The 56,536-nt window shown below is 57.2% G+C and carries 51 protein-coding genes, 1 tRNA gene and 6 pseudogenes (2 of these 58 running past the window's edge); 31 read left to right on the forward strand and 27 right to left on the reverse strand.

The window, feature by feature from the left end; translation table 11 throughout:
* Both L0Z65_RS14575 and L0Z65_RS14580 read left to right on the forward strand, forming a co-directional pair.
* Window positions 1-570: pseudogene (locus L0Z65_RS14575) on the forward strand (TRAP transporter large permease) (it extends 937 nt beyond the left edge of the window).
* A 97-nt stretch (window positions 571-667) separates the two neighbouring features.
* Entirely contained in the window at window positions 668-1,108 is a 441-nt protein-coding gene (locus L0Z65_RS14580) for a thioesterase family protein (RefSeq protein WP_096790078.1), read from the forward strand.
* Window positions 1,109-1,138: 30 nt separating this feature from the next.
* On the opposite strand, the gene L0Z65_RS14585 is transcribed toward L0Z65_RS14580, so the two are convergent.
* Window positions 1,139-2,365: a winged helix-turn-helix domain-containing protein gene (locus L0Z65_RS14585; RefSeq protein WP_405108702.1), complete on the reverse strand. Its 1,227-nt coding sequence runs from the start codon at window positions 2,363-2,365 to the stop codon at window positions 1,139-1,141.
* Window positions 2,365-3,392 (reverse strand): annotated as a pseudogene (locus L0Z65_RS14590) (LacI family DNA-binding transcriptional regulator). The gene L0Z65_RS14585 and the pseudogene L0Z65_RS14590 overlap by 1 nt, the downstream one beginning before the upstream one ends.
* A 145-nt stretch (window positions 3,393-3,537) precedes the next feature.
* Here L0Z65_RS14590 and L0Z65_RS14595 point away from each other — a divergent pair.
* From L0Z65_RS14595 to L0Z65_RS14625, 7 genes are all read left to right on the forward strand, one after another.
* Window positions 3,538-3,614 (forward strand) — tRNA-Arg (locus L0Z65_RS14595).
* 155 nt (window positions 3,615-3,769) lie between these two features.
* Window positions 3,770-4,627 carry a hypothetical protein gene (locus L0Z65_RS14600; protein ID WP_405108705.1) on the forward strand — a complete coding sequence of 286 codons (858 nt, stop codon included), beginning with the start codon at window positions 3,770-3,772 and terminating at the stop codon, window positions 4,625-4,627.
* A gap of 140 nt (window positions 4,628-4,767) precedes the next feature.
* Complete coding sequence (locus L0Z65_RS14605) at window positions 4,768-5,094, forward strand: plasmid mobilization protein (protein WP_405108708.1); 327 nt, start codon at window positions 4,768-4,770, stop codon at window positions 5,092-5,094.
* Window positions 5,091-5,801: a relaxase/mobilization nuclease domain-containing protein gene (locus L0Z65_RS14610; protein WP_405108711.1), complete on the forward strand. Its 711-nt coding sequence runs from the start codon at window positions 5,091-5,093 to the stop codon at window positions 5,799-5,801. The genes L0Z65_RS14605 and L0Z65_RS14610 overlap by 4 nt, the downstream gene beginning before the upstream one ends.
* Before the next feature lie 38 nt (window positions 5,802-5,839).
* Window positions 5,840-6,301 (forward strand): hypothetical protein, encoded by a 462-nt coding sequence (locus L0Z65_RS14615; RefSeq protein WP_405108714.1) that lies wholly within the window; start codon window positions 5,840-5,842, stop codon window positions 6,299-6,301.
* Window positions 6,302-6,616, forward strand: a complete 315-nt coding sequence (locus L0Z65_RS14620) for a hypothetical protein (protein WP_405108717.1) — start codon at window positions 6,302-6,304, stop codon at window positions 6,614-6,616.
* Window positions 6,617-6,686: 70 nt separating this feature from the next.
* Window positions 6,687-6,977, forward strand: a complete 291-nt coding sequence (locus L0Z65_RS14625; RefSeq protein WP_405108720.1) for a hypothetical protein — start codon at window positions 6,687-6,689, stop codon at window positions 6,975-6,977.
* Between the two features lie 101 nt (window positions 6,978-7,078).
* Here the strand turns inward: L0Z65_RS14625 and L0Z65_RS14630 are convergent, their stop codons facing one another.
* From L0Z65_RS14630 to L0Z65_RS14660, 7 genes are all read right to left on the reverse strand, one after another.
* Window positions 7,079-8,980: a hypothetical protein gene (locus L0Z65_RS14630; protein WP_405108723.1), complete on the reverse strand. Its 1,902-nt coding sequence runs from the start codon at window positions 8,978-8,980 to the stop codon at window positions 7,079-7,081.
* The gene (locus L0Z65_RS14635) at window positions 8,977-13,143 is read right to left on the reverse strand and encodes a hypothetical protein (protein WP_405108726.1); all 4,167 of its coding nucleotides are present in this window, start codon (window positions 13,141-13,143) and stop codon (window positions 8,977-8,979) included. Before L0Z65_RS14635 ends, L0Z65_RS14630 begins: the two co-directional genes overlap by 4 nt.
* A gap of 120 nt (window positions 13,144-13,263) precedes the next feature.
* A complete protein-coding gene (locus tag L0Z65_RS14640; protein ID WP_405108729.1) occupies window positions 13,264-14,556 on the reverse strand; it encodes a hypothetical protein in 1,293 nt (430 codons plus the stop codon).
* Window positions 14,557-14,766: 210 nt separating this feature from the next.
* Window positions 14,767-15,549 (reverse strand): DUF3800 domain-containing protein, encoded by a 783-nt coding sequence (locus L0Z65_RS14645; RefSeq protein WP_405108732.1) that lies wholly within the window; start codon window positions 15,547-15,549, stop codon window positions 14,767-14,769.
* Window positions 15,549-16,448, reverse strand: coding sequence for an HNH endonuclease (locus L0Z65_RS14650; protein WP_405108735.1), 900 nt, complete (start codon window positions 16,446-16,448; stop codon window positions 15,549-15,551). The genes L0Z65_RS14645 and L0Z65_RS14650 overlap by 1 nt, the downstream gene beginning before the upstream one ends.
* A gap of 4 nt (window positions 16,449-16,452) precedes the next feature.
* Window positions 16,453-16,749: a hypothetical protein gene (locus tag L0Z65_RS14655; RefSeq protein WP_405108738.1), complete on the reverse strand. Its 297-nt coding sequence runs from the start codon at window positions 16,747-16,749 to the stop codon at window positions 16,453-16,455.
* A gap of 4 nt (window positions 16,750-16,753) precedes the next feature.
* Window positions 16,754-17,290, reverse strand: a complete 537-nt coding sequence (locus tag L0Z65_RS14660; protein WP_405108741.1) for a helix-turn-helix domain-containing protein — start codon at window positions 17,288-17,290, stop codon at window positions 16,754-16,756.
* Window positions 17,291-17,331: 41 nt separating this feature from the next.
* On the opposite strand from L0Z65_RS14660, the gene L0Z65_RS14665 reads away from it, so the two are divergent.
* A complete protein-coding gene (locus tag L0Z65_RS14665; RefSeq protein ID WP_405108744.1) occupies window positions 17,332-17,874 on the forward strand; it encodes a hypothetical protein in 543 nt (180 codons plus the stop codon).
* A gap of 38 nt (window positions 17,875-17,912) precedes the next feature.
* Window positions 17,913-18,638 (forward strand): tyrosine-type recombinase/integrase, encoded by a 726-nt coding sequence (locus L0Z65_RS14670; RefSeq protein ID WP_405108747.1) that lies wholly within the window; start codon window positions 17,913-17,915, stop codon window positions 18,636-18,638.
* A gap of 137 nt (window positions 18,639-18,775) precedes the next feature.
* Here L0Z65_RS14670 and L0Z65_RS14675 read toward each other — a convergent pair whose 3' ends face one another.
* The 4 genes and pseudogenes from L0Z65_RS14675 to L0Z65_RS14690 form a co-directional block, all read right to left on the reverse strand.
* Window positions 18,776-19,552, reverse strand: coding sequence for a heme ABC transporter ATP-binding protein (locus L0Z65_RS14675; RefSeq protein ID WP_405108750.1), 777 nt, complete (start codon window positions 19,550-19,552; stop codon window positions 18,776-18,778).
* A 12-nt stretch (window positions 19,553-19,564) separates the two neighbouring features.
* Complete coding sequence (locus tag L0Z65_RS14680; protein WP_102897993.1) at window positions 19,565-20,650, reverse strand: iron ABC transporter permease; 1,086 nt, start codon at window positions 20,648-20,650, stop codon at window positions 19,565-19,567.
* A 1-nt stretch (window position 20,651) separates the two neighbouring features.
* Window positions 20,652-21,480, reverse strand: a pseudogene (locus L0Z65_RS14685) (hemin ABC transporter substrate-binding protein).
* A gap of 41 nt (window positions 21,481-21,521) precedes the next feature.
* A complete protein-coding gene (locus L0Z65_RS14690; protein ID WP_405108753.1) occupies window positions 21,522-22,574 on the reverse strand; it encodes a hemin-degrading factor in 1,053 nt (350 codons plus the stop codon).
* Between the two features lie 260 nt (window positions 22,575-22,834).
* On the opposite strand from L0Z65_RS14690, the gene L0Z65_RS14695 reads away from it, so the two are divergent.
* The 9 genes from L0Z65_RS14695 to L0Z65_RS14735 all read left to right on the forward strand — a co-directional run bounded on the left by L0Z65_RS14695 (window position 22,835) and on the right by L0Z65_RS14735 (window position 28,333).
* On the forward strand, window positions 22,835-24,418 hold the full coding sequence (locus L0Z65_RS14695; RefSeq protein WP_405108756.1) for a TonB-dependent receptor domain-containing protein: 1,584 nt from the start codon (window positions 22,835-22,837) through the stop codon (window positions 24,416-24,418).
* Window positions 24,402-24,857: a hypothetical protein gene (locus L0Z65_RS14700; RefSeq protein WP_405108759.1), complete on the forward strand. Its 456-nt coding sequence runs from the start codon at window positions 24,402-24,404 to the stop codon at window positions 24,855-24,857. Before L0Z65_RS14695 ends, L0Z65_RS14700 begins: the two co-directional genes overlap by 17 nt.
* A gap of 27 nt (window positions 24,858-24,884) precedes the next feature.
* Window positions 24,885-25,316: a hypothetical protein gene (locus L0Z65_RS14705; RefSeq protein ID WP_096872876.1), complete on the forward strand. Its 432-nt coding sequence runs from the start codon at window positions 24,885-24,887 to the stop codon at window positions 25,314-25,316.
* A complete protein-coding gene (locus tag L0Z65_RS14710; RefSeq protein ID WP_405108762.1) occupies window positions 25,313-25,969 on the forward strand; it encodes a MotA/TolQ/ExbB proton channel family protein in 657 nt (218 codons plus the stop codon). Before L0Z65_RS14705 ends, L0Z65_RS14710 begins: the two co-directional genes overlap by 4 nt.
* Before the next feature lie 31 nt (window positions 25,970-26,000).
* Entirely contained in the window at window positions 26,001-26,342 is a 342-nt protein-coding gene (locus L0Z65_RS14715) for a biopolymer transporter ExbD (protein WP_096869637.1), read from the forward strand.
* Window positions 26,342-26,731, forward strand: coding sequence for a biopolymer transporter ExbD (locus L0Z65_RS14720; RefSeq protein ID WP_096872874.1), 390 nt, complete (start codon window positions 26,342-26,344; stop codon window positions 26,729-26,731). Before L0Z65_RS14715 ends, L0Z65_RS14720 begins: the two co-directional genes overlap by 1 nt.
* Complete coding sequence (locus L0Z65_RS14725; protein ID WP_405108765.1) at window positions 26,728-27,057, forward strand: hypothetical protein; 330 nt, start codon at window positions 26,728-26,730, stop codon at window positions 27,055-27,057. Before L0Z65_RS14720 ends, L0Z65_RS14725 begins: the two co-directional genes overlap by 4 nt.
* A 76-nt stretch (window positions 27,058-27,133) precedes the next feature.
* Window positions 27,134-27,574 carry an energy transducer TonB gene (locus L0Z65_RS14730; RefSeq protein ID WP_405108768.1) on the forward strand — a complete coding sequence of 147 codons (441 nt, stop codon included), beginning with the start codon at window positions 27,134-27,136 and terminating at the stop codon, window positions 27,572-27,574.
* Window positions 27,575-27,697: 123 nt separating this feature from the next.
* Complete coding sequence (locus L0Z65_RS14735) at window positions 27,698-28,333, forward strand: SGNH/GDSL hydrolase family protein (RefSeq protein WP_405108771.1); 636 nt, start codon at window positions 27,698-27,700, stop codon at window positions 28,331-28,333.
* A gap of 25 nt (window positions 28,334-28,358) precedes the next feature.
* Here L0Z65_RS14735 and L0Z65_RS14740 read toward each other — a convergent pair whose 3' ends face one another.
* From L0Z65_RS14740 to L0Z65_RS14790, 11 genes and pseudogenes are all read right to left on the reverse strand, one after another.
* Window positions 28,359-28,901 (reverse strand): toxin-activating lysine-acyltransferase, encoded by a 543-nt coding sequence (locus tag L0Z65_RS14740; protein ID WP_405108774.1) that lies wholly within the window; start codon window positions 28,899-28,901, stop codon window positions 28,359-28,361.
* A 40-nt stretch (window positions 28,902-28,941) separates the two neighbouring features.
* Window positions 28,942-29,484 carry a hypothetical protein gene (locus L0Z65_RS14745; RefSeq protein WP_405108777.1) on the reverse strand — a complete coding sequence of 181 codons (543 nt, stop codon included), beginning with the start codon at window positions 29,482-29,484 and terminating at the stop codon, window positions 28,942-28,944.
* Window positions 29,435-33,748, reverse strand: coding sequence for a hypothetical protein (locus L0Z65_RS14750; RefSeq protein ID WP_405108780.1), 4,314 nt, complete (start codon window positions 33,746-33,748; stop codon window positions 29,435-29,437). Before L0Z65_RS14750 ends, L0Z65_RS14745 begins: the two co-directional genes overlap by 50 nt.
* A 452-nt stretch (window positions 33,749-34,200) precedes the next feature.
* The gene (gene ureG, locus L0Z65_RS14755) at window positions 34,201-34,821 is read right to left on the reverse strand and encodes an urease accessory protein UreG (protein WP_405108783.1); all 621 of its coding nucleotides are present in this window, start codon (window positions 34,819-34,821) and stop codon (window positions 34,201-34,203) included.
* Window positions 34,818-35,480 (reverse strand): urease accessory protein UreF, encoded by a 663-nt coding sequence (locus L0Z65_RS14760; protein ID WP_405108786.1) that lies wholly within the window; start codon window positions 35,478-35,480, stop codon window positions 34,818-34,820. The genes ureG and L0Z65_RS14760 overlap by 4 nt, the downstream gene beginning before the upstream one ends.
* On the reverse strand, window positions 35,470-35,952 hold the full coding sequence (locus tag L0Z65_RS14765) for an urease accessory protein UreE (protein ID WP_405108789.1): 483 nt from the start codon (window positions 35,950-35,952) through the stop codon (window positions 35,470-35,472). Before L0Z65_RS14765 ends, L0Z65_RS14760 begins: the two co-directional genes overlap by 11 nt.
* A 12-nt stretch (window positions 35,953-35,964) precedes the next feature.
* Window positions 35,965-37,703 (reverse strand): annotated as a pseudogene (ureC, locus tag L0Z65_RS14770) (urease subunit alpha).
* Window positions 37,703-38,008 (reverse strand): urease subunit beta, encoded by a 306-nt coding sequence (locus L0Z65_RS14775; RefSeq protein ID WP_118070172.1) that lies wholly within the window; start codon window positions 38,006-38,008, stop codon window positions 37,703-37,705. The pseudogene ureC and the gene L0Z65_RS14775 overlap by 1 nt, the downstream one beginning before the upstream one ends.
* Window positions 38,005-38,172, reverse strand: coding sequence for a peptidase M23 (locus tag L0Z65_RS14780; RefSeq protein ID WP_405108793.1), 168 nt, complete (start codon window positions 38,170-38,172; stop codon window positions 38,005-38,007). The genes L0Z65_RS14775 and L0Z65_RS14780 overlap by 4 nt, the downstream gene beginning before the upstream one ends.
* A gap of 24 nt (window positions 38,173-38,196) precedes the next feature.
* Window positions 38,197-38,499 carry an urease subunit gamma gene (locus L0Z65_RS14785; protein ID WP_405108796.1) on the reverse strand — a complete coding sequence of 101 codons (303 nt, stop codon included), beginning with the start codon at window positions 38,497-38,499 and terminating at the stop codon, window positions 38,197-38,199.
* 1 nt (window position 38,500) lies between these two features.
* A complete protein-coding gene (locus tag L0Z65_RS14790; protein WP_405108799.1) occupies window positions 38,501-39,139 on the reverse strand; it encodes an urease accessory protein UreD in 639 nt (212 codons plus the stop codon).
* Window positions 39,140-39,773: 634 nt separating this feature from the next.
* On the opposite strand from L0Z65_RS14790, the gene urtA reads away from it, so the two are divergent.
* The 8 genes from urtA to L0Z65_RS14830 all read left to right on the forward strand — a co-directional run bounded on the left by urtA (window position 39,774) and on the right by L0Z65_RS14830 (window position 51,513).
* Window positions 39,774-41,069, forward strand: a complete 1,296-nt coding sequence (gene urtA, locus L0Z65_RS14795; RefSeq protein WP_405112573.1) for an urea ABC transporter substrate-binding protein — start codon at window positions 39,774-39,776, stop codon at window positions 41,067-41,069.
* Window positions 41,070-41,140: 71 nt separating this feature from the next.
* On the forward strand, window positions 41,141-43,141 hold the full coding sequence (urtB, locus tag L0Z65_RS14800; protein WP_405108802.1) for an urea ABC transporter permease subunit UrtB: 2,001 nt from the start codon (window positions 41,141-41,143) through the stop codon (window positions 43,139-43,141).
* Window positions 43,142-43,144: 3 nt separating this feature from the next.
* A complete protein-coding gene (locus tag L0Z65_RS14805) occupies window positions 43,145-44,347 on the forward strand; it encodes an ABC transporter permease subunit (RefSeq protein ID WP_405108805.1) in 1,203 nt (400 codons plus the stop codon).
* A complete protein-coding gene (urtD, locus tag L0Z65_RS14810) occupies window positions 44,344-45,084 on the forward strand; it encodes an urea ABC transporter ATP-binding protein UrtD (RefSeq protein WP_405108808.1) in 741 nt (246 codons plus the stop codon). The genes L0Z65_RS14805 and urtD overlap by 4 nt, the downstream gene beginning before the upstream one ends.
* Before the next feature lie 3 nt (window positions 45,085-45,087).
* Window positions 45,088-45,783, forward strand: coding sequence for an urea ABC transporter ATP-binding subunit UrtE (gene urtE, locus L0Z65_RS14815; protein ID WP_405108811.1), 696 nt, complete (start codon window positions 45,088-45,090; stop codon window positions 45,781-45,783).
* A gap of 520 nt (window positions 45,784-46,303) precedes the next feature.
* Window positions 46,304-48,118, forward strand: a complete 1,815-nt coding sequence (locus tag L0Z65_RS14820) for a BCCT family transporter (RefSeq protein WP_405108814.1) — start codon at window positions 46,304-46,306, stop codon at window positions 48,116-48,118.
* A gap of 174 nt (window positions 48,119-48,292) precedes the next feature.
* Window positions 48,293-50,482: a thiamine pyrophosphate-dependent enzyme gene (locus tag L0Z65_RS14825; RefSeq protein ID WP_405108817.1), complete on the forward strand. Its 2,190-nt coding sequence runs from the start codon at window positions 48,293-48,295 to the stop codon at window positions 50,480-50,482.
* Window positions 50,479-51,513 (forward strand): ACP S-malonyltransferase, encoded by a 1,035-nt coding sequence (locus tag L0Z65_RS14830; protein ID WP_405108820.1) that lies wholly within the window; start codon window positions 50,479-50,481, stop codon window positions 51,511-51,513. The genes L0Z65_RS14825 and L0Z65_RS14830 overlap by 4 nt, the downstream gene beginning before the upstream one ends.
* Here L0Z65_RS14830 and L0Z65_RS14835 read toward each other — a convergent pair.
* The 3 genes and pseudogenes from L0Z65_RS14835 to L0Z65_RS14845 all read right to left on the reverse strand — a co-directional run bounded on the left by L0Z65_RS14835 (window position 51,503) and on the right by L0Z65_RS14845 (window position 54,237).
* Window positions 51,503-53,119 (reverse strand): DUF427 domain-containing protein, encoded by a 1,617-nt coding sequence (locus L0Z65_RS14835; protein ID WP_405108822.1) that lies wholly within the window; start codon window positions 53,117-53,119, stop codon window positions 51,503-51,505. The two genes, L0Z65_RS14830 and L0Z65_RS14835, sit on opposite strands and share 11 nt — an antisense overlap.
* 138 nt (window positions 53,120-53,257) lie before the next feature.
* A pseudogene (locus L0Z65_RS14840) lies at window positions 53,258-53,960 on the reverse strand (transcriptional regulator).
* Window positions 53,932-54,237, reverse strand: coding sequence for a hypothetical protein (locus L0Z65_RS14845; RefSeq protein WP_096869622.1), 306 nt, complete (start codon window positions 54,235-54,237; stop codon window positions 53,932-53,934). Before L0Z65_RS14845 ends, L0Z65_RS14840 begins: the two are co-directional and overlap by 29 nt.
* Before the next feature lie 167 nt (window positions 54,238-54,404).
* On the opposite strand from L0Z65_RS14845, the gene L0Z65_RS14850 reads away from it, so the two are divergent.
* The 3 genes and pseudogenes from L0Z65_RS14850 to L0Z65_RS14860 all read left to right on the forward strand — a co-directional run.
* Window positions 54,405-54,878 (forward strand): hypothetical protein, encoded by a 474-nt coding sequence (locus L0Z65_RS14850; protein ID WP_096872856.1) that lies wholly within the window; start codon window positions 54,405-54,407, stop codon window positions 54,876-54,878.
* 62 nt (window positions 54,879-54,940) lie between these two features.
* Window positions 54,941-55,603: a ribonuclease HII gene (locus tag L0Z65_RS14855; protein WP_405108825.1), complete on the forward strand. Its 663-nt coding sequence runs from the start codon at window positions 54,941-54,943 to the stop codon at window positions 55,601-55,603.
* Window positions 55,604-55,713: 110 nt separating this feature from the next.
* Window positions 55,714-56,536: pseudogene (locus L0Z65_RS14860) on the forward strand (site-specific DNA-methyltransferase); it runs 282 nt beyond the window's last position.

Here is a 56,536-nt window from a genome sequence, read left to right on the forward strand (position 1 = left end):
GTGGTCTCACAAGGGTTGAGCCCCTGGATGGTGCTGATGCTGATCTTGGCGTTCTATCTGGTGTTTGGCTGCCTGATGGACAGCCTGTCGATGATCCTGCTGACCATCCCGATCTTTTACCCTGTCATTTCGGCGATGGATTTTGGTCTGGTGAACCTGCCCGCCATGCAGGCCGAGGCCGCGATGGAGGTGTTGAAGGCGGGTGTGCCACAGGGGATGGGGGCGGAAATGCTTGCCTCAATCCAGGAGGCGATTGCCACCGGCGCTGAGCTGACCCGCGAGCAGATGAAAGAGCTGGGCATTCGCGTGACCAAGGGGATGGCGAACCGGATGGAGACCGAATACGTCGCAATCTGGTTTGGTATTCTGGTTCTGATCGTGGTCGAGGTTGGCCTGATCACGCCGCCGGTTGGTATGAACCTGTTTGTGATCAACGCGATGGATCGCACCACCCGTATGGTCGATACCTATAAGGCGGTGATGTTCTTTGTCGCCTCCGACCTGATCCGGGTTGTGATCTTGGTGGCCTTTCCGATCATCACGTTGCTGCCGTTGATGTTGATGCGCTGACGGCGCGGTTCACTCTCGCGGCCATCCGTTTGACCCTCGGGTCTGATGGGTGGCCGTTGCCATTTCCAATCCCGTTTTTCCAGATCCGAGGCCCAGAATGACTGACAGCCAGACGCCCGATTTTATCCATGAGATCCGTGTGGGCTGGGGAGACTGTGACCCGGCGCGCATCGCCTACACCGGGCATTTGCCGGGGTTTGCGTTGCAGGCGATTGATGCCTGGTGGGAACATCAGCTGGATGGCGATGGCTGGTATCAGATGGAGCTGGACCGTGGCACCGGCACGCCCTTTGTGCATATGAGCATCGATTTCCGCTCTCCCGTCACACCGCGCCATCGGCTGGCCTGTTCGGTCTGGCCCGTGGCTTTGGGTCAGAAATCCGTGACCTTTCGGGTTGAGGCACGGCAGGATGGCACCCTTTGTTTTGAGGGCAAATTCGTCTGTGTCTTTATCGCGCCAGAGGATTTCAGCGCCAAACCTGCGCCTGAAGATTACCGCGCAGTGATTGAGCCGCTGCTGCGGCCCGACCTCGCCTAGGGCGGGGAATATCCCGTGTTAGAGCCGATGTCAGAGCGGTTCGCGCTGCCAGCCATCCGCAAATGACACCCGCTCCATGTCGGTGAAACGGCGGGTCCGTTCCAGCTCGGCCTCCAGCCGGTTCTGCCGTGCCGGAGACCATTTGACGCCCCGCTCTGGCCAAAGCGCGGTGACATACAGGGTGCCTGCGAGGTCACCCGCCTGACGGTGCGCCTTCATGTCGATGCGACCCACCAGACGGTCGCCTTCCATCAGCGGGAAGACATAATAGCCGTAGCGGCGTTTGGCGGCGGGGGTGAAAACCTCAATCCGGTAGTGAAACCCAAACAGCCCTTCCGCGCGCTTGCGATCCCGCAGGGCCGGATCAAACGGGCTGAGGACACGCATGCGGCCGGGGGGTGGCGGCAGCGCGGCGGCCTGTTCGACAGCACCGGGGCGGGCAAAGACACGGCGGCTGCGCCCGTCCGTTAGCGTGACATCGACCGGCTCAATCTGCCCATCCGCCAGCGCCTGTTTGCACCATGTGGCGCATTCCGCTGGGGAGGCCGTGGCCCAGAAGGCGGCCAGCTCTCCTGAGGTGGCAAAGCCGAGACGATCCAGCGCCGCGTTGCACAGCCAGTCCAGCGTTTCTTCGGGCGCGGGGGAGCCTTGCGCGGGGAGATATTGGCTGTCGATGACCCGTTCGCTCAGATCATAGCGTTTCTGAAATCCGCTGCGCCCGACCACCGCCAGCGCGCCGGACCGCCAGAGGTATTCCAACGCGGTTTTTGATGGGTGCCAGTCCCACCAGCCGCCGGTGCCCTTTTTCTCGTCCTTGCCCACGTCCGAGGAGCTGACCGCACCATAGTCGCGGATATGATCCAGCACATGCTGGAACTTCGCCTCGTACCCGTCGCGGCGCCAGTTGCGGTATCTTTTGCGCAGCACCTCGGCATCGCGCTGAAACCGCAGGTGCCAGTGCGGGTAGAACTCCATCGGAAGGACAGCGGCGTCATGGGTCCAATGTTCGAACAGGTTGCGATCCTGCTCATAAAGCCGTTTCAGCGCCGCAGGCCGATAGCTGGGCCTGCGTGAGAACAGGATCATGTCATGGGCGCGGGCGACGGTGTTGATGCTGTCCAGCTGCACAAAACCAAGCCGGGTGATCAGCTCCAGCAGTGCATCACCCTTGGCCGACCCGCTGGGTTGCTCCAGCAGGGCATGCCGATCCATGAACAGGCGCCGCGCGGCCCGGTTGTCCAGCCGCGCGACCGCCATCAGCGCCGCTTGAGCGTGTCACCAAAGGTGATCGTGGGCGTCAGGGTTACGTGCTTTTCGATCTCGGCATCCGGATTGTCGAGTTGGGCGGCAATGATCTCAGCCGCCTTGCGCCCGATTTCCAGACGGCAGGCATCCATCGTGGCCAACTGCCGTGGCAGCCCCTGCAACAGTTCGACCCCGTTGAAGCTTAGCAAGTCCGATCTGACCGGGAATGTCGATTTTCTGATCCATCAGGTAGAGCATACCACCTGCGCCGATCATGTCGTTGGAATAGTAGAGGAAATCCAGCTCCGGAGAGCGGTCCAGCATCTCCTGCGTCATCTCGCGGCCCTTGGCCAGCGCAGAGCCACCGGAGTAGAAAGCGCGATCCATGATCTCCACGCCTTCCTTGGCGAGGGCCTCGGTAAAGCCCTCGAACCGTTTGCGCGCGCGGTGGTCCAGCGGCATCTTGGTTCCCATGAAGCCGATATTGCGGTAGCCCGCTTTCAGGATCGCCTTCGCCATCTCTCGGCCTGCGCGCCGATGTGAAATACCAACCATCGCATCCACCGGCTTGCCATCGGTGTCCATCACCTCAACCACCGGAATGCCCGACGCATTGAGCATGGCACGCGCGGCTTCAGTATGTTCAAGGCCTGCGATAATGACGCCAGAGGGCCGCCAGGAGAGCATCTCATAGAGGACTTTCTCCTCTTTCTCCGGCTGATAGTCCGTGACACCCACAACCGGCTGCAGATCGGTATTTTCCAGAACCGAATTGATGCCTGTCAGCACCTCGGGAAAAACCATGTTGGAGAGCGACGGGATGATGACCGCCACCAGATTGACCCGGTTGGAGGCCAGCGCGCCGAGCAATCTTGTTGGGGACATAGCCCAGTTCCTTGGCCGCGCTCAGCACCTTTTGGCGGGTTTTTTCCGACACATCGCCCCGGTTGCGCAATACGCGACTGACGGTCATTTCTGACACCCCGGTGGCTTCGGATACGTCACGAAGAGTGAGCGGGCGCTTGTTGTCCGTTGTCACGTCGATGGCCTCACATTGTTGTTCCCGTTAGGTTAGCGCAGACAGCGCAGGCTGCACAATGGGGACGGCTGCCGCGAAATCCAATTCCTCAGGATTGTCTTGCCATGACGGGTTTGCTATCGCGTAAACAGGCTGGCCCTGATCAGGCCCCGTGGCTCAACTGGATAGAGCAGCCCCCTCCTAAGGGGCAGGTTGCAGGTTCGAATCCTGCCGGGGTCACCAAAAACACCTGAAAAATATGGCTTATTTACAGGGCTTTGTGCAGGGGTTTGCAGAAAGTCCCGTGAGCTTTCGCATCGAATTCTGCTGAAACGGCGGAAATCTCGTACAAAACCTGTACAAAGTTCGCACGTTTGTGCGTATTTCGGGGGCCAATCATGAGCCGCCATAGCTTTGCCCCCGAAATCGCGGGACGTGTTGGCCTGAACGCGGCGGTGATTTTCCAGAACATCACCTTCTGGATCGAGAAGAACCAAGCCAATCGCCGCAACCTTCGAGACGGTCGCTATTGGACCTACAATTCGATCTCGGCCTTTAGTGAGTTGTTCCCCTATCTGAGCGAGAAGCAGATCCGAACGGCGCTCGAAAAGCTGGTCAGCGCAGAGCTGATCATCAAGGGCAATTTCAGCGATGATCGTTATGATCGGACCTGTTGGTATGCCCTGGGCAACTCCATTTGCCCAAATGGGCATATCGATCCGACCGAAAGGGAAAATGATGCATTTGCCCCTGAGGGCAAGCCATCTGCCCCAGAGGGCAAATCCTATAAGAACAGATATAAACCATATCAAAAACCAAATCCTTCGCACGCGAAGGCGGCGGTGGAGGACGAAGTCTCTGAAAAGATTTTGTCTGCCTATCCCAAGGATCGCATTCGCGGCAAAGCGGTTTGCCTTTCACAAATCCGCCAAGCGTTGGCCGATGGAGTGGATGCCAAGGACTTCGAGGAAGCAGTGCGGGCTTACGCGAGCGAGAGCGAGGGTTTCACCCGCTCGAAGGTGTGCTTCTCCGACAATTGGTTCACGTCTGGCCGTTGGCTGAAATACCTCCACGGCGTTGAGGAGGCACGAGAAGCTGGCAAGGCCAAAGAGGTGGAATTACTGAAAGGTTTGGCCGACTGGGTCACGGACCGCCATCCGCTATGCCGCCACATCACGCCCGGCCAAGTAGCCGCTTTGCTGGCCGCAAACCTAGTAAGCCCAGCTGAAGTCAAAGCGGCGGGGCTCAGAGCATGAGTGCGACCGATCCCCACGAAGAGCAAAGAGCAAGGTTACCCACCGATTACATCGGCGGGACTTGTGAGGGGCGGCAAGCCTCCCCTTCAAACCCCAACCAGACGCGTGCAAGCGGCGTCAAAAGGAGCCTTTCCGAGAGCGTGATCTTTCGATGCACCCCGTCGGAAAAGGCCGCGCTTGTGGCCAAGGCACGCGCCGCTGGCCTGCCCAATGCCACGTTGATGCGCGAGGCTTTGGGGCTGGTCGAGGCACGGCGGCGCAAGCCCGTCCCGCGAGTTGACCCGAAGCTGACCTTTGCGATTGCCCGCGTCGGCGGCAACCTCAATCAGCTCTCCCGCTGGATCAACGGCGCGGTCAAATCCGGCCGCGCGAGCCAGATCGATGCGCTCAAGGTCGCGACACAACTGGTGGTCATCGAGCGGCGGATGGCGCAGATCGTGGCGACACACACAGGCGGTGGCGAATGATCATCTCGTTCTTCTCCACCGGCACTGGCGGCGGTGCAGCTCCCGTGGATTACCTGACAGCTCGCGAAGTTCTGGCCTATGATGAGAACCGCAACCTCATCCGCGACGCGACCGGCCAGCCGCAAACCAAAATCCGCGACCCGCTTCCCAAGGTGCTGCACGGCAATCCCGATCAGACCCGCGACCTGATCGATGCGAGCCCCAACAAGTGGAGCTACACGGCAGGCGTCATCAGCTTTGCGGACAGCGATGATCCCAGTCCCGACGCCCAGCAAGAGGCCATTGAGCTATTTGAGGCTCTGGCCTTTGCTGGGCTGGACAGGGATCAATATGACTGCCTTTGGGTGCGCCATACACACGTGGGCAACGTCGAGCTGCACTTCTGCGCCCCACGCCTTGAGCTCAGCACCGGGAAGGCACTGAACATCGCGCCGCCAGGGCATGAGAACGCCTTTGCCAGCCTGCGCGATCTTTTGAACAAGACGCACGGTTGGGCAGACCCTTTGGAGCCAGAACGCGCCCGCGAAGTGAGGGCGACGATTGAAGCGCCGACGCGGGCGCAAGGTCGCGAAGCGCTTCACGACTGGATCCTGGATCAGATCAGCGTCGGCACAATCACCGACCGCGCCAGTATGGTCGACGCACTTACCGACGCTGGTTTTGAGATCCCCCGTGCGCAAGAATTACATCACCGCCAAAGACCCTGACACCGGCGAGCGCTGGCGATTGAAAGGAGAGATTTTCCATGACGACTGGCAAGCCGAACCGCCTCGCCGAGAAATTGAACGCGGACCTGGAAACGATCCGGAGCGATCACGCCGCCTTGATGGCATCTCAGCTAGAGAGCTTCAGGAGCGATTTCAGCAGCATTGCGACCAGCGCGCTGCATACAATCGAGACCGATATCAGGTTCTTTCTCAGCGACAGCAAGAGCGAGTTGGAGAGGCGGAGCGAGACGATCCGGCGCTGGCTGACGATCTCGCCCTGGGTGATTGTGGGGATGGTCTCAACCTGGATCGCGACGGTGCTGATAGCGAGTTGGTTTTGGACGGGTTTAATCACCCGCTCGGAGATCACGAAGCTTGGCCTGACACGGATCGAACAGTCCGGGCAGACATGGGTGACGCTGGACCCGAACCGGACCGAACTGAAGACCTGCACGATGGGGCAAACGCCCATCATCTGCATCGAGATCATGGAGCCTTAGATGACCAATCCACCGACAACACCCCTGACAGCATTGGAGCGCGAATTGCTCACATCCGTCGAGCGGTTGGTGACGGCCTGCGAGAGCTCGGCCAAGGAATTGCACGCCTTGGAGAAACGCTCGACCAGCAGGATCGAAAGCAAGGTGAATGGCTTGGCGCATTGCGTGGCGCTATTGATGAAATCACATCTTATGTCCGTCACCACATTGGCCGACTTGCTGCGCGAGGAGCAGAATTACGAGACGCTTCAGGCGGGGTTAGAGACCAGCTGGAAACTAGCGAAAGACGCCGAGAAGCGGCTGAACGAGAACTAGATGCACGGGCTAGCCACCGCAGCGCGGGGCATTCGCATTGACGAATTTCCCAGCCGTAGAAAGGCACCGCATGCAATTCTACCATCCCCAATTCACCCTCGGTTTCCGGCAAGCCTTAGAATACGGCATCGACTATCGAGGCTATGAAAAAGTCGATCGTTTGCCAGAAGGCGTCCCACTAATGGCCATCGCTGGCGTCTGGGGCAATTACAGCGACATTCGCTGCCTGTTCATCGACCAAACAGGCAAAACCTACCGCCGCCATATCACCGGCCGTGCAGGTCAGTACGTCATTCGCGAGTTGGAATTAAATGCGCAAGCAATGGAAGTGGGTCAGGTGGTTCTAGTGAAAAGTGACTAGCTAGCGGCATCACCGTTGGTACGCTCATCTTAGCTGCGCGAACGCAAGATTACGCGTCTTTTGGTGACGCCGACATTGATCAGATGATCCAACAGTGGCGGTCAGACTTGCTGAGCCTTGAGCAGTGCGACAGCTTTTCCAAGCCTCGCCCAAAAATCAGGTCGTAAATCCAGCAAATCTTCAATACACGCACCGAGGTGGAAGCTTTGTTCTTTGGTCAAACGGCAATGCGATAGAAATTCGATCATCTCAATTAGCTTGGAATCTCGTCGCGAGATTTCATAAACGGCAGACAGCGTCGTTAGCAATGAGAAAAGAGCCCCACTTTCCAAATCCTCTGGCTTTCGATGCAGTACTCTCTGAGTCAAATGCCAAACTTCCTCGGCAAGCTGTTCATTTTTGCAGACTGCAGCTACGCGTGCTAGGCCATCGATAAAGGCACCAATTGAAAAACTCTCATCATTGTTGGCGGCGAGGTCGATACGCCTGAGTGCTGCCACAGATAGGGAGACCAATTCTGCTGGAAGTTTAAAAACTGCACCTCCGTTCACGAGGGCGTTGAAGCCTCCCAAACCTGGAGGGTCTTTCCGAAGCTCCAATTCGATAAGGTTCTTCCAATCCTCGGGCAAACTCCCCGCTTGATCTGTCCCGCCCTCGAGAGGACCAGGAAGGAAGGAGAAGGGAAACTTCAACTTATCCGAAAGCCTCTTATCGGATCCCTCCAAGACGAATTGTTCTAGAGGGGTACCTTTCAGAGAGGATTTTTTGGTTGTGATGGCATTGTTTATCCGGCAGATGAATTCTGCTTTCAGCTGGTGCGGCGTAGCAAACTCTGGCATCCATCTAGCTTCAGAATGAGCATCGAGATGGCCGACTACAAATGCGCGGCGTGCAGCTCGCTGCGCCAGTTCGAAAGCAACCGTGTTTGTATCAACCCGCTCAGATATCAGGATTTCCTCCAGAAACGATGCGTGAGAAAATTCGACTAAGCGCCTGGTAAAAACGGGTGATCCGTTGAAGTTTGACGACAGGCTTATCCGGCCGCTCACAAAGAAGAACAGGTTGCTCAGCAATGCAAAACGACCTTCTTCCGGCTCGTCCACAACGAAGTCAATTATGCCCGCAACTCGTTTCTGTAGTGAAGCGTCGAGATCATCTCGGGCCAACATGGCTTCAACGAACCCAAGCTTCGAAAACATTGACCCTGATCGTTCCACATGCTCGGCCAGCTTCGCGCAATCATCATTGGAAAGACTCGCATTTCCGATGGCTGTGGCAACAGAACTATGAATGCAAAGCCTCAAGGCTTCTGGGCAGAACTTCACCCCATAAGCCTTTGTACCTGCGACAATCCGCGTCTTAACTTCCTGCTCTATGAATTGAGTGAGCGCAGGGGCATCAGTCGTGGTGGGGTATGCCGTTCGCCAGAACAAGGGGTCGCTCGATACCAGCGTTTCAAGGTTGCTACTTCCGCTATTGATCTCTCGGCGGATCTGCGAATCAACGGCTACAAACGACCGTTCAATATCTTGTTCAAGCAAAACGAGTTCCTGACAGCTCAACTTGCTCGTTTTGATTTTTGCAGACCAGTGCACGACAAGACTAAGCGGAAGCCGAACCTCGGAAGCGAGGCTTTCAAAGCTTCTTAATCGTTTAGCTGGATCGGCTTGTAGTGACCAATATCCACCAATAGTGATCTCGGATTTCCCATTTCTTAAAAGGAACGTTGCTTGCTCCTGGTCGAATCCATCCGCAACCCAAACATCGTCAGTTTCCGCCTCTTTGAGCTCAACGTGTTTTGTCCCTCCGAACACAGATTGGGCACAATTATACAGGTCCTTGACCTCGAATTTGTTGCCATTGGGAAGAAAAGTCACCGTTGTTGAGACTGGCAGCCCAAATTGTCTCATGAAACTGTGTTCTGCGATGATTGCTTCGCGAATCGACGCAGGAAAAAGCTCCAATGTAACGACGGCTGCAAAGGTTAACTCTCGATCAGTCATGCATCAACCGTTCTCTTTTGCGCCGCGAGCATGTTTTCCATTAAGTCTTTCGAGTAGCTGACGATCTTTTTAAAAACTTCTGGATGCCGGTTTTTCAGGGGCTGAACGATGTCCTCATCCAGCCAGGTTAGATAGGCTTCTCGTTCTTCTTTGGATGCATCTTCAGGCGTCGCCAAAAGGCCCACTATGTTTGCGATTAACAGACCTTCGACGCCGCTGTCTTGAACAGTCGGACCATTGTCACCCGTCCAAAGCCTTAGATCAACCAGATCAAACAGCCAGCTAGAGATAGCCCTGCTGCATTGGAGGTCCTTAGCACCTTTCCATTGCTCTCCAATGATATCGTTGACGATACGGTTTGACTGCAGGAGCCAATGCACGTCGTCTGGAACTGTGAGACACTCAGAAAATCTAGCGAATAGGTAATACGCTTGAACTTGGAGTAGGTTTCGGCCGACACGTAACTGCCCTTCCTTCATAGACGCCTCGCCGACGTAAGCCCGCAGTTCTTCCAATTCTATTGGAACGAAGAGATGCCCACGCTGCCTCAAGTCATTTAAAGCACGAAAGTAATCATCGTCGGAAATTTTTTTGCTAGTCTGAAGGGTCTTGAGGATGTCTAAGGTCGAGTAAACCGTGCTCCGACCGTCGTGTCTGTCCGCCGTTGCATGTCTATTCAGGAATCTGTCGTCAACCACGATGGCATCAGGTGAACTCATGGAACCAAAAACTGACATTGTAGGGTGGGACCACAACCGTCGATCATCGTCGGGACTATCTTCGCCCCTGTCGTTCGCGAGGACGGCAGCTCGACCCGACGATACTTCGCGAGACAGCGTCTGACGAAGTTCAACCAGAGAAGCCTCAACCTTTGATAAATGCTGCTCGTGTTTTCGAAGCGCCATTGATTCAGCTTGGGTTGTTTCGTCAATCATCGCGTTCACACCACAACCACAGAAGAGATCGAGCAGGTTGAGATGCTGCAGATGCGAGATCGTCAAGTCGTCTAGATAGCAGTTACAACCGCTATTAAGAACACCTTCTTCGGGCCAGGACGCTTCTTGAAGCGCTAAATACTCAAGAGCGGTATCGCGTATAGTGCTTGAAATCCGACCTTCCTGGTGAAGAAACTCGACGACAGAAGACGTTGACACGAATAGATGATCCCAACCTGATAAGTTGGCGGTTTCATCGCCCAAGCTGCCTACCTTAGAAATTGGAAACCCTCGAACGACGAACGCCAGACCACCTTTTGAGCGATCATTGTCAGCATTTCCCACCAAAGCTGCTAGTTCGTCACCAATCTCTTGTTCGAGTTTAGTCACGCGAAAAGGGTGTACGGAGCAAACCTTGACCTTGCCATCTAGGATAAGTTGGCACAGGGCCTCGGCGCGTTCGATCCTACTAGGTTGGTGATATCTAACTTCTGAAATCTCCTCCAATAGCCAGCCCATAGTTGAATGAGGAAGCTTCACTTGTCCAAAATGCTCAAAAACCGCATCAAGCATATTTAGGCTCTGCAACGTCATGAGCGATGTCGCGTCAAGGCCGACGTCAGTCCCGTCAATAGAGAAGGGTTGTCTCTTTCCGCTAAAACTGGGAATAGCCATGACATTAGCCCGCCTATCCTCACATTTATTTGCTTCCGATCGACTGATAGTGAAGTCGACTAGGTGTCGATTGAGCGCTTCTGCAGCCATAAATATTGGGCATTGAGAGGCGCGAAGCATGTCTACAGTGCGAGTGGCGTGCTCATTCCAGCCCAGCTGCTTGTCTACGATTTCGCGTAAGTCAGCTCGATACATCGGACCATCGTCGCCGGACAACGAAATCGCCTTGTGAAGCCATGTCGAGACTTCACCACTTTCCTCCCAACCGCCTTTGGATGCCAAAAAGTAGGCACCTGCAAACGCAAAACCATCCGTCTCGGATTTTGCAACAGCGGCTCTGACAAGCTCCTTCTCCCGACTGTGTCCTGTGATTTGTGCCAGTTGAGCGGCTTGCAGTAGCTCTTGGGCAGACAGCTGGACGCGATTGTCCCAACTGTCTTCGATCTGTTGTGGAAGCTTTTCCCAGTCTCCCTTCGCAACATATGCGTTGGTCAACATTCTAGACAGCTCAGGGTCATGCTCCTTCGACAACATCCCTTCGGCAATTTCGATGCTTCTGACCACCTCGCCTATCTCGTAAAGGGACCAAGAGAAGACCTTCTTAAGTTCCCGATCTTCCAAGAGATGAGGATGTGCGTCTAATACTCCAACTGCATCCGAAAACCGCTTTGTTTCAGTCAAAACCCGTATGTATCGTTTCGCATCGACAAAGCTCTCTGTCCTTTCGAATAGTTCGGCACCATATCTGTGGCACGTTTCCCAAGCTTGGCTATCAAATAACTCGTCTACCAGATGGGCGAGTGTCTGCAGGTTATTATCTGCTTCGAACTGAGCCCTGAGCAACGCTGACGGGTCGGCACCTTCCGCAACTCTTATCATTCGATCGAGGTCGTCGACCTTTTCATCGCTAAGCAATTCGCGCTTGTTAGTAAGTAGGTGTCTTGCCTCGACACCCATTTCAGTTCGAGCCAAAAGCTCGATTTCGATACCCAGCAAGTTCTCTTCGGAAATAGCTCTTTCAATTGTTACACGTCGCTTTCTGAACTCTGAAAGTGCCGATTTCGGGGAGCTAGCCGTCAATGCGATTGCAAGAGCGGTGCACCCGGTGTCGATATTGCCGCCACCACTTCGAGCAATCTCCTGATCGAGCTCTTTCATTAATTGATCACGATCAATTTCTACGCCGAATTGGAGGGCCAAATTTGCACGGCGCATCCTAAGTGCTCTGTCCTTTAATTGCTCCCTCAGCTCTTTCTTTGCGTCTTCTCGGCTGTTTGTCGCGGACAACTTGAGCCAAAGCTCAAAGTCCTCTTGGATCAACGCAGAGCCGTCCAGGCCAATGGCATGTAGTTCTTTTGCAGCAATCTGAAACAACTTGATGGCTTGATCACGATAGCCGTCAGCACGAACAGCAGACGAAAGACGGAATTCTCTGGCAAAGAATGGCGGTGTGTGATCGAGGGATGCCCTCATCTCTTCCGGCAGTGCGAGCTGTAAGCTTGCTCGCGCAGAAACGGAGGCGAGGGCCGGGGGCAGAGATTCATTTGCCGAGCCTAGTGCCTCCAGGCAGGACTCTAGAAGGCTCCAGTTTCCTGTTTCTGAAGCAGCAAGTATTAGCCGTGTTCTCCCCCCATTGTCGTAGTCCTTCCAGCCATATCCAGCTTCAGCGCTCCAATGTAGCGCGTCGCTCGGCCCAGCATGGTTGAGTTGGATAATGAATGCCGCTGATCGGGTTTCTGAGGTGTCGATACGATTAAGGGAAGCAAGCGCATCGTTCACCTTACCTTCTGCAGAGGTCAAGAACGCGTCAGCGATTGCGATTTCTTCACATGTTCCGAGAGTTTTGGCGGCAGCTAGAACTGATTGAGCAACGTCACGGTTGGAAACCGACAACAGTCGAGCACACCAGGCGAGGCCAGCCATTCTCGTTGAGGGAGATGCATCCAAGAGATCTCCGTGTGTAAGCCGTTCAGCAAGCTGCAAAGCATTCTGCTCAGTATCGAACCCTCCGAAATAACGCGCGCTGACGATCTTGTTTAAGTTGTTTTGCAACTCTCTATCAAAAACTTCAGCTGCAACTGGTTTCCTAAAAATTTTTGGATAGTGCTTCTGAAGCAACTCAGGGTAGTTCGAAAGCCGCCTACGGATCTCATCCCATGAGTAGACTTCGACACGAAAACCAATACCGCTGGATTTGGATTTGTTCAGTGCCGCGACATGGTCTTGGACAATTACATCGTTCGGAGCAGTCGTAAGTAAGATAAATTCGTTTAGCTCAGGTCGAAATTTCTTTGCCTTCGCTATTTCACTATCAATTTCTTTTACGGTCAACTTCGATGGGGGCCAATTCTTCTTACCTTTGCATTGAGCACCACACTGCTTGCCTTTATCGTCCACGCCTTTGATATCTACGCCGTTTTGCCGTTGCCCTTGGCGACCGTATAGCTGGGTGTGGCGATCACCCCATATCTCACCCCAGAGATCGGCGCATATAACCTCAAACTCATCCCAATTGGACGGTGGGGGAAGATCGGTAGTTACTGGCGTCGGCATTTTGGCACCTTATCTAGATGAGTCGGGAGACGTAAGTACGCTATATAGCCCTTTGGGTGGTTCAAAGCTATTTCTCGGATGGGGTGCGAGCTTTGACCATTGGACTGCATTGGCAAGGACTCAGATTCCTCGGCACCCAGTGAGGAGATTTCGAGTATAGGCCCGTAAGGCATGTGCCGCATCATGCATCATTTCTGGCTGATACTCATCAATTCGGCCCTCATTGAGTTGAACAAAATTTGCCTCGGAATCAAGAAATGGTGGACACACCGCTCGGAGCTTTTCGAGCATAGATTGCAGCGTGAGACGATAAAGAGGAAATTCAGAATGTGCTTCGATAATGTGCCCACTCATTGCCGACTCACGAAAAAAGTGTGCTGTGTTCTCATTTCCGCCTGAGAACCAGACTGGGTTCCTCATCTCCTCTGCCGCAGCTTCAACGATAGCAGTAGGAGTGCCAAGGTTCGACGATGCCACACAGCGCTCGATATACTCCATCTCGTCGCCATCGTATCTACCGCCATTGAAGACCATGGCCACAAAAGCGAACCCTCTATCTTGTCGCTTTTTGAACGCTTTGTTCCTCTTTCCAAAGCGTGAAAACGCGTCAGGGATCTTGATTTTCGTAAAATCAGAATGCCTTAGGTTTAACGCTATAAAGGCAAGTGCTGCTGCCAACCTCGTACTTAGGAAAAGTTCCTTCGTTCCTGCCTGAATCGATAGAATGTGGGCAGCTGTGTTATATTCGATAAGATCATGATCGTAGGCCAGTTCATTGAACTCCCTATTGGCAAGAGTCATCTCAACCATCCGAGGGCCTTCTTCCTGATGGGTGTTTATCGCGGTGAGGGCTGCGTCAATCTCCGATGCTATAGCCCTAACCTCGAGCAGAGCACCTACTGATACTGGCTGTCTCGCAAATGTCCGCCGCGAAGGATTTTCGCCGAACTTGGCCATAAAGATTGGCCTATCTTCGCGTGTTCCCCCATTTGGGTCTATTTCCGCACCCGTGACATAGTCTATCGACCATGGTCGGGCCGCCGTATGCGCAACCGATGGCGCGCTAGTGAAGCGGTAGTACAATGGGGACAGAACAGACCTATCAATATCGAACAATTTCAATATTTTCGGAAATTCTGTTTCTGTACCGCGCTCCAATGCTCGATAGGCGCGACAAATATCGACAATATATTCCCTACCCCACGTTGTCCCGAAGAAGTCAAACCAGTGAGTCATCTCATGGCAAAGTACCTGAATGTCCTTTCGAACAGGCATTAAGTCCTTTGCCTTCAAGGCATCGCGGACGTCACCAGTACGAAAGCACCCGACCTCAACTAATGTCGAATGCGGAGCAAATGACCCCATAGCGATTTGGTTTGGGAAGAAGCTAGTTTGCTGCTTCTTTTGTTCCATCTGAGTTCTAGATAGGCTACGCTCGGTTACGTTAATTGAAGGCATTGGGTGCTCGCCTCTTTGTCTGTATCGGTTTAATTTTTGATTGTCTTTTCAGTCATGTGGAGTTTTTGATCAACCAACATTGGAGGTCAACGAATGGCGTCTCGCACTTCTCTCCTAGCAAAGCCAACGTTTCCCGCTAGGAGCTTCTATGTCCGCTTAGAACCCTCAGTGAATACAACCCAAATAGTTCTCCCCAAATCGGTCCATCGCCGCAGGAGCAATTCGTTCGTTGACGCTGTCATCAATGAATAACCCCCAAGGATAAACGTCGACGTTTGCTAGGTCGAAATCGTCTTTTGGGTTCTGCTTGTTTTGGCTGAGAAATGCGTAGCGGATCCCTGCCCACATCTCGAAGCCGAGCTCGACCTCGAGACCATCATATATGCTGTCGCCAGGGGCGTTAACGATCACCTTTTTGGTAATGTCACCGAGTGCTTCCAACAGCATAATGCTGCACGTATGGGCGATAATGTCCGCAAGTTGGATGCCCATGACCGCCTTGGAATCCTGTTCAAAGTGGAAGATGCAGCCTGCGAGCTCCGGATCGCCTGCAACTAAAGCCTCGGCCGCACTTTTATGTTTGAAGAGGCCTTCATCAAAGAAGACCTCATGCTGCCGCCCCTCGAGCAAGGGATGCTTCAGTGCGCTACGCAAAAGCGTCAACGAAGCTGGGCCTAATTTCCTAGTGTCTTCCGCACTATCTACAACGCACAGGGCCATTTGGCAGTTGCGTGCGATAAAGTGCTTCAAGCTGTCACGCAGCGCTTGAAGATCATTGTCATCTTTCATTGTCGCTGAAGACTTGAACTCGAACGTACTTGGGTCGAAGCCGTGCTTTCGAAAAAGGGCGCTAATTTCTTCTGTGGGATCCACATCACAAATGGCGAATGCGGCAAGTGAGAATCCGGATCTATGATGCTTGCTGTCATCTAAAAATAGATAGGCCATTACTGCTTAAAACAATTCTCTCTGTGCCAGGTTACAAACTCAGACCTTGGCCGGTTAGCGAGGCGGCCCGGCACCAAGATCTTGCCGGACGAGTTGATCATCGATGTCACTGCTTCGATGTCGTTACTTTGACGGGAAACCAGAATTGTCAGGTCGTCTGCCAACCCAACGAGGCCGCGATCAAACATCCAATGCGCAGTTCCGGACAGGGCGAGCCCGTTGCTAACGATGTCGGGGCCGTCATGCTCTACTGGTCTGATATGAGCGGCTTCCACCTCAGCGCGACCACCACCATTGATCAGGCGCAAGCCAGTGATGGCGCAGCGTTCGCCATAGGCGCGCAGGACATTCTTTCTGAAATTGCGGTCGCGAACCGCCCGATTGGTCAGCTGGTTGACGCGTTCCCGTGCAGGCATGTGTTGGAAAGGTGTTTGTGCGTCTTGAAACCCTGGCAACTGCATCATGTCACCCACGCGTGGCAGGATGTCCTCATCCCGTCCAAGGCCACGTTCGATAATTCGAGCAAAGTCTTCAGCGGAAAGGGTTCTGACCGCGGCTTGCGCGCGCCCGGAAATCTTACCTTGATCGTTCAACAAGCCTTGTTCGACGATTGTGTTTTCGTCTCGAAATGAAACAGGGTCGCCGAAATCAAGATACGTTCCTGGCTCGATGACCGCCAAGAACATGTCCGGCTTCCTTGGATCCGGAATGATTTCCTGCACTTTGGCGACAGCAAAATACCCTTTGGTCTCTTTGACCTTGCTTGGCTCCAGGTAGACGATCCAATCCCCTTCGCACTGTTGGGCACGCGAGAGGTATTGCTTGGGAAACTGATACCGCTCCGAGGGAATGTCGTCGTAGATCGAGTCGCTGCGATGAATGAAGATGCCGAAAGCCATCGGATCAATCGCGTTGAAGACGTTCCAGTTTTCGATCGGCCGCGCGTAGGGTCAGTACCGCACCTGTCAAAAATGGAAGCGCCAAGCCAGCTGCGGCGATCGCAAAAATCAGGATGGCAGCCAAAACCGAGTATTCGGCAGACTGTTGTGCCAATGATAGTTGGCCCAAGCCAATCAGGTAAAACACACTGGTTCCAAGTAAGATCGAGTAAAGCGGCCCAAGGGGTTCGATCACCTCACGGCGAGTGCGCTCCAAGACCGAATGTCGCAACATATTCCAGCGTTTGCTTGCCTTGTTCATCAGATTAATCCCTTACCAACTCGATCCATGTGTGCACGTCGTCATCTGTCACTTCACGGCCTTCGATATGCGATTGATACCAACGGGCGACGATGGCGCCGCGCTTCTCGCTTTTGATTTTTATGCCCTCGTCGGTGAGGTGCTTATCCAGCGAGCTTTCAATGTGTTTGAGCGCTTCGAAATCATGCCCGGCCCGAATGGATTTGGTGCCTAGTAGTAGCCAGGGCACGTCTACCTCGAACCGCTGACCCATCGCGACTAGGGCTTCAACAGGCATTCCGCGCTGGCCCTTTTCGTAGCTATGATACGCGCGCGGTGAGACACCGATAGCTTCCGCCATGGCCGCTTGTGAGAAACCGATTTCATTGCGAGCAATGGTGAGACGAGCACCCATTGCAGCAAAAAGATCAGCATGTTTCTGCGGCATCTGCATTTTCCATTTGATTACTTCGTCGAAATTAGCGAATCTTGCAAAAAATGACGAACATTTACGGTTAAACACATCTGACCACGTCAGAAGGTGCAGAACAAGCGATTCCATGCGTGTCGCCGATTCAACTTAAGCGGACAAGGACGACTGAAATGGCAGAGACCAACTATTCAGGCAGCTCTCATATCCTGGGGCTTGGAAAAACGCCCGCGCAGTGGGTTGAAGTCATGGCGGGGATGGGGATCGATATTTCAGAGCGTACGTTGCGCGAGCGAGCAAATGAGACGGGCGCATTCTATCGCCTTGGGCGAACCATGCTGATCACGCCCGCGCAGATTGATACGATTTTTGAAGGAGGCCAGTCATGCCGCTCCAAATTTACAAGAGGGGCCGTGTCTACTGGGCCAAGGGGTGGATTGAATACAACGGCAGGCCAATCGCTAAGCCCATACAGGCGAAGCACTAAGGCATCTTCAGAAGAGGGCGCACGGGACTGGATAAACCATGAGACCGAACGGCAGATCCGTCGCTATGTCGTGGGCGATGAACAAAGCAAGACGTTCTCCGATGCAATCATGCTCTACAACGCGTCGCCTAAGGCGGCAAAGCAGTTGATCCCTATTGTCGAAGCAATCGGAGACCTGTCGCTAAGTGCGATTTCAGGTGCGCTATTGAAGAGCCTCGGCCAAAGCTGAAACCCAAAGCGTCGACCGATACCTGGTGGCGTGAAATCGTGACGCCCGCGAGTGCTGTGATTAACAACGCCCACGAGCTGGAAGGCACGCCGCTGATCCGTGTAAAACCCTACGATAAGTTTGAGCGGATCGCACAGGACAAACGGCGCGGGAAGCTTAGCCGCGTCGAGCGCACGCCAGCTGACAAGGAATGGATCGAAGCCTTTTGCCGTGCTGCTGATCCGTACAACGCCGCGCTAGTCCGTTTCATGTTTGAGACGGCAGCACGGATTGATCAGGCTGTATCTTTGGAGCCTGATGACCTTCGACCGCACGAAAACAAAGTCCGCGTGAAAGCGCAGAAAGGACATCCAGAAAGTTGGATTGCTGTCTCGCCTCAGATGATGGATGAGCTGCTCGCGTTGCCGCCAAAACGCCCAAAGAACCGCAAGACTGGCAAACTGATGAAGGCGCGTGTTTTCGGCTATGGCAGCTCGACAGGCTACAACACGCGCTGGAAGACAATCTGCAAGCGCGCGGGCATTCCGTACCTGTCAGCGCATCCCGCCGGTCGGCATGGGTTCTTCACTGAGCTAGTCGTGCGCCAAGGTGTAGACCCGGTCACCGCAGCCAAGGCTGGCCGCTGGTCAGACCCGAATCTGCCCATGCGGATCTATGCCCACGCAGAGACCGATGAGGCCGACATCAGGGCCCGTTTTCGTACAAACCACGTACAGGATTATGCTGTACAAACACCCAACAGTAAGAAATCTCAAAAGGAATAGCGCTATGAACGGTTCCCTCCTAAGGGGCAGGTTGCAGGTTCGAATCCTGCCGGGGTCGCCATTCTGTTGGCTGTGCTATTTTTCTCATTCGTCGGTGTGTGCAAGATGATCTCTTCCCTCCTTTGGGAGGGGCTATGTCAGATCTGGCGCGCCTGTGGCAGAAGGAAGGGAACACCGGATCGGGGCAAGCTGTTGACCGGGACGGGGCAACCGTAGGCGTGTTCCAAGGTTTGGCTGGTTAGAACCTCCTGCGGGGTGCCCCTGGCGGCGACATGTCCGGCATGGATCAGGGTGATCTGGTCGGCATACATGGCGGTCAGGTTCAGATCGTGCATCACTGCGGCAACACCGCCGCCGCGCGCTGCATAGTCACGCGCCAGATCCATCACGGTGAACTGATGACCGATATCAAGGCTGGCCACGGGTTCATCCAGAATAAGCCAACGCGGGATGCCCTCTACCACCGGTTCCCAGACTTGGGTCATCACCCGGGCCAGCTGTACACGCTGCTGTTCGCCGCCGGAGAGATCTTGATAAAACCGGTTTGCAAACCCGCCCAGATCGACCTGTTCCAGCGCCCTGAGCGGTAGCTCCTTGTCCGCCGCGGCCAGACCTGCGGAGAGCCCGAGCCGTACGATTTCCACCACTGTGAAGGGAAAGGCGATTGCGGCGGATTGCGGTTGAACGGCCCGGATTGCGGCCAACTCCCAAGGTTTCATCGCAGCGGTGTCTTGGCCGTTCATCAAGACCTGGCCGGTAAAGGGCACCTCGCCGGTCATTGCCCTCAGGAGTGTGGTTTTGCCAGAGCCGTTTGGGCCTGCGATTGCCGTCACCTCACCTGGTCGTGCGACAAAGTCGATGCCATGCAAAATCGTGCGGTGGCCAAGTTTAACCGTAATGTCAAAAGCTTCCATCGGGTTCTCCGCTCAAAGGCCCGTGCTGCCGAAGCGGCGCAGCAGGATCCACAGGAACACCGGGGCGCCCAGAACGGCTGTGATAATGCCAATCGGAAGCTCGGCTGGGGCAATAATCACCCGCGAGATCATGTCTGCCGCCAGCAATAGCGATGCACCCAAAAGGGCGGCATTTGGCAACAGGCTGTGGTGGTCCGGTCCGCTGGCCAAACGCAGCAGATGCGGGACGACGATGCCGATAAATCCGATGCCGCCGGAGACCGCAACAGAGGCTCCGGTGGCGCTCGCGACTATGAGGATTGCGATATTTTTGACCCGTTGCACCGGAATGCCGATATGCCCTGCCGCCGCTTCTCCCAGCGCCAGCCCGTTCAGGCCGCGCGACAGGGCTGGCAGAGCCAGCAGAGCGACGCCAATGATGGGGGATGCTGCCAGCACCTTTGACCAGGTTGCACCGGCCAGCGAACCCATGCCCCAGAAAGTGAGGTCGCGCAGTTGGTTGTCATCTGCGATGTAGACCAGAATTCCCGACAGAGCCCCTGAAAGTGCGCCGAGCGCGATGCCTGCCAGCAGCATCGTGGCGACCGAGGTCTGCCCCCTGCGTGTGGAGACACGGTACAGAATGAGTGTAGACCCCCAGCCGCCGAGAAATGCGGCGATGGGGACAAGGTAGTTGCCAACCGTATCGCGCAGCATGGCAGGCAGAAAGGCACCCAAGACAATTGCACAGATCGCTGCTAGCCCCGCGCCAGCACTGACACCGACAATCCCTGGATCCGCAAGCGGGTTGCGAAACAGCCCCTGCATCACAGCGCCGGAAACGGCCAAGGCGGACCCAACCAAAATACCCAAGAACAGACGTGGTAAGCGGATATCGAACAGAACAATCTGATCCAGTCGCGACAGGTCGCGTCCCGTCGCCAGATCCCGCAATGCCCCCCATAGCGACGTGCCTGACGCGCCCCAGGCCAAGGACAAAACAGACATCACGGCCAGCAGCAAAGCCAGAACGACGGTCAACCTCCGCGCCTGCACCCGGCGGTCGATAGCGCCCAGCGATGTGACACCGCTGTTGGGGGTATCCGCGGCGAGCGCCATGTCAGTCTGCCTCGCTGTAGAGTGCCTGGTTGAGTTCAGTGACTGCGGATGCGGTGCGCGGCCCAAAGCCAAGCAAATGCAGGCCGTTCATGCGGACCACCTTGCCGGTTTGGGCTGCGGGGGTCGGCGCGATGGACGGCAGCGCAAGCAAGTCCTCGATTGCGGCGCCATGGTCGCCGCCACGGTCCATCATCAGGATCACATCCGGCGCAGCCTTCGACACCGCTTCGTCCGTCATCGGCTTATACCCGTCGAAGTCCGTCACCGCATTAACGGCGCCAGCCATTCGGATGATGCTGTCGGCCGCCGAGTTTGCACCGCCCGCCATGATCCTGCCGCCGCGTGTCGAGAGAATGAACAGCACCTTTTTGGGATGCTCCCCGGCAACCGATACGGCCTCTGCTTCTGCGGATCTGAGGTCTCGCGTCACGGTCTGCGCCAAGGCTTCGGCTTCGGCCTCTTTGCCCAATGCCGCACCAACGGTGCGAATCTTGGCTGTGATCCCGTCTGCGGAAAAGATCTCCGGCACCGAAACGTAGTCAACTTGAGCGCTTTTGAGGACGTCCAGCGTTTCAGGCGGGCTTAGCGCCTTCGATCGCGATAATCATGTCGGGGGCAACCGACAGCACGCCTTCAGGGGACAATGCCCGCGCGTATCCGATATCCGGCAACGCCAGTGCTGCTGCAGGGTAGGTGGAGGTTCGGTCGCGACCGATCAGCCGATCCTGCTGACCAAGAGCGTAGATGATTTCGGTCACCGAGCCCCCGACAGAGACGATGCGTTTGGGCGTCTCTGCCAAGGCAATACTGCCGATTAGCAGCCCTGCCATCAGCAGATTAAGCCCCAAGAACAGACGGCTGAATACAGACATCACGCAGGTTCTTTCATAGCAAAGGACGTCAGGTTTTCAACGATGGCATTCCATTCCGGTCGGTGATCTTTGGCTTCGGTCCGACGGCCAAAGACCTGAAAGATAATGCCGCCCTCGGCATCAAAGGCTTCGACGGACACCGCGTCTCCGCGCTGGGTGGGCTTGGTCACCGCCCAAACCTCAGCGATGTGGTCCATGCGCAGATGTAGATCAAACCCGGGGTCGAGGACATTTTGCCATGGACCCATTTCACGCAGATTGCGGATCGGGCCACCATGGATTTCGATGCATCCCATATTCCCGACAAAGAACATAACTTCGAGTTCCTGATCCTGCACCGCGAACAACATCTTATTGACCTCAGTCGGGTCCAGCTTGCGAGCCAGCGGTTCCCCCGCAATGCGGTAGGCGCCCAGTCGATTCATCTTCAGCTTCGATGTCAGCCGCATGAACTGATGGGTATCCGTCATCTTTGCCCATTCAGCGCGCAGGATGTCTGCTTTCTCCGGGTTTGCTTTTGCAGCTTCTGTCGGTTTGCGCGGCTCTACGGCCAGTTCCTGACTCTGTTCCTCCAGAGTCAATTCTTCAACCAACCGCTGCCAGGCATCCACATCCGAGGTCTCGCGCAGATGTACCTTGTGAACAGCGTCGCCCGCTGCATCAAAGATCTGAATTGACCGTTTGGTGCCCTTGTCCGTTTCGCGTTCCACCGCAAAAGCTGAGACGAAATGCCGGGGGAAGAAGCGTAGATCAATTGCATCATTGAGGATCATCGATGCGTGCTGGCCTGAGTGATAGTTTTCGTAGATGCCAACCTTCTCAATCACACAGGATGGGTTGCGGGTCAGGGCCATAACCTCACCCAGCGGCGCAAGTCGCGGCATGATTTCATCCGGGCTGGCCTGAATGCGCGAGACGCCTGCACCGACATAGGCCGCCACCAGCTGGCCTTCGGCAATGCCGAATTTGTCGGCAAAATCGCGATCTCTCAGGTTTGCATGCTCTGCGCGCGCCGCACGGATCGCAGCTGGTGTCATGGTTGAGGCGGTCATCACAGCCCTTTCTACTAAGACGTCCTAGAAGAGGCTGGCAGTGGCGGAACGTGCCGCGCGAGAGCTGGCCACCGCATTTTACGGTGCATTAAATTTGTTGACTGTTTTTATCAGCTTTAATAACAGACACAAGCGGAATTTATGATTCCACCAGATCTATCAGACAAACGACCAGGCCAGCCCCGCCGCAAGCATTTGGTTCACCGAACTAGACTAATGCGAAGGGACGCGAGATGGGGAAATACCAAAAGGGATGGCGGTTGCTGAGCACCGTATCTGTGTTGGGCCTGCTAGCCAGTGCAAACAGCGTGGCGGCACAGGATATTGCGGAAGACGGCGATTTTCTGGGGACGATTGAGCTGAGCGCAGGCAAGCGCGAGGTGCAGACCGACACCGGGGTGCCGCTCACTGTTATCAACCAAGAGGAAATCGACGACCGGCAAGCGGCAACAATTGCCCAATTGGTTGAATCCGTACCAGGTGTGACACTGGTGAATGGCACCACCCCGCAGTCTTCCGGTATTTCGATCCGTGGCTTTGGCGCTGACGGGACCTACGGGGCTAACCCGCGCGTGTTGATCACCATTGATGGGGCGACCACTGGCGGCGAAGAGATCTATCGGATTGGTAACCAGCTATTCACAGATCCCGCACTCTACAGGGAAATCTCGGTCATCCGCGGTACGGTCGGCAGCTATGAGTATGGATCCGGCGTTGTCGGCGGTGTCGTACAGCTGGAAACCAAGGATGCCTCTGACTTCACCGGTGGCGAAATCGGTACACGCTTCCGGCAGACTCTGGAGGCACAGTCCAACGGCACCGGATGGGCCTCATCCTCCATTCTGGCTGTGCAGCCAACAGAGGATCTGGAATTTCTTCTGAACTACACAGTCCGTGACAATGATTCCTACGAGGATGGCGATGGTGTTGAAACCGCAAATAGTGGCTTTCGGAACTATTCCTATCTGGCGAAGGGGCGCTACACATTCGGGGATTCCCGCGAGCATGCCCTGAGTGCCTGGTATAATGTCACCCATTCGGACGACAACAGCGTGCCCTATGACATTCTGGGCGCGTCTTCAGGTGGCGGGTTCTACTTCGGCGATGTGGATCGGATCACAGACAGCCGGACCGCCGGATTGCGCTACGAATTCGATGCGGTTGACAACGACCTCATCCATTTTGAGGCGACCCTGACCTATGCGGAACAGGACATTGACAGCACATATGTCGTTGGCAGTTGCGCTGGGTTCCCAGGCTGTGATGCCTCTGTGTCAGATCTGTTGAACGCGGATCACAACTATAAAACCACCAAACTGCAGTTGAAGAACACCAGCTATTTTGACACCGGCATCGCCTCCCACGATCTGCGGCTTGGTCTGGAGATTACAAACCGTGAACGCCTTGATGCGAATTCGGCCCCTGGTGGCACCGACCGCAGGATCGCGCTGTTTGCAGTGGACGACATTCAGTTTGGCGACCGTTTCACGCTGACCCCAGCCCTGCGGTATGAAACGCAGGACCTGAAGGGGACGGACACTGTGTCCCCCGGGGCCACCGACCCCTATAACGGCGAGATCAAGAACGATGCTCTGATGGGTGGGCTATCGGCGCGCTATGAGTTCGACAGTGGCTTTGCCGTCTTTGCGAGCGCCGCATACACTGAGGTTCTCCCGATCATTGATCGGTTGGACAAGGATCCTTCGGTCTGGGTGCCGGAAATCGGGACCACCTATGAGGCTGGTTTCTCCTATCAGAACCAGGATGTCTTTACCTCCGGCGATCAGTTGGCCTTTAAGGTCAATTACTATGACACCAACCTGAGCGATGTTCGGGTTGCTTAGCGATGTGCTGACACAGGTGGATGTCGACGGCTTCGAAGTCGAAGCGTCTTACGGCATGGCGAACGGCCTCTATTTCGACCTGAACGGAACCGTTGCAGATGGTGAACAACGGCGCCCGGATGGCACTGTGTCAGAGTATACTCTGGCCCCGGTTGGTTCCGCCGCGCTGACAGTTGGCAAGCGTTTCAACGACACGCTGGATCTGAGCTGGGAAGTGGTGGCTGCAGAAAGTACAAATGCCATCAATGGGAGCGGTCCCTTGCCTGGTTACGGAGTGAATAACCTGCGCGCGACCTTCCGGCCGCAAAACGGCATGCTTGAAGGGACCGAAATCCGGTTCGGCGTCGAGAACGTTTTTGACAAACAGTATCAGACCCAACTCTCAACCCGTGCTGCGGCCGGGCGCAATTTCAAGCTGACGGTTTCCAAAACCTTCTGATCCCAAAGGCAAATCGAGAGGTGTTCCATGACACTTGGATTGAAAACCGGAAAACCCCTGCTGCTGGCCGCTGTGCTGGCAGCAGCAGGCGGCGCCGCAGCGCAAGAGCCGGACAAAGCAGGGGTCACCATCGAGCTGAGTGACGCCGAACCGGTCGGCGAGGCCTGTAAACTGTCCTTTGTTGTGCAAAATGGCCACAAGGCGGACATCGGCAAGGCGGTCTATGAGACCGTCTTGTTCGATGATCAGGGACAAGTGGCGCGGCTCACGCTTCTCGATTTTCAGGATCTGCCTGCCGGGCGCCTGCGCGTGCGGCAGTTCCAGTTTCCTCACACCTGTGACGGCATCAGTCGGGTCCTGATCAACGGTGCCGATACCTGCTCCGGCGATGGGCTGCCGGACGGTGCCTGCAGCCGCGGGCTTTTGCTGAGCAGCAGGGTGATGGAGCTGGCAGGATGACATTTGTTCAGGATGCCCTTGCTAAGGTGCTGGAGTTGGGCGGACCGGTGGTCTTGCTGTTGCTGGCAGTTTCGGTCCTGACCACTGCACTGGTGCTCTACAAGATCTGGCAATACCGTTCTGCCCGTGTCGGCCAGCATAAGGCGTTGGCCTCTGCGGTCGCAGCCTGGGATCGCGGCGAAGGAGAGGCCGCCCTCGACAAGCTGAGCCATAGTCAGTCCTATCTGGTCCCGGTGATGCGGCTGGCCCTCTCAGGTACACAAGACACAATGCTGGCCGAGCGTGCTGACGCCGAAGCAGAAGAACGTTTCTCCCAGTTGGAACGCGGATTGGGGGCATTGGACATGGTGGCACAGCTGGCGCCTCTGCTGGGGCTTTTCGGCACGGTGATCGGCATGATTGAGGCGTTTCAGAAACTGCAGTCGGCAGGCGCGTCGGTTGACCCTTCACTGCTTGCGGGTGGTATTTGGGTGGCCTTGCTGACCACGGCGGCAGGGCTGGCTGTCGCTATGCCCACCTCGCTTGTGCTCAGCTGGCTCACCGCCCGCATGCAGCGCGAGAGGGTCTTTGCCAATCGTGCTCTGCGCACCATCTTTGCCCCGACAGCCCAGACCCGGCCAAGAGAGCCTCTTCAGGTGGCGCATGGCACTTAAACTGCACAGCGCGCGTCGCGGCAGGCTCTCGATGACCTCGCTCATTGATGTGATTTTTCTGCTGCTTCTGTTCTTCATGCTGACGTCTACATTTTCAAAGTTCGGCGAGATTGAACTGATGGCGGCAGGGCGCGGACCTGACAGGGGTGAGCGGCAGATGCTGTTTGTCAAGCTGGGGGAAGACAGTCTGACCTTGAACGCGCAGCCAGCTGACCTTAGCCGCATTGCCGATCTGATCCGCCTGCAGCCGCAGGCTGGCGACGGCCATCTGGTTTTGATCAGCCCAAGCGAGGGGGCGTCGTCACAACGCCTGGTCGATTTGCTCACGCAGTTGCGCCAGGTGGCGGATCTCCAAGCTGTGGTGCTGGGCTGATGCGTATCCGGCAACATACAGCGGCGCAGAAGGAACCGACGATTGCGTTGATTAACATCGTTTTTCTGATGCTGATCTTCTTCATGATCGCGGGCACCTTGGCGGTGCCGCTCGACAAAGATGTCACCCTGATTGAGGCCAAGGATCTGGAGGGGCGGGAACCACCGGATGCCTTGGTGGTGCATGCTGATGGCAGGCTCACCCTGCGCGGCAAAGTGCTGGCGGATGCCGCCACATATGCTGCGATGCTGACCGAAGAGGAGCGCGCCGAAGTGCGGATTGTTCCGGATCGCGATTTACCGGCCCGGGATCTGGTGAAACTGGGGAACGCATTGCGCGCTGCCGGGGCGCAAAATGTGCTGCTGGTTTCGGAAAGAGCGTTGCAATGACGGTGCCACACTCCCGGCTCATCGGCGTGTTCGCGCTGTTTCTGGCCGCAGCGGGCCATGCAGGCATGGCGCAGCTCAGTGTGCCTGACAAGGCAGAAATCAGCGGTGGTAATACTGGCCTCGCCGCCCAGGGTTTTTCCTTTGCCGATTTGGTACAGGGGGTTGATACGCCGATTGATGCCAAGGAGTTGCCGGATGCAGACATCGCCACAGCCCCCGCCGCAACCACGTTGTCACCGCAGGTCGAGAAGGTTGTGGTAGAAGCCGTGCAATCCGCCGTGCAGCCCCCGCCGACTGGCGCCGTTCCGATCCTGCTCGGCTCTTGAGGTCGAGCCAAGCCCGTCGCAGAAACCGGCGGAACCACGTCCAGCTGAAACGGCAACAGCAGCACCAAAACCGGAGGTGCTTGAGCCGCTGCCGGACGCCAAACCGGAACCAAAGCCCCGGCCCAATCCCAAAAGAGTGCAGAGGCGTGGGAATAACGCGGAGCAGAATACCCTGGCGGGAACGGCGTCGGGAACTGCTCCAAAACACTTCGGGCAAGCCAAAACATCCCCGGGCACGGCCAAGCAACAGGGCAATGCGGCGGCAGACAATTACCGCGGCAAGGTGTTGCGGCGTGTAATGCGTGCCAAACGTCAGCGGGTGAACATTCGCGGGGCAGTGCTGGTCCGGTTCACGATCACTGGCAGCGGCGCTTTGGCCTCCGCCCGCATTGCGAAAAGTTCGGGCTCTCCAAAGCTGGACAACATTGCATTGGCGCAGGTTCACCGCGCCGCGCCGTTCCCGCCCCCACCCAAGGGCATCAGGCCGTCCTACACGGTCAGAATCAAAGGCAAATAGCTTGTCGTGATACGGCAGATTGTTCACCTACCCACGCGTCGGCGAAAGTAGAACTGACGTTGCCATGTTGTGCCGGTTTGATCCTGAGCCGACCCGTATTACGTCAGCTGTATGAAACATTTGATGATTTTGGGCCTTCTGCTTCTTTGTGCGTGTGGTCGGAGCGTGCCAGATGAAGCGCGTATCGTTGTGGCTGGAGATTCTATTATGGCCTGGAATCGCGGCGGCGGTGGCTCGGTTGCAGACGGGCTCGCGAGGCGGCTGGGGGAGCCGGTGGGAGATGTGTCGCTGTCGTTTGCACGGCTTGTCGGGGGTGGTGGAGCGTTGAATATTCCCTCTCAGCTGAACGGTGTTGCAGCGGATTGGGTGGTGTTGAACGGCGGAGCCAATGACCTGAGTGGAAGTGGGTGTGGCTGCAGGGTCTGCGGCAGCGTGCTTGATCGGCTGATCTCTGAGAGCGGAACAAAGGGGGCAATCCCTGAGCTGGTTGCGGAACTGCGCCGCCGTGGATCCCGCGTGGTCTGGTTGGACTATTACACTGCTCCGCGATACGCCGGGACAATCTGCGTTGCGCCATACCGAATATTGGAAGAGCGCCTGGATCGCATGGCAGCCGCAGATCCGGGGGTAATCGTTTTGGACTTGGATTCGGTGTTCCGATCCGACGATCTCTCCCTCTTTTCCAGGGATCGCGTTCACCCGTCCCTGCGCGGGTCAGGTCGCATCGCCGATCTCGTGGCGCCTGTTCTTATACGTTGACTGCGGCTCTCTATTCCGATGCCCGTCATTCATCGCCAGCATTCAGGCCGGAGAGGAAGAAATCCTTGCCCAGCTCGGGGTTATTGGCCAATCCTTCGACCATGTCTTCGTAGTATTGCCGTTTGATTGCGCGACTTTGCGCTTTCTCTAGCCCGTGTCCAGTGAAGGAGGCGATGCGGGCGGTTTCATTGTCTTTCTTGACCCGCAACGCGCGCGCGACCTTGTCGGGGTAGCGTTTCACCAGCGCGCTGCGCAGGGTCCAGGAGTATTTCGGGGAGAACGGAGAAATCCAGTCAATGAACCAGAGCCGGTCACCGCTGGTCCAGCGATCAGGGTTGAGGTGGTTGGGATTGAGGATGTAGGCGGACTCGGTGTCCTCATCAAGGAGTGCCCAGCTGCAATAGGCCACCGGAAAGCCGTCCTTTTCAACAATGTAATACTGCTGATTGGCGATGGCAGGCAGGATAAATCCTGCCTGCTGGCTGACCGTCCAATCCCGGTGCAGGACGGAATTGGACCACAGCCAGGCAATCTTGCCATAGGTTTGAAAGTTCTGCTGTTGGTCCATGGTCCTGCTTTCCTGCTGTGACGGTCTTGCGGTCGTGGCGTCAGACAAAGACAAAGGAATTCGCCCCCAGCTCGTCAATTTCCACGCCGAACAGATCGATCAGGCCGTCTGCGGTCTGGATACGGGTGTGGGTTTCTTCTCCATTTGCGCTTTCTATGACTGAGATGTCAAAGTCATCAACCGAACCGCCGAAATTAAACATCAGCTTGTCCTCACCGACGGTGAAATCGGTGATCCGGTCATTGCCATGGCCTGCGCGGAAGACGAAGGTGTCAAACCCGTCCCCCCCGGCAAGCCGATCGTTGCCCGCGCCACCTTCGAGCAGGTTGCGCCCTGTGGTGCCGTTCAGGTCATCATCGAAATCAGTGCCAGTGACGCCTTCGAACTCTGAAATCTGATCGCCAGCAACATAGTTGGTCGGCGAGGGAATGAACTCCGAGGTCTGCTCTGCCAGTTTGATCCGCACTGCGGTTGAATGACCCTTGTAGCTGAGGACATCAAAGCCATCACCGCCGTTCAGCGTGTCTGTCCCCTCACCGCCATGAATGGTGTCGTCTCCGCCGTAGCCGAGCAATGACGTCATCGCCAGCGCCCCCTTTGAAGAAGTTCGCACCGTCATTCCCGACCAGGACATCGGCAAAGCTGGTCCCAATGGCGCCTTCGAAGTTGTCAATGCTCTCGCTGGATTGGGCTGGAGTGCCGTTTACGATGTCAGCGACCACCGAAGACCAACCCTTAGCTGGATTGTCAAAATACATAATGATGCCGTTGGTGGCGCCTTCGTAGCTGAGGACATCAAATCCTGCCCCGCCATCCAGATTATCTGCACCCGCTCCCCCGTCGATCAGGTCATTTCCGGCACCACCTGAAATCGTATCGGCGCCCGCACCGCCTCTTATGAGGTTGGCGTCCATATCACCGACTATTTTGTTCTGGCCCGCGTCTCCGAGCAGAACATTGTAGTTGCCATCACGGTTGGCAAGCATGTCTTCCAATGTCGCAAGCCCCCCGGCGGTCAGAACTGCACCGCCGGTCTGGGCATCCCGTGCCTGCCCCAGCGCATCGGCGAATGTGCTGCTGTATGGGCTGTCGCCGTTGTCGCGGTGCGTTGCCCAAATGTCGTCCGAATTCCGGAACGCGTGATAATTTGCGCGCAGGGTGCTGAAGGCGTTGTTGGGTGCCGCGGCTGAGGTGCTGTCGAAAGCCCCAAGCGCGCCGTGGCGGAAATTGACATCCGCACCATTGGAGGTGACCACATTGACCCGGAAGGTGCTGGCGCTGTTGCCGTCCTGCAGGATGGTATCAAGGTCCGCCTGCGACAGCCCGTCTTGGGTGGTCCACCCGGCCCAACTGCTGCTGGAGACCTGGGTGCTGGTGCTCAGGCCCGGACGATCAATGAAATAGTCCTGAACGGTGAAAGAGGAGTGCGCACCAAGTGAGATGACCAGATCGTCGCCATATGAGTTGAACCAGATATCCCCGTCTTCGCGCATATGGATGTTGAGGACGTCACCTTTGATGTCCTCAGCTTCTGGACCGGTGATCAGGTGGTGACCCTGGCTGCCGCCTCCATAGCTGGCCGGGAAATAGGTGATGTTGTAGACATCCCGGCCTTCGCCTCCGACCAGGATATCATTGCCGCCGTGGATATTGCTGTAGCTGAATTGATCATCCCCGGCACCGCCATAGAGGTAATCATCTTTCCATGACCCCTTGATCGTATCGTTGTGTTCAGTCCCGAGTATTGCAACGGAGTGGTTCCCCGCAACATCGACGCTGATATCCAGCTCAGTTGTGGTCCCGTCGGCATTCACATTGGTAATGCCGTTGTTGATCGCCTCGCGGTAGTCCGACAGCGAATGAACAATCGTGTCTCCTTCGACGCCTTCCTGTTCCAGCGTGATATGCGCGGCTTCGGTGTTCCATACGTTGAGTTGTTTCAGCGCAGTGTCATCAGTGCTGCGCAGGATATTGGTGAGCGAAGCCGCGGTTTTCGCAACCTCTTCATCCCGGTTGTCGGTCACCAGAGGGATCAGGGCTTCGGCCATCTCAGATGCGGTTTGTTCGCGGATCTGGTCAGTTTCCAGCTCGTCTACCAAACGTTTGAAGCTCTCGGAGCTCAGGCCCAGTGTGTCCCCGTCGCCAGCGCCACCATCAAGATAGAGCTCCTCCTTCTGACCGCTCCAGTAGCTCTCCAGTAGCGCGTGGTCGAGGTTGATCAGATCGTCACCCTCACCACCGCCAACAACCTGAATGGCCGCGCCGACGTTGATCTGGTCATCACCGCCAAAGCCGAACACCTGTTCAAGCTGGGTCGATGTGTCGAGATACATGTAATCGCCCAGAGACGAGCCATGCAGAATTTCAACGTTGCTAAGGGTGTCTCTGACGGAATGCGCCTCGCTGCGCTCATCCAGCCCAACCTTGCGGAACTGCACAACTTCGGTGCGCTTGCCGTGATTGGTTGTCTGGGAGTCGATGGACTCCTGGTAGTATTTTGAACCGGCTTTGAGGTTCTTATACACATAGGTGGTGCCGTCAGAACTAGAGATCGACAGCCCGCGCGACAGCTCGTCTTCTGACAGCCGTGCATAAGAGGCGGTGTCTTGCCCGCTGCCACCATCAAAGGTGACCTGGCTTTCGTATGAGAACAGGGTGTCATCGCCGCCGCCCGCATCGATGTCGATCCCGATCTCCATCTTGTTGCCCATGCGATCCTCTGCACTGGACACGACTTTGCTCATGTTGAAGGTGGTTTGGTTGGCGCCGTAATCGCGGATATTCCAGCCGGACAAGTCGGTGATCTTCAGCGTTGTCTGATATTCATTCTTGCCGGTTTCTTCGCGGCTAGTTTCCTCAGTCCCGGCGGAGAACAGTGGCGTCGTGAACGTTAGATAGGATTTGGCACCATTGGCGTTGGGCAACTGAATGACATTGATATCGCTACCTTCAGTTGGACTAAGGGACCGGTTTCCGGTCTGCCATCCATTGCTGGTGAAGGTCTCAACATAGTTCTTGGCGGTCTTGTTCAGCTCGCCGCTTGTTTTGCTGATTGCCGCCAGCTCGACATCGGTGACATCCAGCCCTTGCCCTCCCAGCGCAATCACCTGATCAACGTCTTCATCGGCGACCAGATCACTGAAGAAATCGGTGTAGTGGGCTTTGGTCTTTTCCTGTTTTTGGTCGAAACTACCGTCAAAGAAGTCCTCGACGGTCTGTTCATTGCCGTTCTCATCGGTCCGGATTTTCTCGGCGTATTTGTCGGCGATCCCTTCCAGCGCAACCTGTTCAAATGCGCCGACAATGGCAGAAATCGCGCCACCAATCAGCCCCACAGCAGCGGCGATGGGCGCACCCACACCGGTTGCGGCCAGCACACCGGACGTCACCCCTGTGACAACATCAAGCCCGGTGGTCACACCGTAAAACGCGGCTTCTGCGTCCTTGGATTCCTGCAACAGATCGCTGAGAAGACCTGAACTGTAGGTGTCGGATTTCTGGATCGCGTCGATCCGGTCCTGTTTCTGGTCGAACTCGGCCCATTTTGCCGGGTTGATGGCCCCGACGACGGACCCGATGGCACCAATCACCGGTACTGCCTTGCCAAGCACATTGGCGGCCTTGCTGCCCGCCTTTACCGCCAGTTCCGCAATGCCGAGCACGTTTTCAACCGTTGCAAAGGCCAGTGCCGTGCCCTGAAGACCGACCTCGGCCTGTACGATCTTGCGGGTCTCATCTGGCAAGTCGGGATCTGCCAGCAGCTTGGCCGTCGGCACAAAGCTCCCAGCGGCGCCGCCAACCAGTGACAGCGCGGCAAAGCCCTTTGCCCCCTTGGCGAATTTGAGGTGCCCTGCGGCCTCAAGAATATCACCGCCCGCCCCCAGCGCGGCCTCACCCAGGAAACCGGCATTTGCGGCATGGCCCTCGGGTGTGTTGTCGGGTTTCACCGCAAAGGCCGAAATTGCCTGTCCGGTGCTCAGCACATTGACGCCCGCCTTCAGCGACGCCGTGCGCACGGTGCTGCTGTATTCCTCAAACCCCTCAGTTTTTTCTTTCAGATTGATGAGATCAAGTGACTCTGCCGAAACCGCTTCCAGTTCGGCCTTCTTGTTGGCGGCAAGGATATCACTGCCGGTGTAGGTCTCGGCAGCGTAGGTCTTGTATTCTTCAAGCTTTTCCTGGCGAGAGATCTCCAGCGCGTCGATGCGGGCTTGCAGATACTCTGCGTGGTTTGCGGTGTGTTCGCCAATGTCGCCGCCTTTTGAGAAGGTCGCGAGTTTTGTCTGAAGGCTTTCAGCAGCATCCACCACTGCGTTGGTGCGGTAGATTTCCTTGCTGATCTTATCAGCCGCCGCCGCATCGAAATCCGGGTGGTTTGGATCACTCAGCCGGTCGTGTTGCGCCCGCAGGACATCAAGCTCGACATTCAGCTTCGAAATGTCGTCGGTGACAGTGCCCTTGATTGAGTTGATGAACTGTTCATTGGTGTTTGCCAGTTCACCCGCGGCGTACTGTTGTTCGACGGCCGCGACGATCTTGCCAACGATTTTCAGGTCTTTGGCGACAAACTCCGCCCATTGGGCTTCCACGTTGTTGTCTTCATCCTCGCCGGTCAGATCCTTTCCGGCGATTTTCCCTTTCAGGCTTTTGACCAGATTGTAGTTCCAGTTCGAGTAGTTGGTCGCCTTGCTGATCGACTTGACCTCTGGAATGGCGATCCCAGATTCTAGAAATGTCTGAACCGTATCGCGAAACGAGTCCCGCGCCTCCGGTCCCAGATCCGCAAAGATCGTGTCATATGCAATGACTGAGGTTTCCAGGATAGCGGCTTGTTCTTCGTTCAGCATATAATGCGACCTTTCTGACGGGGGCAGAGTGTGATCCGGTTTCGTCACGGTTGTGCCGTGCACGCAAACGCTGAAAAAAGCGCCGCCGTCATCGTATGTCCAGAATGCGAAATTGAATAAGGCCAGATCGCGAAAAGTACGAATAACGCGCTAAGGTTCAAGGGGTTATCAGAAGCCGCTGAGTTGAGACTAAGTGCGATCAAGGATGGTGGCCGGACGTATCAACCTGTTGACCTGCAAGGGCAGTTGTCGCAGCGCTCAGCCGTAGTGACGCATATTCTAAATTACATCACATGTTCACAAAATCGACGAATCACCTCCGGCGATGGGGCATGTCGGATCCTTCAAAGGTGCGGGTGCTGTGCCCTGATCGGGCATGCTGATGGCACGCGAATGAGCACGCTCAGGTTGAATCCTGATCGGCTGCTGGCCGTTTGCGACGGGCCTGTGTGCTACGTCAGTTCTAGGCCCGCCAAGTCACAGATCAGCCTGCGGATGGCGTCGACACCGTCGCGGGCCTTGAGGTTGGCAAAGACAAAGGGACGTTCGTTGCGCATACGTTTCGCATCGCGCTCCATCACTGAGAGATCCGCACCGACATGGGGCGCCAGATCGGTTTTGTTGATGATCAGAATGTCCGAGCGGGTGATCGCAGGACCGCCCTTGCGTGGGATTTCTTCACCTGCGGCAACATCAATCACATAGATTGTCAGATCGGCGAGTTCTGGGCTGAATGTGGCCGATAGGTTATCACCACCGCTTTCGATCAGGATGAGTTCAAGATCTGGATGGCGGTCGCGCAGCTCGGCCACAGCACCAAGATTGATGGACGCGTCTTCGCGAATGGCGGTATGGGGACAGCCGCCGGTTTCCACCCCCAGAATCCGGTCTTGTGGCAGGATCTGTTGGCGCATCAGCGCCTCGGCGTCTTCCTGTGTGTAGATGTCATTGGTGATCACCGCGATGGAGTGGCTGTCGCGAAACACTTCGCTGAGCGCTGCGGTGAGGGTGGTTTTGCCCGCACCGACTGGTCCACCGATGCCAATACGCAGGGGTCCGTTGAGAGTGGTCATGTGCGAAAGATCCTTGAATGCTGGGTTTCGTGTTTCATTGCTGCGATATCGGCAAGGAAGCTGGTAGAGGACAGCTGTGCGAGATCGCCTGCGTTGGTCTGCTCGGCAATGTCCTCACAAAGCGGCGCAAGGGCGCGGGTAATCGCCTGTGCTCTGCTCTGTCCGATGGGGGCGAGACGTTGGCCCGCCGCCACAAGGTTCGCGGCAAAGGCCTGCAGGTACAGCGCGATGGTCGCCTGCAAGGGCAGGGCACAGCAGTTTGCCGAATAGCCAACAGCGACGGGAAAAGTGAGCTTGGTGGGTATGCCGTTCTGGTCCGTTTCCGGCCACACGGTGCGGGTGATCTGGCAAAAGGCCGCTCCTTGCAGGTCGGTTTCGCGAAGACGCTCCAGCGATGGTGCATAGGCGCGACATTGTGCGTCGATCTGCGCCACGGCACCAGTATGCGGGGCATGATAGGCCGCAGCGAGGAACAGAGCATCAGACCAGCCACCGCCGTCCCGCAGAACTGTTTCAATCCAGTCCTGCAATTCGGCTGCTGTGCTGACCGCAGCGGAGGTGATCGCCCATTCCAACCCATGCGAATAGCTGAATGCCCCCACCGGATAGCCGGGAGAGAACCACTGTGCCAAGGTCAGCAATTGTGCACTAGTGGGCATGGGAGTGCTCGTGCCCGTCACCATGAGAATGGGAGTGGGAATGGCTATGGGTACGGCCATGGCCATAGGCCCCGCCCTCTGGGGTGAAGGGTTCCACTACATCGCGCAATGCTGCGCCAAGCTTGTTCAGCATGTCCCGGATCACATGGTCGCGCTGGATCAGCAGGCGATTGGCCTCGATCTGGCAGGGCATATGACGGTTGCCGATGTGCCAGGCCAAACGGAGGATGTGGTCGCCTGTCACTTCCAGCAGCTCCTCCTTTGCCGGGCGAACACCGATTTTATGCCCGTCGTCCAGCACGAAGGCGTCGCCTGCATCCAGAGATTGGGTGGACGGAAAATCGGCCAGAAACCGCAAGCCGCTATCGCTGGTCAACACTTTGCGGCGCAGGAACCGGTCCTCATAGCTTAGGGTGATCTGGTCATCGGTATCATGCGCGTGGATTTTGTGCTGGCTTAGGGGGAGGGACATCCGAGAACTCCGTCAGAATAAAAAATAGCGCTGGGCCATCGGCAGATCATCGGCCGGGGCACAGGTCAGAAGTTCGCCATCTGCACGGACCTCATATGTTTCCGGATCGACATTAATCTCTGGCAGGGCGGTGTTGAGTTTCAGGTCAGATTTACCAATGTTGCGCGTGTTCCTGACCGCGCAGGTCTGTTTGGCGAGGCCAAGGTGTTGGCGAATTCCGCCTGCTTCAGCTGCCTCTGACACAAAGGTGACGGCGGAGTTTTCCACTGAGCGGCCGTAGGCTGCGAACATCTGCCTGGAATAGACAGGCTGTGGTGTGGGGATGGAGGCATTGGGATCACCCATCTGTGCCATCGCGATAGAGCCGCCGAGCAGCACCATTTCAGGCTTTACCCCAAAGAACGCAGGGTTCCACAGCACCAGATCAGCCCGCTTCCCGACCTCAATACTGCCGATTTCATGGGCGATACCGTGGGCGATGGCCGGATTGATCGTGTATTTTGCAATATAGCGGCGGACGCGGAAATTGTCGTTTTCTCCGGTCTCTTCCGGCAGGCGCCCCCGTTGCTTTTTCATCTTGTCAGCAGTTTGCCAGGTGCGGATCAGAACTTCGCCGACACGGCCCATGGCCTGACTGTCCGAGGCTATGATCGAAAAGGCGCCAATGTCATGCAGGATGTCCTCTGCCGCGATGGTTTCGCGGCGGATGCGGCTTTCGGCGAAGGCGACGTCTTCGAGGATTGATTTGTCGAGGTGATGACAGACCATCAGCATATCCAGATGCTCTTCGATGGTGTTGACGGTAAACGGACGTGTGGGGTTGGTGGAGGAGGGCAGAACATGCGCCTCTCCGCAGATTTTGATGATGTCCGGCGCATGACCGCCACCCGCGCCCTCGGTGTGGAAGGCGTGGATGGTGCGGCCCTTCAGTGCTGCAACGGTATGTTCGACAAAGCCAGATTCATTCAGCGTGTCGGTGTGGATCATCACCTGCACGTCCATCGCGTCTGCCACTGACAGACAGCAATCAATGGCCGCCGGGGTGGTGCCCCAATCCTCATGCAGCTTCATCGCGCAGGCACCTGCGGTGATCTGCTCTTCCAGTGCGCGGGGCTGCGAGGCGTTGCCCTTGCCCGCAAAGGCCATGTTCATGGGAAAGGCATCCGCCGCCTGCAGCATACGTCCGATGTGCCAAGGCCCCGGCGTGCAGGTGGTGGCAAGGGTTCCATGGGCGGGCCCCGTGCCGCCCCCCAACATGGTGGTCAGGCCGGAATGCAGCGCCTCTTCGATTTGCTGTGGGCAGATGAAATGGATGTGGCTGTCAAAACCGCCTGCGGTCAGGATCCGTCCCTCTCCCGCGACGATCTCGGTTCCCGGCCCGATGATGATCGTAACGCCGGGTTGTGTGTCCGGGTTGCCTGCCTTGCCGATGGCGGCGATGCGCCCGTCTCTCAGGCCCACATCTGCCTTGTAGATCCCGCTATGATCGACAATCAGCGCGTTGGTGATGACCGTGTCGACTGCCCCTTCGACGCGGCTGGCCTGCGATTGGCCCATGCCGTCGCGGATCACCTTGCCCCCCCGAATTTCACCTCTTCGCCATAGCGGAGAGCCTTGCCGCCTCCGCTGGCTTCGGCGATCAGATCGCGCTCTACCTCGATGACCAGATCGGTGTCCGCCAGGCGCAGGCGGTCGCCTACTGTCGGGCCAAACATCGCTGCATAATCGGCACGGGTGATTTGGGATGGCATTAGAGATCCCCCATGATGGCAGCATTGAAGCCAAAGATGCGCCGTGCGCCGGATATCGGGATCAGCTGCACTTCGCGGCGCTGGCCCGGTTCGAACCGCACGGCGGTGCCCGCTGCAATATCAAGACGCTGGCCCCGTGCGGCATCCCGGTCAAAGTCGAGCGCCGGGTTTGCCTCGGCAAAATGGTAGTGCGATCCGATTTGCACCGGTCGATCGCCGGTGTTTGCCACCATCAGACGGGTAACGGGGTGATCCGGGTTCAGCTCCAGATGGCCCGAAGCGGGGAAGAGTGCGCCGGGGATCATTTGCGTCGCCACAGAAGGCTTGCACAGCCAATCACCACGGTTGCGAGCAAGGCCGCCAGAAGCCATGTCTCCGCGCCGTGGGGGTGAACATGTGCTCCACCATGGGCGAGGGCCGGGCTGCCGATCAGTAGCAAGAGAGTGAAGAATGCAGGGCGCGGTGTCATGGGTCTGGATCTCCTGATTGTGGATCAGCGAATGGGGTTGTGGACGGTTACAAGCTTGGTGCCATCGCGGAAGGTCGCTTCGACCTGAATGTCGTGGATCATCTCGGCTACGCCCGTCATGCAGTCGTCGCGAGTGATGACCTGCGCGCCCGCTTCCATCATGTCGGCGACGGATCGACCGTCGCGTGCCCCCTCGATCACCGCGTCTGTTATCAGTGCGATGGCTTCGGGATGGTTCAGCTTCACACCGCGCGAGAGTCGGCGCCGGGCCACCTCTGCCGCCATGGAAATCAGAAGTTTGTCTTTTTCGCGTGGGGTCAGATTCATGTCAGATCATCCAAGGTCGGGGAAGAGGGGCGCCATGCAGATCGCTGAGGATTGGCAGCAGCAGCTGGCGCAACGCGAAACTGTCGGGAGCGAGGGCACGCAGAATTAAAAGGTCATCGCCGATTATGCTGGCACCGGCGGTAGGACCCAGTTGCGCACGTAAAGGAGCAAGCCTGCCTTCGGCATCGGGTGCGACGTATGCCAGGGTCGCCATAGCTCCGGCGCCACCAGCTATCGTCGGATTCGCCAAATGTGCGGCGACATCGCCATGCAGATGGATTGTATCCAGAAACAGGGGATGCCCGGCGCGCCGAATGTCGATACGATCATTCAGGCGGGCTTTGGTCAGCTTCTCGCCCATGGCCGCCCGCCCAAAAACCAGCGTTTCACACAACAACAGGCGGGACTCTGCGTCCAGATCAACGGTGAGGCTTCGGTCCAGGCTGCAGCCTTGAAACAGGATCGTTTCCTGAGGAAGCCAGGCGAGGTTGGCCTGGGGGGCGACGCTGACTGTGTTGCGGATCAGGCCGGTCTCACCGGGCTGCGCACGATAGGCGCGCTCGGCTGCTTGGGTGGTGAGGGTCAGTGATGTCCCAACGCGAGCGGTTGCGTGCAGATTGAGTTTGTCACCCCCTGTCACACCGCTCGGCAGTATTGACGACCACCCCCTGCAGCGCGGCGTCGTCGGTGCGTGGAAACAAGAGCTTCAACGAGCCGACCTGCCGGAGCCCGGCCAGGACTGATGCACTGCCACGCCGCTTGGCGGAGACTGAGACATCTCCAACAGCGCGCGGGGGGGCTGTCTGTACTGCTGTCGCAGGTACCTTATCGGCTTGCTGGTACCGGGTCACAGGCAGTCCACAGGCACGATCGGACCAAGACGATTGCTGGCGTTGAGATGAAGGTCTGGGCGTCATGCCGCTGATTTCATCACAGCACAGACCCACCGCCAGCGCAAAGCGAGCTATTCGGCATTCTGCGCCAAGCCCTGCGCAAAATAGAGGCCAATTGCTGGATTGATGATGAAAAAACAGGCGCGCACTTGGTTGGCGCTACGTGATTTTCTCGACGCGTTTGCGAAAGTTTCTGCGATGCAGAATGCTGGGTCCATCCACAAGGGCATGCCCCGGAGAGACTGTGGATGTGTGACGACCGGAGGAATTTGCGATCTCGCCAGCCGCCACACGGATGCAACACGAAGCTGCCCGGTACAGGTAGGAAATCCGGCGCCCCGGCGCAAGGGACCCACCGTCGTTCCGGCGAGGAGAGACTATATGATCACCCGAAAATCCGTTCCGGCACCAACGGCCACAGTTGTGGCATTGGCGATGATGGCGTTCGGCACCGGAGCCTTTGCTGCAGATTGCCCGATCAAGGTGGGCGTTCTGCACTCGTTATCCGGTACGATGGCAATTTCTGAAACCACGCTGAAGGACACCATGCTGATGCTGGTCGACGAGCAGAACGCCAAGGGTGGCCTTCTGGGATGCGAGCTGGAGCCGGTTGTGGTTGATCCCGCATCGAACTGGCCGCTGTTTGCGGAGAAAGCGCGCGAACTGCTAAGCGTGCATGAGGTGGATGTGATTTTTGGCAACTGGACCTCGGTAAGCCGGAAGTCAGTGTTGCCAGTGATTGAAGAGCTGAACGGTCTGCTGTTTTACCCGGTGCAATACGAGGGGGAGGAAAGCTCGCGTAATGTGTTCTACACGGGGGCGGCACCGAACCAGCAGGCGATTCCGGCAACGGATTATTTCCTCGAAGAGCTGGGTGTTGAGAAGTTTGCGTTGCTCGGCACAGATTACGTCTATCCGAGGACGACCAACAACATTCTCGCCAGTTACCTGGATCAGAAGGGGGTCGGGGAGAGTGATATCTTTGTGAACTACACGCCGTTCGGTCATTCCGATTGGTCGAAGATTGTCGCAGATGTCGTGGCCTTGGGTGCGGACGGTAAAAAAGTTGGTGTGATCTCCACTATCAATGGCGATGCAAACATTGGATTTTACAAAGAACTGGCAGCTGCGGGTATCAGTGCGGATGATATCCCTGTGGTGGCTTTCTCCGTGGGGGAGGAAGAGCTGTCGGGCCTCGATACCTCCAATCTTGTCGGGCATCTGGCCGCCTGGAATTACTTCCAGTCCGCTGATGGAGAGGCCAACAGCGCCTTTGTTGGGAAATGGAAAGCGCGCATGGGTGATGAGCGCGTTACGAATGACCCCATGGAAGCCCACTACATCGGTTTCAACATGTGGGTGAATGCTGCCACAGAAGCAGGCAGCACCGATGTCGATGCCGTGCGTTCCGCGATGTACGGACAGGAGTTCCCGAACCTGACGGGCGGTACAGCTGTCATGCTGCCCAATCACCACCTCGCCAAGCCGGTTCTGATTGGCGAAATTCTGGATAACGGCCAATTCGATATCATCAGCCAGACCGAAGAGATGCCCGGTGATGCCTGGACGGACTATCTTCCCGAATCTGCAGTTTTGACCTCGGACTGGAAGGATCTTGGCTGCGGCATGTACAATACCGAGACCAAGAGCTGCGTTCAGACACTGTCTAACTACTGACTTCGCAGGACCCAAAGGAAGGGGGAGACCCCTTCCACCCTCGCTCTCATTAAATGGAAATGACCCCTATCATGACACGGTTTTTCGCCGCTGGTCTGCTTGTTCTGTGGGGCTGTCTGGCTGCCATGGCTCAGACGGTGCCGCCATCAGATCTGCCTCAAACCGAGATATCATTGACGTCGGATGCGCCCCTTCAGCAACTTCTCCAGTCACAATCTGACCTAATTACCGCCAGTTCGCGACGGACGATTCAACCCGCCATTGATGCGATTGCGCAAAGTGGTCTGGACGAGGTGCAGACGCTTTTGCAGCTGTGGCAGGGAAAGAAACTGGTCATGCGCAAGTCGGATGGGCTTTTCTTTCGTGGCGATACCATAGGCAATAGCCGCTATGAACTAACGGACCTGGACAGTGGAACTGTGGTCGGGGTTGTTGGCAGAACAGACCTCAAACAGATTAAACCCAATTCTGGCGTGCGCGCCCTGATTGGCACCGCTCTGGTACGGTTCCAACTGAACGATCCGGTGGTTGAGACCCGTAGGGCTGCGGTCACCTCAATTGGACGCGATCCCTCTGCGAAAGCGCTGGAGCCTCTGCGGGCGTCGATCCTCAGCGAAACTGACGACGACATGCGCGCGTTGAAGCAGCGTCAGGAGCGCCTGCTGACCATGCGTTTTGACATTGATCCCCAGGCGCGCGTCGCGGCCATCGAAGACATGTCGGGCGATCTGGGTGTTGATGTGCGCGCGGCCCTGAACCCGCTGCTGGACACCACGCTGCAGATCTATCCCGTGGGAGAGCCAGCGACCGGGAATATCGCAGCCGAACGTCGTATCAGTCAGGATTTTACCGAAGCCGACGCCTATGCGGTGTTGGTGGCTGCGGGGGTCGCCGAACCGCAGTTGCAAAGCGACGAGATCGGACAGGCGCTGGAGGCACATATTGTTGACGGGCGTGTGGCAGGAATTGCCCTGGCGCAGCTCTCGGATATGTCCACGCGGCGGGGTGCATATGACAAGCTGGCCGCCGCAGGGCTGGTGCGTCTTGGTCCCACATTGCCGGAAATGGCTGACACTGTTGCCCGTTACCGGTTCGTCGATATCTACAATGAGGCCTCTTCCGCCGTGACCGATGCAGCGGAGGCGGCGCTGGCGCGGAGCAACCGCAAGGTTGCCTTCCATAAGGCGGCGGATCTGGCATTGGATGCAATATCGCTGGCATCAATCTATTTCCTCGCAGCCATCGGCTTGGCGATCACCTTTGGCGTGATGGGCGTTATCAATATGGCGCATGGTGAGTTCATCATGATGGGCGCCTACACAGGCTATGTGGTCCAGCTGGTGATCCCGGATCACACGCTTTCCATACTGGTGGCGATCCCTGCTGCGTTTGCCGTTACATTCGGTGCCGGGATTGCGATGGAGCGGTTGGTGATCCGATGGCTCTACAACCGTCCTCTGGAGACGCTGCTCGCTACTTTCGGCATTTCGATTGCGCTGCAGCAACTGGCCAAGAACATCTTTGGCACACAAGCGCGCCCGCTGACCGCACCGGGCTGGCTGGACGGCGCGTGGACGCTCAACGATGTGGTGTCGATCAGCTATATCCGCATTGCGATCTTTGTTCTGGCGCTGGGCTTTCTGGCGCTGCTTCTGTTCATCATCCGCCGCACACGTCTGGGGCTGGAAACACGGGCAGTGACACAGAACCGCAGTATGGCGGCTTCGATGGGGATCAATCCGGACCGCGTGAATATGCTGACCTTTGGTCTGGGGTCTGGCATCGCAGGGATTGCGGGCGTGGCGATCGGATTGTTTGCGAAGGTCACATCGGAGCTGGGCAACGACTACATCGTGCAGAGCTTCATGACGGTGGTTGTCGGCGGGGTCGGCAGCATCTGGGGGACCTTGGCGGGCGCAGTGATGATCGGCTTCTCCCAGAAGGGGATCGAATGGCTCAACCCCTCCAATACGCTTGCTGCACAGACCTACATGATCGTGCTGATCATTATCTTCATTCAATTCAGGCCGCGTGGGATTGTCGCCCTGCGGGGTCGCGCGGCGGGGGATTGATCCATGCAACGTAGCTATATTGCCCGAAACCCGTCTGTCCTGATCTTCGTCACGATCCTTGCGCTGTTTACGCTGGGCGTCACCCTGCTGTCCGAAGGCTTGGGGATTGGGATCGTCTCAACGTCACTGGTCAAGACATTGGGGAAAACACTTTGCCTCTGTCTGGTTGCCATCGCGATGGATTTGATCTGGGGCTATGTAGGGATTCTGAGTTTGGGTCATTTCGCCTTCTTCGGGTTGGGCGGATATATGATCGGCATGTGGCTGATGTATGAGCGGACCCGGGACACGGTGCTGGCGTCATTGTCCGACCAAGTACTTCCGCCAACTGATGCCGAAGTGCGGGATGCCGTTGCGCATCAGATTTTTGGTGTAGTTGGCGGCGACAGTTTTCCGCTGATCTGGACCTTTGCTGACAGTTTGCCTCTGCAACTTTTCCTAGTTGTGGCTGTCCCCGGTGTGCTGGCGCTGACCTTCGGTTGGCTCGCCTTTCGCAGCCGGGTGACCGGGGTCTACCTGTCGATCCTTACTCAAGCGATGACCTTGGCACTGGCGCTTTATCTGTTTCAGAATGACAGCGGTTTGCGCGGCAACAACGGGTTGAGCGGATTGCAGAATTTGCCAGGCTTGGCCGATGTGCCTCAGTCGGTGATCTCGATCTGGTTCTTCTGGGCGTCGGCTGTCGCACTGGGGTTTGGCTATGTGATCGCGGCCGGGGTGGTCGGTGGGAAATTTGGCTCAGTTTTGCGTGCCATTCGCGACAATGAAACCCGGGTACGGTTCCTTGGATATTCTGTTGAAGGCTACAAGCTGGTGATGTTTACCGGGACGGCCTGTGTCGCAGGTATCGCTGGGGCGCTCTTTTATCCGCAGGCGGGGATAATCAATCCAGCCGAAATGGCGCCGATCGCCTCCATCTATCTGGCGGTCTGGGTTGCGATCGGCGGGCGGGGTCGGCTCTACGGCGCGGTGATCGGTGCGGTCTTTGTATCGCTGCTGTCCAGCTGGTTCACAGGCGGGCAGGCCCCGGATGTTGACCTCGGAGTTTTCACCATTCGCTGGGTCGATTGGTGGCAGGTTGTTCTAGGGCTGGGGTTTGTTCTGGTCACCTTGTTCGCACCGAAGGGGATTGGCGGTTTGGTCGATCTGGTTCAGCGGCGCCGCACTGCCGAGGTGCCACCCCACACAGAGAAGGCAAAATCATGAATCCTCTTCTGGAAGTATCGGGTGTCTCCGTCAGCTTCGATGGTTTTCGTGCGATCAATAACTTGTCCTTCCGGATCGGGCGGGCCGAGCTGCGTGCGATCATTGGTCCAAACGGCGCGGGCAAGACGACGTTCATGGATATCGTCACAGGGAAAACAGCGCCGGACAGCGGCAGTATAATCTGGGATGGGAGCCGACGATCAGTCTTCGCCCGTTCCGAGGCGCGTATTGCCCGTGAAGGTATTGGGAGAAAGTTCCAGAAACCAACGGTATTTGAAGAGCAGACGGTTCAGGAAAATCTACTGCTTGCACTCAAAGCGGATCGCCGCCCACTTGCTGTATTACGGTATCGCGCATCCTGGTCGCATCTTGCCCGGATTGAAGAACTCGCAGGTGAGGTCGGATTGAGCAGTGCACTGACGCGTCGGGCTGGTGAGTTGAGCCACGGCCAGAAACAGTGGCTGGAGATTGGCATGTTGCTGGCACAGGAGCCGCGCCTATTGTTGGTGGATGAGCCTGCCGCGGGCATGACGCTGGAAGAACGGGAACAGACCACAGCAATTTTGGTTGCGGCGGCTAAAACGCGCGCGGTGGTGGTCGTGGAACACGATATGGATTTCGTCCGAAGACTGAATTGCCGGGTCACGGTGCTGCACGAGGGCGCGGTTCTCGCCGAAGGATCGTTGGACCATGTGACTGCCGACCAAGCTGTCATTGATGTTTACCTGGGGCGCTGAGCGATGTTGAAACTTGACGATGTAACTTTGCACTATGGTCATTCTCAGGTTCTGCATGGGATCTCGATGGAGGTGCTACGCGGAGAAGTGGCCTGTGTTATGGGCACAAATGGCGTTGGCAAAACCAGTCTGATGAAGGCGATTGCCGGTCGCCATGCCCGATCCGGCGGTATCATTGAGTTGGATGGCCGATCTTTGGGAACTGCTTCGGCGCATCAGTTGGCCAAGAATGGGATTGCCTATGTGCCGCAAGGGCGGGAGATTTTCCCGCTTCTGACAGTTCTGGAAAATCTCGAAACTGGCTTTGGGTGCTTGCCAAAGACCGAACGCCACGTTCCGGATAAGATCTATGAGCTGTTTCCTGTGCTTCGCGATATGCGCCATCGACGCGGTGGGGATCTGTCGGGTGGTCAGCAACAGCAGCTCGCCATCGCCAGAGCGCTGATCACGCGACCAAAACTGCTATTGCTTGATGAACCGACAGAGGGCATCCAGCCGAATATCATCCAGCAGATCGGTGAGGTGATCCGACATCTGCGGACCGAAGGTGAGATGGCGATTGTGCTGGTAGAGCAGTATTTTGATTTTGCCTACGAGCTGGCAGATCGGTTTGTGGTTTTGCGCCAAGGCCGTGTCACATTGGCGGGTGGTCGCGATGACGTCAGCCGGGCTGACCTGTTGGCGGGTGTATCCGTCTGATTTTCGCGGCGCGTTAGCGTTGCGGTCGAGCCGCCTGGCCTACAGTTATGCAGGAGAGACGGTCGGCTGCAACGCATATGTTAGCGGGCTGTGCTGCTTGAAACGTCAAATCTGTCGCTTTCGGCTGCTGTCATGGCCGAAAACCGCATTCATCACGCCTGTGACTGGCTGATCATTCATCGCGCGTCGTGGTGGATTTAGATAATCTGAAATTCGCTACATTTTATTCGAAGTGCCTGACGCGCTGTATTTGGCTAGTCTTGGCCAAATGTATGGTGATGCCGCGCCGGAGACGGCAGGGGAAAGGGAGAACAACCAAAACTGCACCTCAGGCAATGCCGCAGGGATGCATCGCAGCCAAGGGGGCGCGTGCATTTTCCTGCGTTGCCTGCAGTCCGTCATCATCAATTTGAAACCTGCGCGGTTCCGTAGCGCAGGTGGATACGAACCTGCCACCTGAGCGTCAGGGTGAGACGGGGATCGACAAAAAACGACGCGCCACACTCATCAGGGAACGATCATGTCAATCAAGCCACCATTTACCGAGCTGGAGATCGAAACGGCTCCATCCGGGTTCTACGAAGGCCACAGCCTTCCTATCGCATTGATCAGTAAGATCATCATGACAGCGCTGGTCCTTTGGGCCTTGGTCTGGCCAAGCAAGGCCAGCGGCATTCTGTCTTGGGTCAACAGTGAGTTGCTGAATGGATTCAATGCCTTCTACATCATTTCAGTGGGGGCCTTTGCCTTCTTCCTGTTTGTGCTGGCAATCTTGCCTGCCACAGGAAGCAAAAAACTGGGTCCGGCGGATGCCGCGCCTGAGTTTTCCAATTTCTCTTGGTTCTCAATGATGTTCGGCGCTGGTCTGGGCGTTGGTTTGATGGTTTTTGCAACAGCTGAGCCGCTGGGCCTTTGGGGGTCGAACCCGGTTGTTCTGTCCGGTGCCGTGGCAGCCAACAGCGAAGAAGCCGTGCAATCTGCCTATCGCTACACCTTCCTGCATTACGGGTTCCATGCCTGGGCTATCTATGTGCTGACGGGTCTGTCGCTGGCTTACTACGCCTACACGCGCGATATGCCGCTGACCATTCGCTCGGCGCTGACGCCGTTGCTGGGCAAGGCCGCAAACGGGTTTGTTGGTCATCTGGTTGATGTGCTGGGTGTGGTTGCCACGATCCTGGGCGTTTCGGTCACCATTGGGTTTGGCGTCAGCCAGTTTGTTGATGGTGTTTATGCGGTCTCGGGTATGGAATGGCTGATGAACGGCGATACCGAAGCCCCGAAGCCCAGCACCGTGGGCCTGCTGTCGGCTCTCTTTGTGATCATGGGACTGTCGATCCTGTCAGCCGTGTCAGGCGTGGGTCGCGGGATCAAATACCTCTCTAACCTGAACCTCGTGCTGTCGGTCATTCTGCTGCTGACCTTTGTGTTCTTCGGCTCGTTCTTCTTTGCGATGACCAAATTCGGCAGCGGGTTGGTGGACTATATCCTTCACTTCACTCAGATGTCGTTTGGTGCCTATGGTCCGCAATCAGCCGAGGCCTTTGCTGCGGCGTTGCCTGATGCGGCGCAGGCTTTGCCCGCGGAAGATCTGAGCACGGTCTACGGTTCGGCAACATCGCCGTGGGGATCGTTGGGCGGCTTCACCGAAGGGTTGCCAGCCTCTGCCGCAGCACTGGATGCAGACGCTGTCTATGCTGCCGGTGAACCCGGTCGCCAGTTCGGCTGGCAGGCCGGTTGGACGACATTCTACTGGGCCTGGTGGATTGCGTTCTCACCCTTTGTCGGCCTGTTTCTGGCGCGCATTTCCAAGGGTCGCACCGTGCGTGAGTTCATCCTGGGCTGTGTAATCGCGCCTGCGATCGTTTGCTTCCTGTGGATGACTATTCTGGGCGGCACTGCGATTGATCTGGAACTGAACGGCTCCGCCGCAGGGTCAATCATTGGAGCCACCAACACGGCGAAGCTCTTTGCAACGCTGGAGCAGATGATTTCCGGTGGCTTCCTGTCGGCCATCACCGTGATGTGCGTTGTACTGATCATGACCTTCCTGGTCACGTCGGCGGACTCGGGGATTTTGGTGATGAACACCATTATGTCCGGCGGCGAGCAGGAAACCGGCATCAAGCACCGTATTATCTGGGGGCTGATCCTGACCTCCGTCATCGGCGCACTGATCATCGCGGGCAACAGCGGCACGGCGTCCAACCCCTTTGGGGCCCTGCAGAATGCGATGATTATCGGCGCGTTGCCGTTCACCATTGTCATGGTCTTCATGATGATCTCACTGGCGAAAGCGCTGTACCGCGACAGCCTGCGCGCCAAAGCAGACTGACCACGGTTCAGTTTCTGACGTGAGAGCAAAGGTCGCGCCTCGGCGCGGCCTTTGTCGTTTCTAAGTGATGAGGCCGGAAACCTATGAGTGATGCTCATAGGTGGTGGCGGTAATCTCATTGGTAAGACTGGCGAATTTGGGTGATAAAGCCATTGAACTGTCAGGGGTAAGGCCATGGATCGCGCCGAGATCGTACATCAAAATTTCCTTGAGCGCGTGCGGACAGGGGCTCTGCCACCGGGCGCCGCACCAGAGGGCGCTCTGACGCCCAGTGAAGCGGTGGCGATCTATCGCGCGCAGGTACTGAGCCGGGCGCTGGATCGGACCAGCCGGGCGATGCAGAAGGCCGGGCAGGGTTTCTATACCATCGGGTCGTCAGGGCATGAGGGAATGGCTGCCGTGGCGCGGGCGCTGCGGCCCGATGACATGGCCTTTCTGCACTATCGCGATGCGGCGTTTCAGATTGCCCGCGCAGGCCAAGTACCGGGGCAGAGTATTGCCTGGGACATGCTGCTGTCCTTCGCCTGCTCCGCCGAGGATCCCACATCTGGCGGGCGGCATAAGGTGCTGGGTTCCAAGGCGCTGATGATTCCGCCGCAGACCTCCACCATCGCCAGCCACCTGCCAAAGGCGGTCGGCGCGGCCTACGCCATCGGCGCGGCGCGGCGTCATGATCCGGAACATCGGGTTCTGGCCGAAGACGGGCTGGTGATGTGTTCCTTTGGCGACGCCTCTGCCAATCATTCAACGGCGCAGGGGGCGATCAATACGGCGTGCTGGACCTCCGTTCAGTCGACACCCCTGCCGCTGCTGTTCGTCTGCGAGGACAACGGGATCGGCATTTCGGTCAAGACACCGAAGGGCTGGATCGAGGCGTCGATGTCTCACCGTCCGGGGATGCGCTATTTTCAGGCCGATGGGCTGAATATGCATGCTGCCTACGCAACCGCACAGGCGGCGGCAGACTATGTGCGACTGCGGCGCAAGCCTGCGTTCCTGCATTTGCGCACTGTCCGGCTCTATGGTCACGCGGGGGCCGATGTGCCGACAACCTATCTGAGCAAGGCGGAGGTTGAAGCGGATGAGGCCAATGATCCGCTGCTGCATTCGGTACGTCTCTTGTCAGAAACCGGCGCGTTGTCCTGCGAGGCCGCGTTGGAGATTTATACCGAGACGTGTGCTCGGGTGGAGCGGATCCGAACGGAGGCTGTCACCCGCCCCCATCTGAAAACGGCGGATGAGGTGACCGCGAGCCTGGTTCCGCCAGTCCGGATGTGCCAACCGACCAACGGACCAAGTGCTGAGGCGCGGGCAGATCTGCTGGGCAGCGACCTGCGTGCGCAGGCAGATCCACAGCCAATGAGCCGCTTGATCAACTGGGCGCTCACCGACCTGATGTTGGAGCACGGCGAACTGGTCGCGATGGGTGAGGACGTCGGCCGCAAGGGAGGTGTCTATGGTGTTACCCAGAAACTGCAGCAACGGTTTGGCCAGGATCGGGTGATCGATACGCTGCTGGATGAGCAGTCTATCCTTGGGCTGGCCATCGGCATGGGGCACAACGGATTCGTGCCGATCCCAGAAATCCAGTTCTTGGCGTATCTACACAATGCGGAAGATCAGATCCGCGGCGAGGCGGCGACATTGCCGTTTTTCTCCAATGGCCAGTTCAGCAACCCAATGGTGCTGCGTATTGCAGGGCTTGGGTATCAAAAAGGGTTCGGCGGCCATTTCCACAATGACAACTCGCTGGCTGTGCTACGCGATATTCCGGGCATTGTGATTGCCTGCCCCTCAGATGGGGCAGAAGCTGCGATGATGCTGCGCGAGGCCGTGCGGCTTGCGCGGGAGGAGCAACGGGTCGTGGTTTTCGTCGAGCCTATCGCGCTTTATCCGATGCGGGACCTGCACGCGCCTAAGGATGGCGGCTGGATGCGTCACTACCCGGCATTGGATCAGCGGATCGCACTGGGAGAGGTCGGTGTGCATGGGGATGGGACCGATCTGGCCATCGTCACCTACGGCAATGGTCGCTATCTGGCGACGCAGGCACAGGCGTATCTCGCGGCCAAGGGGATCGCCGCTCGTGTCGTTGATCTGCGCTGGCTTGCGCCCCTGCCAAAGGAGGCGCTGCTGGCTGCAGCCGCCGACTGCGATAAGATCCTGATCGTGGATGAATGCCGCACCACTGGCAGTCAGTCAGAGGCGCTGATGGCGCTGTTTTATGAGGCGGAGGGCAGCCCGATGGCCCGTGTTGTGGCAGAGGATTGTTTCATCCCAACGGGACCGGCCTATGCGGCGACCTTGCCCTCGAAGGAGAGTATTGTGGCTGCTGCCCTTCGCTTGACGGGAGCCGCAACATGACCCGGACCGCTGTTTTGATCTGCCCTGGACGAGGTACCTATAACAAGGCGGAGCTGGGCTACCTGTCCCGCTACCACAGCGATAAACAGGCTCTAATCGGCGCATTTGATGCTATGCGAGACGCAACAGGACAGGAGAGCGTCTCGGCGCTGGACGCTGCCGATCGCTATTCAGTGTCAAAATACACGCGTGGTGACGTGGCTTCGCCGCTGATTTATGCCAGTGCCATCGCAGATGCGCAGTCCCTTGCAGAGGACATCGACATCGTCGCGGTCACCGGCAATTCCATGGGCTGGTATATCGCGCTGGCGGCGGCGGGGGCACTCAGCCCACAGGCGGGGTTTGAGGTGGTGAACACCATGGGTCAGCTGATGCAGCAGCACCTGATTGGCGGGCAGCTGGTCTATCCCTGTCAGAGTGAAGATTGGCAGCTGGATCGTCGCCGCAAGGCGGAGCTGTTGCAGCTGGTCAGTGACATCGCCATGCGACCTGCTCACCAGCTGTCGCTATCAATCGATCTGGGTGGTATGTTGGTTCTGGCCGGGAATGCCGAGGGGCTTGATGCGTTCGAACGGGCCGTGCCCCCACTCCAGGACCGTTTTCCCATGCGTCTGGCCAATCATGCGGCATTCCACACAGAGCTGCAGGCGCCAGTAGCTGCCGCCGGTCGGGCACGGCTGTCACAATCGCTATTTGGTCCCGCCAAGAAGCCTCTGGTCGATGGACGCGGGCAGATTTGGTGGCCGGGCGCGGATACGGTGGAAAGCCTTTGGCGCTATACGCTGAACACGCAGGTGGTCGAACCCTATGACTTCACCCGCGCCATGCAGGTGGCGGCGCAGGAGTTTGCGCCGGATCTGTTCATCATCGCCGGGCCGGGTACCACACTTGGAGGAGCGGTGGCGCAGTCTTTGGTGCAAGTCAACTGGCAGGCGCTAACTGATAAGGCCGCGTTTAAGGCCCGGCAGGAGCAGGTGCCACTGGTTGTTGCCATGGGCGATCCGGCGCAACGGGCGCTGGTCAGCCGCTAGCACGCTGGCCTGGGTCGATGGCCATGGACACGGCGAAGGCCTCTACCGGGCGTGAGACGTTGTGCAGTGACACTGATCCCAGCGGCGTGGCTTGTTCCGGGGTCTCCAGCAAGTCTCGGCTGACCACAATGGTATGGCCACAGGATTTGCCATAGTCGCCGAGCCGTGCCGCGATATTTGCGGCCTGTCCGATGACGGTGAAGTCCAGCCGCTCACGCGATCCGACGTTGCCATAGGTGACGCCGCCATAGGCCAGACCGATGGAACATTCGCTGCGCCTCTGCCCGGGATCGTCGCCCATGGCGTCCAGCGCGGCGACGATGGCGCGCGCCGACTGCAGCGCCTGAGCGCGGGCCTCCGCCGGGTTTTCGCCAGCTGGAAACACGGCCAAAACAGCGTCTCCGATGAATTTCAGCACCTCGCCCCCATGATCGTGCACGATGGTCGATGCGGTCTCAAAGAAACTGTTCAGTAGCTCGATATACTCGGTGCGGCCCAGCTCTTCTTCCAGACGGGTCGAGCCGCGCAGATCGCAGAACATGATAGCCGCATCAATATCGTCGCCATCGCCGCGCCGGATTTCCCCACCCAGAACCCGCGCGCCGGTGCGTTTTCCGACATAGGTCTCCAGCAAGGATTGGGCGTTTTCGCGTTGCATGAACACTTCGTAGTAGCGCGCGATCACTGCGGAGCATTCAAATATCAGCCCCAAGTTCTCAGTCGTGAAACCTTTGGGGTGGTGGCTGGCAACAGTCAGCACATTGATGCGCCCATCCGAAAACGGCAGCGGCATGGCCACATAGTCCGTCGCGCCCTCCTCCCGCAGATCGGTCAGGATGGGAAACGCGTCGCTGGGCTGTTCCAGATCCAGACGTTGACGAATACCGCCCAGCCCATTCGAGACGTGGCGCAGCGGGCTGTTCTGGAAGGCCGGGTGGTCGTGGATCTCATAGCTTGGCGCATAGGTGGTCACCTTGCCTGATGCGCGGCTCCAGATGAAGTTCTTGCCCGCGATCATTGGATGCAAAGACCAGGCCATCACCGAAAGGCGAGATAGATGAACGCCTTGCTCCACCAGTTTTTCGGAAAGGCGCTGGGTAAACTCCTCCGGTGTGGGCAGATAGGCCGCCTCACGCAGCAGCCAGTCGATCAGGGGGCCTGAGATGCTCCCATATTCAGGAACGTCCAGTTGATTTTTGCCAAGGTCAATCTCGACGTTGGCGTCCGGCATGAAACTGACATGACCCGCAATTTCAGAGGCCTCGGGCAGGGCATCGTCATAGGACCAAGCGGCATTACCGATGCAATCCTGGCCAAGTTGAATATCTTGATACCCGGCGGTGCCCTTGAAGGGGCAGAAGGTTTGGTGACCGTTGGCCGCAGACAGGCAGGAGTGGATATCATCGCGGGGGAAATAGATCGCGGCAGGTTGGCGGGTTTCATACATCACCTTGGCGCGGGTGCTTTGCGCGATGATTTTCCCACCGAGGCGCGCGGTAACCGGCCCGCGCAGCTCTTCAATCAGGATGCCATAGGGCTGTCGAGCGGTATTCGCGCGCATATTCATAAGCGTCGTTCCCTGCTGATTGGCCAGCATGGGGGCCATGCGACCTGCCCTCTATTATGTGGTGATTGATGCTAGAAATGCCAGAGCGGCACGGGGAATTGATCGGCTTGACCTTAGGGCTGTTTCCACACCGGCTGCCAATTGGTCACCGACTGCACGGGTGCCCACTGCAGTCGGTCAGACCATGCGGATCACATCCTTGCTGATCGACAGAACATAGCCCCGTTTGGCGATATTCTTGACCAGAAGCTCACTCACCATCTGATTGCCCAATGTATCGCGCAGGCGTTTGATCCGGGTGGCGCCCGCGGCCTCTTCGCAATCGATGGACGGGCGGCCGGAGATCATCGCCTCAATCTCCGCACCGGAGAGCACATCGTCATCCAGACGTGCTTCAGCCAGAACCGCGAGGGTTTCCATCGCGGCGGCGGTCAGTTTGAAGCCCATGGTATTGAGATAGACGGTATTTTCCTCGCGGCTGATCAGCAGTTCGGTCACCTGAATCCCTGCGCGTTCAATCTGCACCATGCGCCGGTTCAGCATAACCAGCATGGTCAGCACCACCAGCGCCGCGACCATCATCATGGTGGCAAAGACCAGCAGGACAAAAATAACCATGCGATAGCTGGTCAGCGTATCGGCAAAGGCGGTGCCGGATTGGGCGAGGATTTCCAGCAGTTTGATTTCGGCCTGAGTGGTGAGGTCATTCTCGACAAAGACACGCTCCACCCGGGCGTTGAAGGCATTGGCATCCGGCAGCGTCAGCAGGAGCACGGTGCTAGGCAATGACAAGGAGGGCAACAATGGCAGCAATCCCCAATGCGATGACGCGGCTGCCTGCCGCGCGCACCTCAGAAACGGAGAAAATAGGGTCCGGCATCTGCTTTCCTTTGTTCCAGCCCGTCGGGACCAAAAATGGACAGAACATTCAGCAAGGTCCAGCCTGCCGCTGATAACCTTCCGGAGATCTCCGCCTTGGCCGCTGGTTTGCTACAGGCCCCACCGATCTGGATCACACCGTAGTGCAGCCGTAGGGGCGCGTCCTGTTTGGCCTTGTAGTCGGCGTAGCATTCGGCGGCTGTGGCCGCAGGTGCATCGCTGAGTATACCGGCAGCAAGACCGGCAATAAGGGTCGTGGAGATAAGCATCTGTTTCATGCCCTCACCCTGCGCATTTGTTGCGGGATATTCAATAACCACGGGTGATTGCGCGCAGTGATATTCGATAACAGGGCCGCGTTATTGCCTGTCCGAGGGGGCTGACCCCAGGCTGACTGCATCGGTCATCTGACCTCATGTTTTCAGACCTCAAGGAAGGACATCCCATGTTTCGCAGCACCCGCTCCAGCGCTGATATCAAACCGCATCGCAAGTTCATCACGCTGATTGTTGCCGCCGCGGTTGCGGTGACCGGTTTTTCCGCAGCGCCTGCACGGGCGGATGAAGATGTCGCCAAGGTCCTGGCGGGTCTGGCGGTTCTTGGCATTATCGGTGCTATTGTGAAAAACAACCGGGACGATGACCATCAGCAGGTAACCCGACCGCATCGCCCCCATCGTCCCAAGCCACTGCCGCCGCGGGTGGCGCGCTATGACCTGCCAGCGCAATGCGTGCGGTATTTTCCGCGCTACAGCCAGAGCCGCACACTGATGGGCCGGGGCTGCCTGCGCAAACAGTACGGTTTTGAACACAAGCTGCCCCGTGCCTGCCAGGTGACCTTCTGGAACGGCAAACGCAATCGCGTTGGTTACCGCCCCGATTGCCTGAAGAACCGGGGCTATCGCATCACTCGTCGCTGACGCGGGACCACAGGTTCGAGCAGACTTAGGGGGCTTCGGCCCCCTCTTTTTGTGCTCATCTGATGGCTGGGCTTGAAACTCAGCGCAAAACCCGGTCAGACCAAAGGATGGAGTATCCCGATTATAGTTTGGAAGCGGCAGCGCGTGCGCGTGGCCAGATGCGCATTGCAGGCGTGGATGAGGTAGGGCGTGGCCCGCTGGCAGGGCCGGTGACGGCAGCGGCGGTGATCCTGGACCCTGAGAATATCCCCGAGGGGCTGAACGACTCCAAAAAGCTGAGCGCCAAACGGCGCGAGGCGGTGGAGGCGTCTATCTTTGCACAGGCTGAGGTGTCGATTGCCCATGCCTCTGTCGAAGAGATTGATTCTTTGAACATTTTACGTGCGTCGCATCTGGCGATGGAACGCGCGGTTGCGGCACTGGACCCGGCGCCGGACTATTTGCTGATCGACGGCAACCTGATCCCCAAAGGTCTGCTGCAAGCGTCAGAGTTTGTCATCAAGGGGGACGCCAAATCAGTCTCCATCGCGGCCGCCTCCATCGTGGCGAAACAGGCGCGTGACCGGATCATGGTGGATTTGGCGCAACAGTTCCCCGGCTATGGCTGGGAGAAAAACGCAGGCTACCCTTCCAAACAGCATCGCGAGGCGCTGGTTAGCCTAGGGGTGACCCCACATCATCGGCGTTCCTTTAAGCCTGTCCACAATATCTTGTATCAAGAGTGAACCACATCGCGTTGTTCTAAAAAACAAATTGACCTCGAATCCACGATGACTCATCCTGTGGACAACCAAAATGAGCGCAAAAATGCGCCGTGGTTATCGAGGCAGAGCAAATGAACAAAACACTTACACGGGGCGCCGAGGCGCTCCCGCTAAACGCGATCCTTGACGGTGACTGCATCGAAGTGATGTCCGGTCTACCGTCAAACTCGGTTGATCTGATTTTTGCAGATCCGCCCTATAACCTTCAGCTGAAGGGGCAATTGCATCGCCCTGACAACAGCAAGGTGGACGCGGTTGACGATCACTGGGACCAGTTTTCCAGCTTTGGCGTCTACGACAAATTCACCCGCGACTGGCTGAAACAGGCCCGCCGCATCCTGAAGCCCAACGGCTCCATCTGGGTGATTGGATCCTACCACAATATCTTCCGTGTCGGCACCGCCGTGCAGGACGAAGGGTTCTGGATCCTCAACGATGTGATCTGGCGCAAGTCGAACCCGATGCCGAATTTCCGCGGCAAGCGGTACACCAACGCGCATGAGACGATGATCTGGGCGTCGAAGTCTGAAGGCGCGAAATATACCTTCAACTACGAGGCGCTGAAGGCGCTGAACGAAGGTTTGCAGATGCGGTCCGACTGGGTGATGCCGATCTGCACAGGCCATGAGCGCCTGAAAGATGACGCCAAGCAACAAGGCGCATCCGACGCAAAAGCCCGAGGCGCTGCTGCACCGTATCCTCGTTGGGTCGACCAATCCCGGTGATGTGGTACTGGATCCCTTCTTCGGCACGGGCACCACGGGTGCCGTGGCCAAGATGCTGGGCCGTGAGTTTATCGGGATCGAGCGCGAAGCCGCGTATCGTGAGGTCGCGGAGAAACGCATCAAAGCGGTGCGTAAATTCGACCGCGAGGCGTTGCAGGTGTCCGCCAGC

The sequence above is a fragment of the Phaeobacter sp. BS52 genome, assembly GCF_045040595.1.
Classification (GTDB): Bacteria; Pseudomonadota; Alphaproteobacteria; order Rhodobacterales; family Rhodobacteraceae; genus Phaeobacter; species Phaeobacter piscinae.

Bases quoted from the DNA above. Each gene is read 5' to 3' on its own strand.
- L0Z65_RS14625 (WP_405108720.1), top strand. From the start codon at position 6,687: ATGCAATTCTACCATCCCCAATTCACCCTCGGTTTCCGGCAAGCCTTA.
- L0Z65_RS14650 (WP_405108735.1), bottom strand. From the start codon at position 16,448: ATGGCTTTCGGCATCTTCATTCATCGCAGCGACTCGATCTACGACGAC.
- L0Z65_RS14710 (WP_405108762.1), top strand. From the start codon at position 25,313: ATGACATTTGTTCAGGATGCCCTTGCTAAGGTGCTGGAGTTGGGCGGA.
- L0Z65_RS14750 (WP_405108780.1), bottom strand. From the start codon at position 33,748: ATGCTGAACGAAGAACAAGCCGCTATCCTGGAAACCTCAGTCATTGCA.
- L0Z65_RS14630 (WP_405108723.1), bottom strand. From the start codon at position 8,980: ATGACTGATCGAGAGTTAACCTTTGCAGCCGTCGTTACATTGGAGCTT.
- L0Z65_RS14705 (WP_096872876.1), top strand. From the start codon at position 24,885: ATGACACTTGGATTGAAAACCGGAAAACCCCTGCTGCTGGCCGCTGTG.
- L0Z65_RS14775 (WP_118070172.1), bottom strand. From the start codon at position 38,008: ATGATCCCCGGCGCACTCTTCCCCGCTTCGGGCCATCTGGAGCTGAAC.
- urtB (WP_405108802.1), top strand. From the start codon at position 41,141: ATGACACGGTTTTTCGCCGCTGGTCTGCTTGTTCTGTGGGGCTGTCTG.
- L0Z65_RS14635 (WP_405108726.1), bottom strand. From the start codon at position 13,143: ATGCCGACGCCAGTAACTACCGATCTTCCCCCACCGTCCAATTGGGAT.
- L0Z65_RS14585 (WP_405108702.1), bottom strand. From the start codon at position 2,365: ATGGCGGTCGCGCGGCTGGACAACCGGGCCGCGCGGCGCCTGTTCATG.
- L0Z65_RS14645 (WP_405108732.1), bottom strand. From the start codon at position 15,549: ATGGCCTATCTATTTTTAGATGACAGCAAGCATCATAGATCCGGATTC.
- L0Z65_RS14745 (WP_405108777.1), bottom strand. From the start codon at position 29,484: ATGACGTCATTGCTCGGCTACGGCGGAGACGACACCATTCATGGCGGT.
- L0Z65_RS14850 (WP_096872856.1), top strand. From the start codon at position 54,405: ATGTTTCGCAGCACCCGCTCCAGCGCTGATATCAAACCGCATCGCAAG.
- L0Z65_RS14690 (WP_405108753.1), bottom strand. From the start codon at position 22,574: ATGACCGCCTCAACCATGACACCAGCTGCGATCCGTGCGGCGCGCGCA.
- L0Z65_RS14700 (WP_405108759.1), top strand. From the start codon at position 24,402: ATGTTCGGGTTGCTTAGCGATGTGCTGACACAGGTGGATGTCGACGGC.
- L0Z65_RS14655 (WP_405108738.1), bottom strand. From the start codon at position 16,749: ATGAACAAGGCAAGCAAACGCTGGAATATGTTGCGACATTCGGTCTTG.
- L0Z65_RS14610 (WP_405108711.1), top strand. From the start codon at position 5,091: ATGATCATCTCGTTCTTCTCCACCGGCACTGGCGGCGGTGCAGCTCCC.
- L0Z65_RS14715 (WP_096869637.1), top strand. From the start codon at position 26,001: ATGACCTCGCTCATTGATGTGATTTTTCTGCTGCTTCTGTTCTTCATG.
- L0Z65_RS14845 (WP_096869622.1), bottom strand. From the start codon at position 54,237: ATGAAACAGATGCTTATCTCCACGACCCTTATTGCCGGTCTTGCTGCC.
- L0Z65_RS14825 (WP_405108817.1), top strand. From the start codon at position 48,293: ATGGATCGCGCCGAGATCGTACATCAAAATTTCCTTGAGCGCGTGCGG.
- L0Z65_RS14675 (WP_405108750.1), bottom strand. From the start codon at position 19,552: ATGGAAGCTTTTGACATTACGGTTAAACTTGGCCACCGCACGATTTTG.
- L0Z65_RS14665 (WP_405108744.1), top strand. From the start codon at position 17,332: ATGGCAGAGACCAACTATTCAGGCAGCTCTCATATCCTGGGGCTTGGA.
- L0Z65_RS14820 (WP_405108814.1), top strand. From the start codon at position 46,304: ATGTCAATCAAGCCACCATTTACCGAGCTGGAGATCGAAACGGCTCCA.
- L0Z65_RS14725 (WP_405108765.1), top strand. From the start codon at position 26,728: ATGACGGTGCCACACTCCCGGCTCATCGGCGTGTTCGCGCTGTTTCTG.
- L0Z65_RS14780 (WP_405108793.1), bottom strand. From the start codon at position 38,172: ATGACACCGCGCCCTGCATTCTTCACTCTCTTGCTACTGATCGGCAGC.
- urtD (WP_405108808.1), top strand. From the start codon at position 44,344: ATGAATCCTCTTCTGGAAGTATCGGGTGTCTCCGTCAGCTTCGATGGT.
- L0Z65_RS14785 (WP_405108796.1), bottom strand. From the start codon at position 38,499: ATGAATCTGACCCCACGCGAAAAAGACAAACTTCTGATTTCCATGGCG.
- L0Z65_RS14600 (WP_405108705.1), top strand. From the start codon at position 3,770: ATGAGCCGCCATAGCTTTGCCCCCGAAATCGCGGGACGTGTTGGCCTG.
- L0Z65_RS14620 (WP_405108717.1), top strand. From the start codon at position 6,302: ATGACCAATCCACCGACAACACCCCTGACAGCATTGGAGCGCGAATTG.
- L0Z65_RS14735 (WP_405108771.1), top strand. From the start codon at position 27,698: ATGATTTTGGGCCTTCTGCTTCTTTGTGCGTGTGGTCGGAGCGTGCCA.
- ureG (WP_405108783.1), bottom strand. From the start codon at position 34,821: ATGACCACTCTCAACGGACCCCTGCGTATTGGCATCGGTGGACCAGTC.
- L0Z65_RS14835 (WP_405108822.1), bottom strand. From the start codon at position 53,119: ATGGCCCCCATGCTGGCCAATCAGCAGGGAACGACGCTTATGAATATG.
- urtA (WP_405112573.1), top strand. From the start codon at position 39,774: ATGATCACCCGAAAATCCGTTCCGGCACCAACGGCCACAGTTGTGGCA.
- L0Z65_RS14765 (WP_405108789.1), bottom strand. From the start codon at position 35,952: ATGTCCCTCCCCCTAAGCCAGCACAAAATCCACGCGCATGATACCGAT.
- L0Z65_RS14760 (WP_405108786.1), bottom strand. From the start codon at position 35,480: ATGCCCACTAGTGCACAATTGCTGACCTTGGCACAGTGGTTCTCTCCC.
- L0Z65_RS14805 (WP_405108805.1), top strand. From the start codon at position 43,145: ATGCAACGTAGCTATATTGCCCGAAACCCGTCTGTCCTGATCTTCGTC.
- L0Z65_RS14660 (WP_405108741.1), bottom strand. From the start codon at position 17,290: ATGGAATCGCTTGTTCTGCACCTTCTGACGTGGTCAGATGTGTTTAAC.
- L0Z65_RS14830 (WP_405108820.1), top strand. From the start codon at position 50,479: ATGACCCGGACCGCTGTTTTGATCTGCCCTGGACGAGGTACCTATAAC.
- L0Z65_RS14640 (WP_405108729.1), bottom strand. From the start codon at position 14,556: ATGGAACAAAAGAAGCAGCAAACTAGCTTCTTCCCAAACCAAATCGCT.
- L0Z65_RS14740 (WP_405108774.1), bottom strand. From the start codon at position 28,901: ATGGACCAACAGCAGAACTTTCAAACCTATGGCAAGATTGCCTGGCTG.
- L0Z65_RS14580 (WP_096790078.1), top strand. From the start codon at position 668: ATGACTGACAGCCAGACGCCCGATTTTATCCATGAGATCCGTGTGGGC.
- L0Z65_RS14720 (WP_096872874.1), top strand. From the start codon at position 26,342: ATGCGTATCCGGCAACATACAGCGGCGCAGAAGGAACCGACGATTGCG.
- urtE (WP_405108811.1), top strand. From the start codon at position 45,088: ATGTTGAAACTTGACGATGTAACTTTGCACTATGGTCATTCTCAGGTT.
- L0Z65_RS14855 (WP_405108825.1), top strand. From the start codon at position 54,941: ATGGCTGGGCTTGAAACTCAGCGCAAAACCCGGTCAGACCAAAGGATG.
- L0Z65_RS14615 (WP_405108714.1), top strand. From the start codon at position 5,840: ATGACGACTGGCAAGCCGAACCGCCTCGCCGAGAAATTGAACGCGGAC.
- L0Z65_RS14680 (WP_102897993.1), bottom strand. From the start codon at position 20,650: ATGGCGCTCGCCGCGGATACCCCCAACAGCGGTGTCACATCGCTGGGC.